Source organism: Nonomuraea rosea (assembly GCF_039539705.1).
Classification (GTDB): domain Bacteria; phylum Actinomycetota; class Actinomycetes; order Streptosporangiales; family Streptosporangiaceae; genus Nonomuraea; species Nonomuraea rosea.
The window spans coordinates 1-41,061 of the sequence record NZ_BAABDQ010000068.1 but is presented as its reverse complement, the minus strand read 5'-3'; the positions used below and the strand labels follow the sequence as shown (position 1 = coordinate 41,061).

The following is a 41,061-nucleotide window of genomic DNA, read 5'->3' as shown; positions in this document are numbered from 1 at the left end:
CCCGGGCACCCAGATCACGCTCCTCCCGGACAGCGTGAGGCTGCAGATGCAGGCCACCGGCGGGAGCGGGTCCTACACCTGGTCGGCGACCGGTCTGCCGTCCGGGCTGACCATCGGCACGACCGGCTTGATCACCGGCACGCCCCGCCCGATAGGAAGCTACAACGTCACGGTCACGGCCGTCGGCGGCGGCCAGGCAAGCACCACCTTCACCTGGCGCGTCCGGCGCGAGGCGGCCTGCCCCACCTGCTGATCCTCTGCCCCCAACGGAAACTCTGTCGGAAAGGCGACGGCGCGTATTGTCTGCGGTCCCGGATCGGTCCTCCTCTCCGATCCCGCTCGGTGCGGGTAGGAGAGGAGCTACCCGTGACACACGCCGTGAACACATCTGCCGTCCCGAGCGGCGCCGATGGCCTTGCCGCGGGCGCGGGCGGATTCGTGGCCTTCCAGGGTGCGGTCGCGAATGTACTCGCGTTCCATCCCGGACAGCGCCGCCAGCACAGTGGAGAGTCGTTGACCCTGGTCAGGGATCGACTTCGAGGTTAGGCCGAGAGGCCGTCAGCGGGTGCGTCGGCGTGCTGCCGGATCATGTTCGGCGGTGATGCGGGCGGAGGTTTCCTCGCCCAGGCGGATGTAGCGGCCGAGGCTGGACAGGCTCTGGTGGCGGCTCTTGGCCTGCAGCTCGGGTGCGGTCCGGCCGGCCTCGGCCAGATGCTGCAGGGCGCTGTGGCGCAGCTGGTGCAGCGTCCAGCCTTGCCCGGGCGGGTCGAGCTCGGCGGTGGCCTGCTTGAACAGGTACTGCGCTCGGGAGTAGGACAGGCGGCCGCGGCCGGTGATGGGGCAGATGTCGGCGGCCGCGGGGGCGCGGCGTCCGGAGGTGGGGGCGCGGCGGTCGGCCAGGAACACCGGCCCGGCGGTGCGGCCGGCCAGCAGGCGGGGCAGCAGGCGGGCGGTGGCCGTCGCCCAGTGCACGTACTCGATCGCGCCGCCCTTGGCGACGACGCGGGCGCGGCGGCGTTCCAGGTCGAGATCGGCGACGTCGAGGGAGAGGATCTCTTCGGCGCGGGCTGCGGTTTCGTACAGGAGCCTCCACAGCACCCGTTCGCGCAGACCGTGGCGGTCGTCGGTGAACAGCGTCTCCAGCCGGGCGTAGCCGATGGCGCGGTCGTCGCGGCGTACGGGTGTGCGCGAGGTCAGGCGGCGGGCGGGGTTGGTTTCCAGCAGGTCCTGGCGCTGGGCCCAGGCGGTGAAGGAGACCAGCGCGGATAGGTGCCGGTTCCACGTGGCGGGTGCCACGGCGTTCCAGCGGTCCATGACGGCGGCGTAGTCCTCGCATGTCAGCTCGGCGACCGGCCGGTCGCCGAGCAGGGCGGCCAGGCGGGTGAGGGTTTTGGCGTAGGTGTGGCGGGTGCTCTCGGTCCGCAGGCAGGCGAGGAAGCGGTCGACGGCGGTCGCGACGCTGATCGCCGGCCCGGCGGGATCGGCGGGCCGGCCCGGGGACGCGGCGGCGGGCACGGGGCTCTTTCTCCTTCCCCGATCGATGTGACAGGTAATGGTGTGGAGTCGGCCCGGCCACGTCGGGGAGTGGTGGCCGCTGAGCTGGCCTGGCCGAGGCGGGCCGTGCGGGTGTGACTGGGAAGGGTCATTCCCCGTGGCAAGCCAGAGGTGCCTCTCCTCCACGTTACATCACTATAAGTAATCTACTAGTCACAGTAAGTGTGCGACTGGGTAGGGATCGCAGCGAAGATCCGTCAACAGGAGAGGAACCCTCACCATGTCGCAGACCTACCTGCCGCGCCAGGCCGCCCCGGTCGAGCGCACTCTCACCGGCACCGCCACCACCGACACCGCGGGCCTCGAGCAGTCATTCAGGGGGAGGACCACCAACCCCTTCGCTGACGAGGGCGACGAGTAACCACCCCCAGCACCGCTACGCAAAAGGAGCTTCACCATGTCGCAGACCATGCCGCGCCAGGCCGCCCCGGTCGAGCGCACCATCACCGGCGCCGCCCCGGCCCACGCGGGCGTCGAGCAGTCCTGGATCGGTACGCCCGGCTACCCGTTCGCGGGCGTCGAGCAGTCCTACGTGGACTTCGACATTCCCTTCGCCGGCGACGGCGACGAGTAACCACCCCCCAGCACCGCTACGCAAAAGGAGCTTCACCATGTCGCAGACCATGCCGCGCCAGGCCGCCCCGGTCGAGCGCACCATCACCGGCGCCGCCCCGGCTCACGCGGGTGTCGAGCAGTCCTGGATCGGTACGCCCGGCTACCCGTTCGCAGGTGTCGAGCAGTCCTTCAACTGGGAGATGCGGCCGTTCGCTGACGACGGCGACGCGTAACAACCGGTGAACCGGTGGGCGCTCGACGCTCTGCCCGGTTCCGGAGCCGGGTGTCGGGCGCCCACCCCGGCGCAAGGCCGACCGACGCGACGTTCGACCCCTCGAGCGACAGGAGTGATATGGGCGAGTTGCCCGACATCCCCGGGCTGGCCGCGTTGTGGCGGCGTACGACCGGGGATGACCGGATCACGGTGGCTGTCATCGACGGCTTGGTCGATGAGGCGCATCCGGCCTTGTCCGGCGTCAAGCTGACCCAGCTGCGCGAGGTGTGGCCCGGCGGAGACGAGGCGGGCCGCAAGGCGGCGCACGGCACGGCGGTGGCCAGTGTGTTGTTCGGGCGGCACGACGGCCCGCTGCCCGGGATGGCTCCGGGTTGCCGGGCGGTCAGCGTGCCGGTGTTCGCCGAAGGGCGGCGTACCTCGCAACTGGATCTGGCGCGGGCGATCGATCTGGCCGCCGACGCCGGCGCGCACATCGTCAACATCAGCGGGGGCCAGCTGAGCGAAGCCGGTGAGGCCGAGGACGTGCTGGCGCGGGCGGTGCGCCGCTGCACCGAGCAGGGTGTGCTGATCGTGGCCGCGGCCGGCAACGACGGCTGCCTGTGCGACCACGTACCCGCCGCCCTGCACGGGGTGCTGGCCGTGGGCGCCTGCGACGAGCATGGCAAACCCCTGTCGATCAGCAACTTCGGGCCCGGCAGCCGCCGCCAGGGCCTGCTGGCCCCCGGCCAGGACATCCGGGTCGCCGTCCCCGGGGGCGGCACGGCGACGATGAGCGGCACCAGCCTGGCCACGCCGATCGTGTCCGGGGTGGCGGCGCTACTGGCCTGCCTGCAGCTACGCCAGGGAAGCAAGCCCGACCTGATCGCGATCGGCGAAGCGCTGCGCGCCAGCGCCGATCCCTGCGACCCCGGCACCGCCGGCAGCACCAGCACCGGCCAGAACGGCCAGGGTGCGCCGGGTGCGGCGTGCGCGCAGTACCTGAACGGAACACTCAACATCACGAAAGCGGTGACTGCTGTGACGACCTCGCCCGCGACCTCTTCCGCGACCACGTCGGCGGATGCAACGGTGAATGCATCGGTGACGACCTCCTGCGATGCCTCGCATCCCGGCGACAGCGGCGGATGTGACTGCACCGCGGCGCAAGGGCTCGTCCCCGCCGCCGCACCGCCGGCCCCGGTGCCTGCGGCCGTGGCGCCGGTGTCTGCGCCGGTGGCGAGCGGTGTGGTGCCCTCCGCCGAGCCGGCCAAGGGCGGGGCGCGGCGGCTGGTGTACGCGCTCGGCACGCTCGGCTACGACTTCGGCACCGAAGCCCGCCGCGACACCTTCAAACAGCTCATGCCCGGCCGACAGATCGACGACGCGAACGTGCCCGCCAACCCGTATGACCCCCGCCAGATGGTCGACTACCTGCGCGACAACCCGTCCGAAGCGCGCCCGCTGATCTGGACCATGAACCTCGACCTGACCCCGATCTACGCCATCGAACCGGTCGGCGGCTACGGGCCCGGCGTGTACGAGCGGCTGGTGGAGTTCCTGGACCGCCAGCAGCGGGCCGCCGACGCCCTCGACTTCGTGGACCGCATCTCGGTGCCCGGCACGCTGCCCGGCCGCACCGTCAAACTGTTCAACGGCCAGCACGTGCCGGTGATCGAGATCAACCTGACCCGCGGCCTGTACGGCTGGTCGGCCGCCAGCCTGGCCCACGCGGTGGTCGCCGAATGCGCCGTGCCCGCCCACAACCAGCCCGGCGCCGTCCCACAGCAGGACCGCCTCGGCGACGCGGTGGCCGACTTCCTGCAGCGCATCTACTACGACCTGCGCAACTTCGGCGCCACCAGCCGCGACCGCGCCCTGAACTACGCCGCCACCAATGCCGTCCAAGCCCGCCAGACCCTGGCCGAAGCCCTCGGCAAGGGCATGGCGCTCAAAGACATCGAAACCGAGAAAAGCCCCTACGGCCGCCCCGACAGCGACTGCTGGGACGTCAAACTGCGCTTCTTCGACCCCGACAACAGCAAGCGGGCCAAGCGCGTCTACCGCTTCACCATCGACGTCAAGGACGTCCTGCCGGTCACCCTCGGCCCGGTCCGCTCCTGGCCCGAAGCCTGACCACCACCCACCAGGAGAGGCTGGTCATGTCGTCCTTCCCGCCGCAGGTGCCGCCAGTACGTCGCGACCTGCCGACCGACCCCAGCACCACCATCGCCCTGCACCCGCACACCCCCGGACACCAGCGGCGGGTCTGCGAATGGCTGCTGTACGGCGCCAACATCAATGATCCGGCCGGCTACCGCCTGCCCAGTTATGAGCAGGCCAAGCTGTCCGCCCTGTAGAACCGGCCACGATCCAGGGAGCGCCCGCCCGATGCCCCACACCCTCGCCCCGCCACCGCCGCCGGAGGATGCCGCCCAGCGCCAGGGGGATCGGGCGGCCGCCCCCACCCCACCATCTCCCCTCCCACCAGCCCCCGACGACAAGCCGCCGGCCCGCTACCCCGCCCAAGCCGTGCCCGGCATGGCCGCGCTGCACCGGCACACCCTCGGCCACCCCGACATCCTCATCGGCGTCGTCGACGGCCTGCCCGACACCGGCCACCCCAGCCTGACCGGCGCCCGCCTGGAGGCACGCGAGCCGTGGTGGCTCCCCGCCGCCCTGCCCGACCCGAAGGGAGCCGAGCACGGCACCTTCACCGCCAGCGTGCTGGCCGGCCAGCCCGGCACCGTCCTGCCCGGCCTCGCCCCCCGCTGCCGCCTCATCGCCCTCGGCCACCCGGTAGATGAGGATGCCGTCGTCGATCCGCATTCGGCCGCCCGCGCCATCGAAGAACTCCTCAACGCCGGCTGCCACGTCATCCAGTACACGATGGCCCACCACACCGTCTCCGACGACGCCGACCCGATGCTCAAACGCACCATCGCCGCCGCGGTCGAGGCGGGTGTGCTGGTCTGCGCCCCGGCCGGCAACGACTACGGCAAGGCCAGCATCGCCCCGGCGATCCTGCCCGGCGTGCTCGCCGTCGGCGCGCACCGCGCCGATGAGGCGATGTTCTACTTCAGCAACCACGGCCCCGCCTACACCGGGCACGGCATCACCACCCTCGGCGAAGCCGTCTACGGCGCCACCCCCGGCGGCGGCGTCAAAGCGCAGAAGGGCACCTGCGTGTCCGTCGCGCTGGTCACCGGGACCGCCGCGCTGCTGGTCAGCCTGCAACACCACCTCGGCCAGCGGCCCGACCCGCTCGCCGTCCGCGACGCCCTGCTGGCCACCGCCCGGCCGTGCAGTCCCGAGCAGGCCCACGGCGAACCGGCGCGCTGCCTCAACGGCTACCTCGACCTGCCCGCCGCCGCAGCCCACCTGTTCCCCGGCCTGCCCCCGCTCACCACAGACCCCCCACCACCGGCCCCCGTCCAGCACAGCGGAACCCAGCACGGCACGCCTTCGCCGCCCCCGCCGCAGACACCGCCCGCCACCTCACAGGCGCCGCACTCCACCTCGCAGACACCCCCGCCCCCACCTCCACCCGCGCAGGAGGCGGCCACGAAAGCGTCGCGGCCCGCCGCGCGCACCATCACCCTCGTCACCCTCGCCGACCGGCCCGACCTGGCCGACACCCGGCCCGCCGAGCAGCAGCAGGGGCAGCGGGAGGGCATGCCAGCCTTCCTCGGCCACGATCCGGCCGGCCGCTGGGCCCACGCCGCCGACCTGCAGCAGCACTTCCCCCAGTTCACCTTCTACGCCCTCGACAACGACGATGTCGTGGTGGGCAGCGGCCAGGCGGTGCCGTTCGCGCTGCACGCCCCCGGCCGCGACGGGCACCTGCCCGACGGCGGCTGGGACGAAATCCTGCTATGGGCCTACACCGACCTGCAGGGCCGCACCCCGCCCGACAGCCTCGGCGGCCTCGGCATCTGGGTCACCCCCGATCGCCGCGGCACCGGCCTGCCCGACCGGCTGCTCACAGCGATGAAGACCGCCGCCCGCAGCGCCGGCCTGACCCAGGTGGTCATCCCGGTGCGGCCCACCCGCAAACACGAAGAACCGCACACCCCCATGAGCGAGTACGCCGCCCGTACCCGCCCTGATGGGCTGCCCGCCGACCCCTGGCTGCGCACCCACGTGCGCGCCGGCGGCATCGTCGCCGGCATCGCCCCCGCCTCCATGCTCGTGGCCGGTTCCCTCACGCAGTGGCGAGAATGGACCGGTCTGCCCTTCGACGTCGACGGGCCGGTCATCGTGCCCGGCGCCCTGACACCCGTGCAGGCCAGCCTCGCCCACGACCACGCCGTCTACGCCGAACCCAACATCTGGGTCCGGCACTCCGTGGACCAGGCCGCCCCCTCGGCATCGCCCGCCACCGCCCCGCCGACCTGACCGCAAGCCCCGGCAACCGGCCGCACCCGCCCAGGCCGCCCATCCGGGTGGGGCCGGTTCTACGTCGTGCCTCATCCCGTGCCGTCCACGGCGGCGGGACGACTGTCAGGTGACATCCGATCTGGCCATTGTTCATGGCGTGACCTGGGGATGGCCACGTGGCCGGCACTCGCGGTTCTGCGGATCGTGCCACCGAAAGTGGCCATTCTCCGGCCAGGGCGTCCATCATGGCGGGCACCCCCAAAGCTGCGCACCCTACTGGGTTGTTGGCTCTGGAGACGACGAAGCGGCTCCGTGGTCGCCTCTGATCACGGAGCCGCTGCGCCTGCTGATTGCCGGTCAGCCTCAGGGCACGAATATCACGCCGTTGAATTCGTCCGTACCAGCCCATTTCTCGCCTGGCTTGAGCGTCGCACGGATTCTGCCTTGGCAGGTGGAGTGCCAGTAGAGTACGACGGTCCGGTTGGTGAAGTTGTCGGCCGGCCCGTTGCCAGTCTCGAAGACGCACTTGTTGTCTGGCGGTTTGCGCCAGACCACCTTTGTGTTTCCGTTGTAGTAGTTGAGTTGGCCGGTGGCGGCGTAGGCGGAGCCAGGGGTAGTCAGGAGCAGCGTTCCGGCCGCGGCGATGGCGCTGAGCATGGTGGTGCGGCGCATGGGGGTACCTCCTTTTTGGGGAGAGGAATAGATCTCTCCTTCATTGCATCCCCCACCGCCAACCACAGAACGTTATTTTTCCATTACTCTCTGTTGCTATTCGATGACTGTAACCGTTTGGGGCTATCGGGCTTGGGCCTGCACTTTGGCCACTTTCCGCCGGCACTGGCCACGCCTCTGGCCACTTTGGATGGCACGCGGCCAGATGGGCCTCTCAGTACTAGTGGAACGATGAGCCGGGGTTGGCGTCACAATATTTGACACTCTGCGCGATCATGGCTGTTGACCTGCGTCGGGGCGTGTGTGACGCAGGAGTTCGAGCAGTTGATCTACAGGGGTAAGCGGCCTGATCTGATGGCCGTACCTGCGATGACGCCGGAACAACGGGCGAAGGCCTTGGAGAAGACGGCCGAGGCTCGGACAGCGCGTAGCGCACTGTTGGCCGGAGTGAGATCCGGTACGACCAGCGTGGCGGAGGTGTACGGCCGTAGCGGCGAGGAACTGGTGAAGAGGACTCGGTGGCGCAGGTTCTTCGAGCGGTTCCTGGTTACGGGCCGGCGAGGGTCGCGGCGTTGATGGCCGTGTCGGGGGTGGCTGAGAAGCACCGGGTTGGCGGACTGACCGAGCAACAGCGGGAGCGACTGCTGCGGGCGCTGGCCGGCTGATTGCCGAAGATCAGCCGAGCGTGGGCCCCATCTGCACGGGTGAGGCCTATCCTTCGGTACCGGTTCAGCGGATGTGGTCGGCCCGGCGCCACCACGCGATGGTCATGAGCGCTCCGGCCGTTGCGGTGGCCAGCACGAGCGCGATGCCCAGTGTCCCGGGCGGGTCTTGGTCGGGGCCGGCGAGGCCGGCGTACAGGCCGGGCACCGAGTAGGGGAAGTAGGCGCCGAAGCCGAGTGCGGCGACGACCTGGGCGCTGAACAGCATGACGAACATGGCCGCCACGGCGGCCAGATAGCCGCGGCCGATGCTGGCGGCCAGCGCGAGCGGGGTGGTGAGCAGGGCGGTCAGGGCGGCGGCGACGACGATCCGAAGGACGCCGTGTGCGGCGGTTTCTGCCGACCAGCCGGGCAGGTCGAGGAGCGCACCGACGAGCAGGCCGAGCGCGGCGACCAGGAGCGCCAGCAGCAGTGCCCAGCCGGCTGCGAGGGCGAATTTGGCGGCCACGATGGTGGTGCGGGAGGTGGGCAGGGCGAGCAGGTCTTTGGCGGTGTGGTCGCTGAATTCGCGGCCGAACAGCCAGATGGCGATCATGCCGTAGATCAGCATGCCGCCGACGGCGGCGGCTTGGGCGAGCAGGGCGAGGTAGCCGGGCCAGTCGGCGCTGGCGCCGGACAGCTGGGCTTTGTCGCCGAGCAGGCCGAGCGCCCGGGCACGGGTGGGGTCGGCGAGGATGAATATGAACAGCCCGCACACCACGGCGACGATGGTGAAGGCGAGCGCGGTGAGAGCGGGCAGGCGGCTGCGTCGTGCCTTCAGCAGTTCGGCCCAGAGCGCCTCACGCATCGCCGGCTCCGATGCGTTGTCCGATGATGCGCAGGAAGTAGGTTTCCAGGTCTTCTTCCTCGATGAGGAGCTTGGTGGGCGGCAGACCGGCCTGCACCAGGACGGTGGCCACCTCCTCGGGCCGGGCGAGGGCATGCTCGTCGGTGAGGTGCAGCCCGCCGCCGGGGGCCGGGCCGGGGTGGTAGCCGTGGGCGTGGAGCACCTCGTGGGCCTTGGCGTCGTCGCGGGTGGTGATGTTCAGGTGGCGCTCTAGCTGCTGTTCCAGGCCGTCGGCGTGGTGCTCGCCGAGCAGGCGGCCGTGGTGGATGATGCCGATGCGGGTGGCCAGGCGGGTGACCTCGGTCAGCAGGTGGCTGGACAGCAGCACGGTGGTGCCGTGCTGGCGGGCCAGGCCGGCGAGCAGGGTGCGGATCTCCACGACGCCGGCGGGGTCCAGGCCGTTGACGGGCTCGTCCAGGATGAGCAGGTCGGGGGTGTGGATGAGGGCCTTGGCCAGGGCCAGGCGTTCCAGGTTGCCCATGGACAGGGTGCGGGCGCGGCGGTCGGCGTAGGGGGTGAGGGCCAGGCGTTCGATCACGTCGTCGACCGCTTCCTTGGCCGAGCCGGGCAGTCGCCGGAGCCGGGCGATGAGGTGCAGATTCTCCCGTACGGTGAGTTCGGGGTAGGCGACGGGCGCTTCGACCAGGTAGCCGACCCTGGCCCAGGCCGAGCGGTCACCGGATGTCACGGCGGCGCCCAGCACGCTCACCGACCCGGCGGTGGGGGCGATCATGCCGAGCAGCATGCGGATCAGCGTGGTCTTGCCGGCGCCGTTGAGGCCGAGCAGGGCGTAGATCTGCCCCTGCTCGACGTGCAGGCTGACGTCGTCGACCGCGGTGACGTCGCGGTAGCGCTTGGCGACCCCGTCGACCTCGATGACCGGCATCGCTCACCGCCCGTTCTTGTGTGCCCGATTTGACGCTTCTTGATGGCTGCCGGCAGGTGTGCCGGAGCCTGGTCGGCGACTACTGCCGGCGATTGCCCGGCGAATTGCTGCCGTCGGCCGGCTGCGGTGCCGCGCTAGGCGGTCACGTGCCCGCCGGCGGTGTGGTGGTCGGTGAGGAGGAAGGCACGTATCTGGGCGGCGATGGCGGGATAGTCGGGGGCGAACCAGATCATGTGGCTGTCGGCGCGGCTTTCCACCAGTTCGGCCTGTGGGATCGCCGCGGTCAGGGATTGGGCGTGGGTGAAGGGCACGGAGCGGTCGTTGCGGGCGGCGATGATCAGGGCGGGCTGGCTGATGTGGGCGGTGCAGTCGGCCACCGGGAGCATGTCGGTGACGAAGCCGCGGCCCGAGCGCATCGAGGTGTACAGGTGGGTCAGCGTGGCGCGGTCGGCGGCGCTCAGCTGCGCCAGCACCTGGCCGGCGGGCAGCAGGGACAGGTCGCGGGTGAGCAGCCGCAGGGCCGGCGCCGGTGCGAAGCGGATCGCCGTGCGCATGAGTGCCCAGGTGACGGCTTCGACCGCGGGGTGGAACAGGATCCGTCCGCCGAGGCGGGTGTGCCGGTCGGGCCAGGGCAGGAAACCGACCGGGCTTTGCAGAATCACCCGCTGGACGAGGTCGGGATGGCGGGCCGCCATGGTCAGCGCGGTCCGTCCGCCGGCGGAGATGCCGACCACCGCAGCAACCTGATCGACTCCCAGTTCCCGGCACAGCCGCGCGATGGTGTCGGTGAAGTCCGCCACGGTGCCAGCCCCAGTCGTCGGCCCGGTCGACGGCGTAATCAAGGGGGTGCGCCCGTAGCCGGGGCGCGAGGGAATGAGCACCCGCAATCCGGCATCGGTGAAGACGTCCTCGCCCAAGGCCAGTTGCGCTCGCATGTGGCCGCCGTGGAAGATCAGGACCGTGCCGGGGCCGTCGCCGCGCATCCGGTACTCCACCGTCTGCGCCCCAACGCGGGCCAGGGCCAGATCCCGCTCTGCCGCGGGGGTGAGCCGACGTGAACGGCGGCCCGTTCGCGGCGCAGTGGCATCTGTCGTCTCGTCTGCACGGTGCTGTCGCGGGATACCGCTCATCTGCGTCTCCGGGGTCGTCGAATCGGACCTTTGCCGACCAGACTTCCCGGCGCACCAGGTTCACCGTACAACGACTGCACCCGTCGAGGGGAACACACTTCCCTCACCGCTGACCGGCACACACCCACTGCGTCTGATCTTGACGCTTGTTGATAGGTTCCCTGCAGGTGCGCCGGGAAGTCTGGTCGGCAGTCTTATCGCCGACCGTGAAAATGGGGCCCGCCGTGCGCGCTCGTGACCTGCTCACCGCCTTCCCGACCGTCACCGCCGACACCCCGGTGATCGAGGCCGCCCGGCTGCTGGCCGGCCAGGACCTGCCCGGCCTGATCGTCGTCGACGAGCGCGGGCTGCCGGCCAGCATCCTGCCCGGCACCCAGGTTCTGCGCCTGGCCGTGCCCGGCTACTGCCTGGACGACCCGGCGCTGGCCCGGGTGGTGGATGAGGCACACGCGGACGCGTTCGCCTCCTCGCTGGCCGGCCGGACGGTGCGCCAGGCGCTACCACCCGAGCGGTCACCAGGGCGACGCGAGCTGCCGGTCACCGATCCGGACGCCACCGTGCTGGAACTCGCCGCGTTGATGGCGCGCACCCACAGCCCGCTGGTCGCGGTCGTGGAGCAGGAGCGGCTGCTGGGCGCGGTTACCCTGCAGGCGCTGCTGGTCAGGGTGCTGGCCGCATGACGGTGCTGGCCTGGCTGTCGGTCGCGGTGTTCCTGGGCGCGTATGCGCTGATCGCCTCGGAGAAGATCCACCGGGTGGCGGCCGCGCTGGGCGGGGCCGGGATCATGCTGGCCATTCACGCGACCGACGCCGGAGCGGCGTTCTTCTCCGAGACCAGCGGCGTCGACTGGAACGTCGTGTTCCTGCTGCTGGGCATGATGGTGATCGTCGGAGTACTGAAGCAGACCGGCGTGTTCGAATTCCTGGCCATCTGGGCGGCCAAACGCGCCCGCGGCCGGCCGTACCGGCTGATGGTGCTGCTGGTGGTGATCACCGCAAGCGCGTCGGCGCTGCTGGACAACGTCACCACGGTGCTGCTGATCGCGCCGGTGACGTTTCTGGTGTGTGAGCGGCTGGCGCTGCCGGTGGTGCCGTTCCTGATCGCCGAGGCGATGGCGTCCAACATCGGTGGCGCGGCCACGCTGGTGGGCGACCCGCCCAACATCATCATCGCCAGCCGGGGCGGGTTGAGCTTCAACGACTTCCTGCTCCACATGGCGCCGATGGTCGTCGGGTTGATGGTCGTGTTCGTCGGGTTGTGCTGGCTGCTGTTTCGCAGGTCGTTCGTCTACGATCCGGAGCGCGCGAGCGAGATCATGGCGCTGGATGAGCGGGAGGCGATCGCGGACCGCAGGCTGCTGTGGCAGAGCTTGGCGGTGCTGGCACTGGTGATGGCGGCCTTCGTGGCTCATCCGGTGTTGCACTATGAGCCGTCGGTGGTGGCGATCCTCGGGGCGGGGGTGCTGGTGGCGGCCACCAAGGTGACCACCGAGCAGGCCATCGCCGAGGTCGAGTGGCCCACCCTGGTGTTCTTCATGGGGTTGTTCGTCATGGTCGGGGCGCTGGTGCAGACCGGCGTAATCGGCCAGGTCTCCCGGCTGGCGGTGGAGGCCACTTCGGGGCAGCTCGGGCTGACCACGATGGTGCTGTTGTGGGCCTCGGCCGGGCTGTCGGCGATCGTGGACAACATCCCCTACGTGGCCACGATGAGTCCCATCGTGGCCGACCTGGTGCAGGCCAACGGCGGCGACGGGCCCGGGCAGGTGCTGTGGTGGGCGCTGGCCTTCGGCGCCGACCTGGGCGGCAACGCCACCGCCGTCGGTGCCGCCGCCAACGTCGTCGTGATCGGCATCGCCGCCCGCAACGGGCACCCGATCAGTTTCTGGCAGTTCACCAAGTACGGCCTGATCGTCACGGTCGTGACCGTGACGCTGGTGACGCCGTACCTGTGGCTGCGCTACCTGACCTGACCTGACCCACCGGAGCGAGGGGCAGCCGATGCGTGCGGACGAGCTGGCCGTGCATGCGGAGTGTGAGGAGACGGCGCGGGTGGTGCGCCTGGAGGGCGAGCTGGTCTGGCCCGCGGCGCGCGGGCTGAGCACCCGGGTGCAGGCGTGCCTGCCTGCCGGCTGACCATCGCCGGCCTGCATGATCACCTGCCGCTCTACGGCACGCTCGAGGCCGCGCGCCGAGCTGCCAGCTCGCCCGCACCGTGAGGCCGGGAGTTGCCGGTCCCCGGCCGGTTGGCGGCTTTCCTCTGGCGATCCACGACGAAGGAGAGGCCCTGTGATGGGCTCGCTGCTGCTCGCGTTCGCGGGCATGCTGTTACTGGCCGTGCTGCTGTCCAGCCTGGCCCACCGCACGATCTTGTCGACGGCGGCGCTGTTCCTCATTGCCGGGTTCGTGCTCGGCGATGGCGCGCTCGGCGTAGTGTCGCTGGCGCCCGGCGACGAGCTGGTGGGCACGCTGGCGGAGCTGGCGCTGTTCGCGGTGCTGTTCACCGACGGGATGCGGGTGGGCTGGGCGGAGCTGCGCAGCGCGTGGCGGCTGCCGGGCCGGGCGCTCGGCTGGGGGCGGTAGCGGCCTCTTCTCCCACCACCGTGTGCGTGCGGCGACGGCGAGGCCAGGCGGCCGCGCGCGACAGGTGCGACCGCCATCATCGGTGAGCGTCGGTGTCGTGCGCCGCCGGAGAAGGTGCGCTCGTGAGGCGGCCGCCGGCGTGGCGGCGGAGCAGGTGCACGGCCAGGGCCGCGGTCCAGCAGAACCCGGCGAGCAGGGAGAGGTGTTCGAGCAGGCCCGCGGGGGCCGGTCGCCAGATGCCCAGGGTGTCCAGACGGTAGGCGATGCCGGCGGCGAAGGCGAAGACGATGACGAGCGTCCCGGACAACCGGGAGTAGAGGGCCCAGCGGCGGCTCGTCTGGCCCAGGCGGCCGGCCAGCACGTACGCGGCGGCGCTGAGCCCGGCGAACAGCAGGAATCCGGCCAGCTGGTGGACGACGCCGGAGGCGGTGACGAGGTGCGGCTGGCCGGGCGGGTAGCCGAGCGCGGGGTCGGTGGGCACCAGCCCGGCCACGACCAGGCCCGCCGCGGTGGCCGCGAGCAGGATCGGTCCCCCGGTCGAGCCGCGTCCGGATCGCAGGGCTCTCCGGACTCCGGCGGCGAAGGTGGCCAGCAGCAGCCCGCCGAGCACGAAGTTGATCGTCTGCAGCCAGGCGCGCTCGCCGGTGCCGAGCTGGCTGGCGCCGTGGTGCCACAGGCTGTAGCCGGGCCGGGTGGCGCCGTCGGCCCACAGCAGCGCCGGCATCAGGACGCCGGCGGCGATGCCGCCGGAAAGTAGCACCGACAGGGTGCGAGATGACATCGGGGAAAGTCCTCCTGTTTCTCCGCGACGGATCGTCGCGGGCCGACCAGACTTCCCGGCTCTCCCACAGCACGCCCCGGCCGGGGCGTATCCTGATACAGCGACTTTAGCTCATACTGAAACAACTGCAAGAGGAGGAGATGCGGCGTGAGCGAGCAGGAGCCGTTGCTGGAGTGGGTGGAGCGGGTGGCCATGTATCTGGCCCGCGACGGGGTGCCGCCGATCGCCGGGCGGGTGCTGGGCTGGCTGATGGTGTGCGATCCGCCGGAGCAGTCGGCCGGGCAGATCAGCGAGGCGATCGGGGCCAGTCGCGCCTCGCTGACCTCCAACCTGCGGTTGCTGACCGGGATGGGGTTTCTGACCTGGCGCACGAGGCCGGGCGAGCGGACGGTCTACTACCGGATGGCCGAGGACGCCTGGGCGGTGGTGGCCCGCCAGCAGATCGCCGGCATCACCTCTTTCCTCGACATCACCCGCGACGGCCTGGACCTGGTCGGCCCGGAGGATGGGAGGGCCGCGCGGATCCGCCAGGCGCACGCCACGTTCGAATGGATGGCAGGCGTGTTCAAGGGCGCGCCGCCCCTGCACGCCGCCGATCCTGGCTCCGCCAACGCAGGCTCCGCCGGCGCTCTTGACGGTGAGGAGGCACCGTGACCGGACGGGCGATCGTGGTCGGCGGCGGCATCGGCGGACTGGCCGCTGCTTTAGCTCTGCACCGGATCGGCTGGCAGGCCGTTGTGCTGGAGCGGGCGGCCGAACTCGGTGAGATCGGCGCCGGCATGTCCCAGGCTCCGAACGCCATGCGCGCGCTGGCTGAGCTCGGCGTGGTTGAGCAGGCGCGCGCGGCCGGGGTGCCCACCTACTCCGCCGGCAATCTGCGTCTGCCGGACGGCCGTTACCTGCAGCGTGCCCGCTCCGGTGACCCGACGCCCCTGCTCGCCTTTCACCGCGCGGATCTGCACCGGGTGCTGCTGGAGTCGGTGCCCGCCGGATGGGTGCGCACCGGGGCGGAGGTCACCGGCATCCAGTACGACGCCGGCGCGGTGACGGTCACGTGGAGCGGCGGCGAGGTCGGCGCCGACCTGCTGATCGGCGCCGACGGCATTCGCAGCACGGTGCGGCGGCTGCTGTGGCCGGACGCGCCGCCGCGGTTCCTGGGCCGCACCGCATGGCTCGGCATCGCCGACGTCGGCACCGGCGCCTTTGCGGTCGCCGACGGGCTGTCCGGCAGCGTCACCATGGGCCCCGGCGGCTACTTCCTGATTCACCCGATCAACCGAGGTCGCGCCTACTGGGCCTACGTGACCACCGCCGGCCAGGCCGGCGTCCGCTACCCGAAAGAGAAGAACGAGGCGGCCCGCCGCCTCGCCTCCTGGCACGAGCCGATCCCGGCCCTGGTCGCGGCCACCCCGGAGCAGGCGGTGATCCACATCGACATCTGCGACCTGGACCCGCTGCCTACCTACGTCCGCGGCCGGGCTGTGTTGCTCGGCGACGCTGCGCACGCGATGAGTCCCGATCGCGGTCAGGGTGCCGGGCAGTCGATCGAAGACGCCGTCGTGCTTGCCGCAGCCCTCGCCGACGAGTCCACCGCCGGTCCTGCTGGTCCGTTCATGGTTGAGGCGGCGCTGCGCCGCTATGACGCCGAGCGCCGCCCACGCACCCAGGCCACCGCCCGCAGCGCCCGCGCCGACGGCCGGCGCACCACCTCCACCGCCGCCCACCGGGCGCTGGTGACCATGATCCGGCTGATGCCCGCCCCGCTGTGGCGCAAGGGCATCGCCGCTGACGGCAACGCCACCTGGCGATGGCAGCCGCCGCACCTGCCATCGCCGTGATCGGGCTGGGCCGGTTCGGCACCTCGCTCGCGCGGGAGCTCACCCGGCATGGCATCGAGATGCCGGCCATCGACGCGCCCCGAAGCGCGGGCCGGGGCTGGTGATTCGAATGTCCGGTGAACGCCCGGCTCGTGCCCTGGCCCTGCTGTCCCCAGCGATGAAGCCTGAAGGAACGGCAGCATCCGCATCAGCGGCTCACCCGTTCTGGAGGAGACATGCGCTTGCGAACCACCACCTCGCTCCTGCTCGCGGCTGCGGTCGCGGTCGGCTTCACCACCTCGGCGACGACGTCGGCAACTGCGGCCGTCGCAGCCGCCTGTGACAACGCGGCGTGGAAGCCTTACTGGACAGTCGGCCCTGGGCCCACCGGCACGGTGAACGGCGAAGTCAGGCGGCAGGGCGCCACGTGCGGCAATGTGAGTGTCGTGGCCGTCGTCTACAAGGAATCCGGGTGGTGGGACGACGTCGTCGCCTCCCATGAGCGGACCTTCGCAGTCGGCACCCTGAGAGCTCGAGGCACCTGTCCCGGGGACAACTACTACTACACACAGATCCGGATCAACGGCGTGACCATGGCGGAGTCGGATCAGGTCCGACTCGCGTGCTGATCGAGCCGTTCCCCATCCCGCAGAGCAGCGGGTTCAGACGGCTCAGCCCTTGATGAAGCGGCGGGTCATGTACCGGCGCACCGGCGGCAGTGCGGCCAGGCGCAGCGGCAGCTGGCTCAGCCACAGGACGAAGGGGTTGGCGGGGGCGTAGACGCCTTTGACCCGGCGGCCGAGTTTCTGCTTCGCCTCCACCTCCGGCCGTAGCGCCGTCTCCCAGGCGGTCAGGGCGGCGTCGAGGTCGCCGGGGTGGCGCTCCAGTTCGGTGCCGAGCCGGTCGGCGCCGCCGACGGCCAGGGCGGAGCCGTAGCCGGCGAACAGGGTGACGCACCAGGCGGCGTCGCCGAGCAGCACGACGCGGCCGCGGCTCCAGGTGGGGGCGACGACCTGGCTGATGGTGTCGAAGTAGACCGAGTCGGTCCTCGCCATGCTTGCCAGGACCTCGGGGATGACCCAGCCGAGGTCGCCGTAGACCTGGGGCAGCACGGTGGCGGGGTCGTCGCCGCGGGCGCCGCGCTCGGTGCGGTAGCCGAAGAAGGCGACCGTGCGGCCGTCGTCGACGTTGATGACCGCGACCGTGCGGCCGCGTGAGGACAGGGTGCCGGCGGTGCCGGGCGCGATCGCGTCCGGGCGCTGGTCGAGCATGTACACGGCGACCCGGTGCTCCAGGTCGAGCAGGTAGTCCTCCTCAGGGCCGAAGACCAGGGCGCGGGTGGCCGAGTGCAGGCCGTCGGCGCCGATCAGCAGGTCCGCGTGCTCTACAGTCCCGTCGCTGAGGGTGACGTGCACGGCGTGCGCGTCCTGGTCGACGGCGGTGATGGTGGTGGCGAAGCGGATCTCGGCGCTGTCGCGCACCTTGTCGTACAGGACGGTTTCGATGTCGCCGCGCAGGATGTTCATCGTCCGGGGGCCCATGATCGCGGCGATGATCTCGCCGGTGAGGGAGAAACGCCGCTCGCCGCTGGGCTTGCGGTAGACGATTTCCCCGGTGACGAAGGCCCGCTGCTGGAGGTCGGGCAGGATGCCGAGGCGTTCGGCGGCGTCGTGGCCGATGCCGCCGAAGGTGACGGCGTAGCCGCCGCTGCGGCGGGTGGGGGCGCGTTCGATGATGAGGCTGTCCCAGCCGATCTGGGACAGCCGCAGGGCGGCGGCCAGGCCGGCGATGCCGGCTCCGATGATGATGGCGCGCATAAAGGTTCCTTGCTGAAGCCGGTCGGGGGTCAGAGCTGGTCGAGGACGCGCCGCTCGGCGGCGGGGTCGAGCCAGGTGCCGGGTGAGGGGGCGTCCGGGCGCGGGGCAGGGTCGCCTTCGGCCTGCAGCCAGGCCCAGGTGTCGGCGAGCGTGTCGCGCAGCGGCCGGGTGGTCAGGCCGGCGGCGAAGGCGGCGCTGACGTCGGCGTCGTTCATGCCGGTCGGTGCCGGGTCGTGCGGGAAGCGCAGCCCGAACTCCATGCCCAGCCACACGCCCTCCCGGCGCAGCAGTTCCTCGCTCGCCCACACCAGCTCGGCGTCGAAGCCGGTCACCTCCAGCGCCGTCTGCAGCAATTGCCCGATCGTGGCCGCGCCGGGGCGGCCGGTCACCGTGTAGGCGCCGCCGAGCCGGCGTTCGGCGCACTGCAGCATCCAGGCCGCCATGTCACGGACATCGATGTACTGCAGCGGAGTGTCCGCCGGGCCAGGGGCCAGCACCCGGCCGCCCTTCTCCAGGCGGCGCAGCCACCACGGGATGCGGCCGACGTCCTCATATGGTCCCAGGATCATCCCGGCCCTGGCCAGCAGCGCCCCCTCGCCGAAAGCCTCGATGACGGCCAGCTCACCACCGCGCTTGGCAGCGGCGTAGTCGGTACTGTCGTCGCTGTCGGGGTCGCCGTCGACGAGCGGTGCGCTCTCGTCTGCGCACGCCGGCCACGGCCAGCGGTGCACGCCGCGGCTGGAGACGTAGCCATAGTGCCCAGTTCGGCCGGCCAGCAGGCGGGCGCTGTCACGGACGACGCGTGGCGCCCAGGCCCAGGTGTCGATGACGGCGTCCCACTCCTTTCCGGCGAGCGCGGCGGCGACCGCCGCGGTGTCGGTGCGGTCGGCGACGAACGCCCGGACGCCGGGAGCCGGTGGGCGGCTGAGACCGCGGTTGAGCGTGCTCACCTCGTCCCCGCGCTCCAGCGCGGTCTCGACGATGACGCGGCCCACGTGATGGGTGCCGCCGAGAACGAGCAGTTTCATGACAGTCCTGGGGTGAGGGGCAGCCAGAAGGCTGACGGGTGTTCCGGGTCGTGGAAGATCTCGTGCTCTGATGCGTGCAGCTCGCGCCCGGTGGCCAAGGGTTGGCCGGTGCCCGGGTTGCGGCCGAAGCGGGGGTGGGCGCCGCTGGAGACCTGCAGCCGGATCCGGTGACCACGCCGGAAGCGGTGGGCTAGCGGCCGCAGCTCGATGTCAATGGCGCGTACGTCGGCGGCGTGTAGGTCGCCGGGCTCGTTGAGCCGGACGATGCCGTCGCACAGGTTGAGCGAGCGGCCGCGCGGGCTCACCTCACACAGGCGGGCGAAGTAGTCGACGTGCGGGATGGATGATCGGGCGTGCAGGCGGACCCGTACCGGGCCGATGACCTCGATGTCCTCGGTCAAGGGCGCGGTGGTGAAGGTGAGCACGTCCGCTCTGGCTTCGATGGCGCGGTTGTCTTTCGGGCCCGCGGACCTGCTCACCGCCGTCCCGCCCGCTGTGGGGGTCGGGTCACCAGGGTCGTAGCGGTAGCGGCTGGGGCTCGCCTCACGTTCGGGTTCCTCACGGCTCAGCCGCCCGCCAGCATGCAGATACCAGCAGGTGGGCTGGTGTGCGGGCGGCCAACTGGGCAGGTCCTGCCACCGGTTGGCGCCGGTGACGAACACCCGCACCCCGGTGGGTGCGGCATCGCCGTTCATGGCCGCGTCCAGGGCGGTCAGCGCGTCCTGCATGCCCTCGCGGGTGTACAGGCCGCGGCCGTGCCCCCACGGTCCGATCAGCAGCCGGACCTCGCGCCCAGCGGCCAGCAGGCGCGCGTGGTCGGCCAGCATGCTGGGCAGGAAGAAGTCGTACCAGCCGCCCGGGTATATGAAGTGCTCGGCGAAGGCCGACGGCGCGTCCTGGATCAGCGCGATCTTCCACTTCGGGATGTGCCGAGCGGCCAGCTCCCACTGCACGAGGCCGAGGTAGCTGGCTCCCCAGGTGGCCAGCTGATCGCCGAACCACGGCTGGGTGCGCAGCCAGCTCAGCGTGCCGTCGGCGTCGGCGGGGTCGATGACGAAGCCGTCGAAGCGGCCGCCGGAGCCGGCCGTGCCGCGCAGGCTCTGAAACAGCACCTGATAGCCGCGCTCGGCCAGCAGCTTCGGCAGCTGATCGAGCGCGTTACCCCGGCCGTACGGGCTGCGCAGCAGCACCAGCGGCGGCCGGTCCAGATCGGCCGGGTAGTAGTGGGTGGCCAGCAGTCGCACGCCGTCCGCGGCCGGGGTCTCGACGTTGCGCCGTATCCGTACTGGGTGCCGGATGGCGGGACGGACGCCGAACAGGTGGCTGAGCAAGGTCATCGGGGTCATCTCCTCGTCGGCACGTGAGGAACTCACGTCGCCGACCAGGCTTCCCGGCACACCATCGCATCTCCGGAACGGAGCCGATGCCAGCAATATAGCGAATCTTCAGAACTTTCTGAACACTTCTGAGGTTCGCTATCCTGATCACCTACCGGAGGTGACGGGTGAACGACAGAGACGAGCAGTGGCAGGCGGCCGAACGGCTGGCCCTGACCCTGACCGAAGGCGGCTTGCAGCGCATGGCCGCCCGGACGCTGGCGGTGTTCCTGTTCACCGATGCTGAGACGGTCACCATGGGCGAGATCGCCGACCGGCTCGGCGTCAGCGCCGGCTCGGTCTCCGGCTCGATCAAGTCCCTGCTGTCGGTCGGCCTGATCGAACGCCTGCCCGCACCCGGCAGCCGCCGCGAGCACTACCGGCTCCGCGATGACGCCTGGGCCACCCTGTTCACCAGCCAGAACACCGTCGTCCAGCTCATGCTCGCCGCCGCCGAGACCGGCATCGCCACCACCACCGCCAACGATCCCGCGCATCGACGGCTGACGCAGATGCGCGACTTCTACCAGTTCATGCTCAAAGAGATCCCCACCTTGCTGCACCGCTGGCAGCAGCATCAGGCCACCCACTCCAGATGATCTTTCCTGCGACGACCGCTGCCAGGGCTCGCTCCGTGCAAGGCAAGCCATTTCACTTCAGGAAATGGCCCTTCCGTGAAGTAATCTGGCGGCATGATCGCGCAGACGCCCAGCTCGGCCGTCTCCGCTGAGGGGCAGGATCGCCGCAAATTCACTTCACGAAAGGTCGTGGGCCTGTCCGGAGGGCTCGACCCGGCCGATGACGATCTTGGGGTGTGGATCGAGCGCTACCTCGATCTCGCGGTGCGCGGGGTGCGCTCGCCCGAGGTGAGCGCGAAGATCAGCCGGCATCTGGAGCGGCTGCGCGCCTGGATCATCGCTGGGCTCGGGCACCAGCGCGTCTCGGCGATCACCCCCGCGAACTCGCCAGCTGGCGCGATCACCTGTCCGCCGCCGGATGGCGGCGAAAAGACGGCAGCGCGGCCGCCATGGCGCCGGTGACGGTCAACAACCACCTCGCGCACGCCTCGGCGTTGTTCTCCTGGATCAGCGCGCACGCCCCGGCCGCCCTGCTGCCGCGCGGCGATCCCTCCAAGCGGGTCGAGCCGCTGCGCCTGCCCGTCCCCGAGGTCTGCGCGTTGAACGCCGCCCAGGTGCGCACGGTCAAGAACGTGCTGGACCGGCTGGAGTCCTTCCATCAGCTGACCGGCCGCCGCCACCGCGGTGACGGCGGCCGCGCCGCAACGGGCGCCACGCATCGCCACGCGCGGCCGCTGCGTGATCGCGCCATCGTGCACACCATGCTCGGCACCGGGCTGCGCCGCGCCGAGATCGCCGGCCTCGACCTGGCCCAGCTGCAGCCGCGCGACCCCGAGCAACTGCGCCGGGTGAAGAAGGCCAAGCTGAACGGGGTGCGCGGCAAGGGCCGCACCAGCCGCAGCGTCTTCCTCGGCCTGGACGCCCGCACCGCGCTGGCCGACTACCTCGAGCACGAACGCGACCGCGACGTCGCGCCCGACTCGGCCGCGCTGTTCCTGGCGGCCTCCTCCATCGCCGCCCGACGGCCCGACGGGCGGCTGTCACCGCGCTCGATCAACACCATCGTCGCCGAGATCGGCGCCATCCACGACCTGCAGGTCACCGGCGCCGACCGGCAGCTCGGCGTGCTACGACCGCACGATCTGCGCCACACCTTCGCCTATCTGCTTTCCCAAGCTTCCGGCCACAACCGGGCCGAGCTGGAACGACGCCTGGGCCACGCCAACGAGCGCTACCTGAAGCTGTACACCAACCCGCCCGAGGACATCGCCGCCGCCTACGTCGAAGACCTGTGACAACAAGCTCGCCGCACAATCGCTCAGCGTCAGCTTTCACCGCCCTGACAGCGGAGACCGTGGAGTTGTGCGACTGACACAATGCAGCACGTAATCGGCCAAGACGATCATTCGGCCTGGCCGCCGGCGATACCCGGGGCGCCGTCACCATGCCGCCATCACGCTGGGCGAGGTGGGGCGCCCTAGACGATCGATTCCTAATTGCTCAGGGACGCCATTCGCCTGCGGGCATGCGAAGAGGGTGTCCAAGATCGGTTTGTGAAGACAGACCTGGACACCCTCGTGATCGCACTGTACGTCAAGATCGACGACGACCTGGCCGGTTTGGCCCGGCTACCCGGCCGACCGCCCAAACTCAGTCACTCCGAGCTGATCTGCCTGGCGGTGATGCAAGCGATGCTCGGCTTCCACTCCGATGGCCGCTGGCTGCGTCACGCTCGCAGACACTACCGGCACCTGTTCCCCTACCTGCCGCTACAACCCGGCTACAACAAGCGGCTACGCGCGACGTTGCCACAGATCAAGCGCATCATCCGCGTTCTGGCCATCGACACCGACTTCTGGCATGACACCGTCTGGCTGACCGACTCCACGCCGGTGCCGTGCGGCATGTCCCGGCCCACCGCGTTGCGCTCGGACCTGGCGAGCTGGGCCGGCTACGGCTACTGCGCGTCACACTCCCGATTCTTCTGGGGCCTGCGCCTCTATCTGGTGTGCACACCCGCCGGGATGCCGATCCTGTGGGCGCTGGCCGACCCGAAGATCGGTGAGCGGGAAGTACTGGCCGCGATGCTGGAAGCCGACGCCGATCTGATCGCCGACCGCCCCGGCCTGCTCATGATCACCGACAAGGGATTCGCGTCCAAGGCCTTTGAGCGATCACTGTCCGAACAGGGCATCACGTTGCTGCGCCCCTCCCGCAAGAAAGAGATCCTCCGCGCCGGTGAGCCGATGCTCAAGAAGGTCCGCCAACTCATCGAGTCCATCAACGACACCCTCAAAGGGCAGCTTGACCTGGAACAACACGGTGGCAAAACGATTGGCGGCTGCCGTACTAGGCCAGGACAGCTACGCCAAGTGGTTCGCGGCGATCAGTGGCGAGGCGTATCAGACCCACGGCGGCACAGCGAGCGCTGTAACTTCTCAGCTTGTTCTTTATCCACCAGACCGTTGCGTTCGTCTGGACAACGAACAACGCCTTGGGGTGGTCGACCTGCTCAACTCCCTGTTGCGAGGTCTTGTGGTTCGACTCGTTTGAGCGACGCGCTCACCCGCACGAGCCCACCTCCGCGACTGATTCAACCCCGGGTGGTCCAGTCGACGCGTAGTCACCCGAAACAACACCCAAGCGGTACGATGCGAACACCGAACCGGGCAGCTGGCCGTACCAGCAGCACCAGCGGGCAGGACTTCTCCGTCAGGGGGCGTGGCCGTACCGCGCCCACCAGCGGTTTTCCACGTACCTCACGTTGATGGAGAACCCGTCATGACCTCTGCGGTCCCTCGCGCCTTCCACTGCGAGCACACTCGCGCCAAGAGCAGGGTGTACGCCCTCGTCGAGCGCTCCCGCCAGCCCGCGACCCTGCATGCCGTACTGACCTGCACCGATCCCGCCCTTGCCCAGCACGCCGCCTACCTTCTCTCCTCGGTGCTGGAGAACGGCCTGGGCCCCGCCGCCCGCGCTGAGTCGGAGCGGATCGCAGCGGCTCTGCCCGACGCGCCCGCCGCCTCCTTCCGACGCACGCTGGCCGATGTCGTGAACGGGACCTGGGCCGACACTCCCGAACTCGCCGCCACGTGGGAGTCCCTGCGGCGCGGCCGCCGCGACTCGGCCGGCCTCGGTGGCGACCTTGAGAGCCGCACACCGCACGACGCCTGCCTCGACGCCTTCCCAGGGCCGGTCGTACGCACGATCAGCCTGCTGGAGGTGCACGTCCACGACCCCGCTCGCCTTCTCGCGGCGGCCACCGCGACGGGCTGGAGGCCGTTCGACGCCGAGGACCTCGACGAGGACGACAGACAGGACGTCGTCGGAGCCGTCATGCACTTCGTCAACGGCCCGGAGTTCCTGCCCGGCGCCGACCAGCTGATGGAAGCCACGCAGGCGCGGCTGTTGCGCGTCGACAGGGGCGATGAGGTGAGCGACTGGAGCACCGCGCCCGTGACAGCGAGGTTCGACACGGGAACGAGGTCCGACCCCGACGACCGGGCCGACTGATCGCTACCTCACAGGCACGCCGGCGCGGCCGAGCACGAAATCGACTCGGCTGCGCCGGGATGTTCACACGCCTGATTTCTTCTTCATCGTCCGGATTGTTGGAGGGCTGCGAGGGTGCGGCCGCGTTTGACGGTCTTGCCGACGTCGTAGCGGGGTGCGGGCCGGCGGTTGGGGACGCCGGGTGGGCGCCCCGAGCCGGGTTTGGAGGGTTTGGGTGCGCGGCCGGTTGGGCGAGGAGTGGGCGGAGGTTCCGAAACCCGCGCCGGACGCGGGCGGGTGTGAGCTGTCCCGACCGGGTTGATCGTGGCCCCCTCGGTCGGGTACGCGCGCCCTAGCGCTGCGAATCTCTTGAGTTATGCATACTGCGTATGCATACTTAGTACTCATGCCGGTCAGACACGGGCTTCTCGCCCTACTCAGCATGGGGCCTCGGCATGGCTATCAATTGCGGGCGGAGTTCGAGGTGTCGACCGGGGAGACCTGGCCGCTCAACATCGGCCAGGTCTACACAACGTTGTCCCGCTTGGAGCGCGACGGCCTGGTCAAGCCTGGCGAGTCGGATGAGCAGGGCCGGGTCGTCTACACGATCACCGCGGCCGGTCGGGAGGAAGTGGAGCGATGGTTCAGCACTCCGGTCATCCACTCCGACCGGCCGCGGGACGAGCTGGTCATCAAGCTGGCCATGGCCGTCGCGGCCAAGAAGGCAGACGTCGCCGAGGTCATCCGCAAGCAGCGGACGGCGACCATGCGCGACCTTCAGCGGCTGACCAGGACCAAGCGAGCCGCCACTGAAGGCGCGGCCCAGCGGCTCGTGCTCGATTCCATGATCTTCAAGGCCGAGGCCGAGCAACGATGGCTGGACCACTGCGAGGCCGTTCTGATGGAGGAAAGATGACGTTCGTACGGCTGGCTGAGGTGGCCAGAGTTCACGGCGAAGGAGCGACAGCCGTACACGCTCTGAAGGGTGTGAACCTTAAGGTCGACGTGGGGGAACTGGTCGCGGTCATGGGCCCGTCCGGGTCCGGCAAGTCGACCCTGCTCAACCTCGCGGGCGGGCTCGACCGGCCCACCTCGGGCACGGTGCACATCGGCGAGCAGGACCTGGCCACCGTCCGCGATCTGGCGGCGCTGCGGCGCAGCAGCGTCGGCTATGTCTTCCAGGACCTCAATCTGATCCCGTCGCTGACGGCGGCGGAGAACGTGATGCTGCCACGCGAGCTCGACGGCCTGCGCTCAAGCCGGGCTCGGCAGGAGGCCATGGCCGTGCTGGCGGAGATCGACGCGGAAGAGCTGGCCGACCGCTTCCCCGAGGAGCTGTCCGGTGGCCAGCGTCAGCGGGTCGCGATCGCCCGCGCCTTGGTCGGCGAGCGGCGCCTGCTGCTGGCCGACGAACCGACCGGCGCGCTCGACACGCACACCGGCGATGAGATCCTGCGAACCTTACGGGCTCGCTGTGACGCGGGCGCCGCGGTCCTGCTCGTCAGCCATGAGCCGCGCTACGCCGCCTGGGCCGACCGTGTGGTGTTCCTCCGTGACGGGATGATCGCGGATTCCACGAACGTTTCGCTGGAGAGCGCCCGATGAGCGCCGTTCGCGCAGCGCTGCGCATCGCCCGCCGGAGCGCGTGGCGTTCCCGGGGACGAAGCGCGCTCATCATGGTGATGATCGGTTTGCCCGTCTTGGTGATCACGGCGACTCTCACTCTCATGGCGACCATGACCGTCACCGGGCGGGAGGGTCAGGTGGCCGAGCTCGGCGCGGCCGACGCCCGCCTCGTGCCGGCACCCGCAGGTACGGTGCTCCGCCAGGAGCCGAACGGGGCGAGCTGGACCACGGAGGGCGATGGAGCGGCCGCTTCCGAGCTCAGGGCCGCCGAGGTGGCGGCCCTGCTCGGACCGGGCACCCGGTTGATCCCCTTCAACACCGGCGTGCTCCAGCTGGGCACCGAACGGGTCGACGCGCTGGAGATCGACCTGCGCGATCCCCTGACCAAGGGAATGCTGACGCTGGCAGAGGGCAGGTTTCCCGCCGCCCGCGAGGTCGCGGTGACATCCGCGTCCGGCCTGCGGCTAGGCGATCTCGTGCAGTCACCCGGCGCGGCGCCGCTGACGGTGGTGGGCGTGGTCGAGCACCCGCACCGGCCGTCGCTCCGGCAGGTCGTCGGTCCTGATCTCTCGCTGGCGCCGTCGGATCAATTCTGGTCTCCGGGCGAGTACGGCGCCGGATGGCTCGCTGACACCCCCAAGCCGGTGGTCTGGGCCGACGTGCCCGCACTGAACAAGGCCGGTCTGTACGTCACCTCTCGCGCCATGATCCCGGACTCGCCACGCGCCCCTGCCCGGTTCTTCCCTGCGGAGGTCCAGCACACGGTCGGGCTCGGCGCCATGGTGGTCATGGTGGTGCTGGAGACGGTGCTGCTGGCCGGGCCGGCTTTCGCGGTCGGGCTCCGGCGACGGCGGCGGGAGCTGGCCGAGATCGCGGCGCAGGGCGGCTCGGCCAGGCACCTGCGGACGATCGTGCTGGCCGACGGACTGGTCCTCGGCGGTGCGGCCACCTTCATGGCCACGGTGCTGGGCATCGGGGCCGGAGCGCTGGGCGCCCCGATCGTCGCGCGCTGGGGAGGGCAGGCCGGCCCGGTGGAGGTGCCGTGGGCACCGGTGCTGGGTGTTGCCGCGCTGGGCCTGATCGCCGGGACCGTGGCGGCGCTGGTGCCTGCCGTACAGGCGGCTCGGCAGGACACCGTGAGCGTGCTGGCCGGCCGCGCGCCCGCCGTGGCCGATCGGCCCGGATGGCCCCTGGCAGGGGGCGTGCTGGTGCTGGCCGGGCTGGCGGCGACCGTGGTGGCGCGCCGCCAGCCGGACTCACTATGGGTGTGGTCCGCCGCGGTGCTGGTCATGATCGGCCTGGTGGTGCTGACACCATGGCTGGTCCGCCTCACCGGAAGGGTCGCCACGCGGTTGCGGCTGCCACTGCGGGTGTCCGTCCGCGACGCGGTCCGCCACCGATCCCGGACGGCGAGCGCCGTGGCGGCCGTCATGGCCGTCACGGCCACGGTCGTCGCTGTGGGCATCGGCACGCAGAGCGAATACATGGACCGGCGCAACGCCTACACTTCGGCGCGCCCGACCGGCATGCTGGCGATCTGGGGCGGCACCATGGCCGACGGGACCTGGAACAAGCTTCGCGCAGAGACGGCCCGGCGGTTGCCGAACGTGCCGCTGGCCGCCGGCTACCAGGCGAAGGACGTCGAGGGCCGCCGCTACGCGTTGCGGTACACGGTGCGATGGAACGGGATACGCACGCGTCGCACGGCGGCCATCGGCGACCAGGCTCTGCTCAGGCTCCTGCAAGGGCGCCACGATCCGCAGGCGGCCGCGGCGCTGGCGAGCGGCAAGGCCGTGGTGTTCGACGCGGCCGCGGTACACGATGGCAAACTGGCGCTGCGGGCCGGCTCCACGTCCGGCCCCGCCCGCAAACTCGAAGTGCCGGCGGTGCTGGCCACCCCCGCCGACGAGCACCAGGGCGGGGCCCTGCTGCCGCGCACCGTGGTCGAGCAGGCCGGTTTCGCGACGGCGGAGCGTGCGCTCTACGCCATGTACCGGCCGCCGGCCGGCTCCACGCTGGGGCGCGATCTCGCCAAGGTGACCCGCCGCGTCACGGTCGCCTCCGAGGAGGGCTATCGCAATGTGCCCGATCCCGGCTTGTGGAGCTGGCTGGTGGGTGCTCTTGTCCTCGTCGTCGGTGGCACGCTGGCCGCCACTGGCCTGGCGGCTGCCGACATGCGGCCTGAGCGTTCGACGATGATGGCCATCGGCGCCCCGCCGGGAACGTTGCGGATGGTCGTGGCCGGCCAGGCTCTCTACATCTCCGGGCTCGGCGCGTTGGTGGGGCTGGTCGCGGGAACGGTGACGGGCGTGGCGCTGAGCCGGCCGATGACGACGCACGGCGCCGGGGATCCCGCCACGCTCGCCATACCGTGGCCGTTCGTGATCGCCGTGGTGGTGGGGCTGCCCGTACTGGCGACTGTGGCGGCGCTGATCACCCGGACCAGACTGCCCCTTGCCCGCCGGCTCCTGTGACATCGGACCATGGTCTGATCGTGACTACGGCGGGGTTCGGGGCAATGGTTCAGCGCATCACTCAGAGGACGCCGCCGATCGGATAGAAGCGGTATGCCATCGCCGGTGCCGAAGCGATGGACAGGGACGGTCCTGATGTGAGTCACCACGTCCTGGAGCTGATCGGGTTCGGGAAGCCCGGCCATGGCCTGGTCGTAGGCGTTCCGGTAGCGCGCGAAGGCGGACGCGTCGCGGAAATGACCGAGCCGCCGCCGGCGGAACGCGGCTCCGATGTCGGCCTGTCGTTGGTGGTCCGCATCCCGCCGTTGTCCCGCACGTCGCGCGAGGGAGAGCGGACCATGCCAGCCATGATCGGGCACGTCACCCAGGAACGTTACGATCAGCTCGTCGAACAGCAGACCAGGCGCAATTTTTCCTGGGCGACCTCACCGTGGAAGTCGAGCCTTCGCGCTCTCCCGGCGGTGCCCAGGCCGCACCCGAGCAGTCAGCTCACCGGCGACGAGCGCACCGCTGTAAAGCGCAACGTGGCACGCGTCCGGGCGACAGCCGATTGGTTGGAGGCCGCGATCGCGTCGGACGACGTCAGTCTGGATGAAGGCTTGGCCCGCCTGCTGCGCGGCGAGCAGACCATGCCCCCGGAGATGCCGCTGCTTCTCGTCGACCTTGGGGTGGAGAGGGGGCGCCAGATGCGGGTCATCGCGACCGAGCTGTATTCGATCGAGGCCAACCTCTCGATCGGCAACATGGACTTCGCCGAATTCGCCAACGCCATGGACGGCGACGGCATCTTCCGAGGGTTCTGACCTCAGCGTTGGCCACCTTGTCGTCCAGCAGCGCGTACAGCTGCGTCGTCTCGGTGGAGGCGTGGCCGAGGCGGCGCCGGACGGCCTCGATGGACACCCCGGCGTTGATGAGCTCGGTGGCGTGGGCGTGGCGCAGCTGGCGGACGTCGATCTGGACGCGTGCGGCGGTGCAGTAGCTCTGCCAGCGGTGGTGGGCGGCGTCGTAGGACAGCGGCCCGCCGCGGCCGTTGATGGAGGCGCGGAACAGCGGCCCCGCGGTGTAGGCGGCGCGGGCCAGGTAGAGCTTGAGCAGGGCGGCGTAGCCGCGGTCGCCGAGCAGGACGGTGTGTACGCTGCCACCCTTGCCGTGGAGGCGGATGTGTTCGTCATCCAGCCGCAAATCGAGGTCTTCGACGTAAAGGCCGCAGACTTCGGGGGCGCGGGCGCCCGCAAACGTAGGCGGTCTCGAACAGCTGATCAGCCGGTCCTTCTGCGCTCCAGCAGGTCGCGAGCCTCCAGGAAGGGCGCTCGCAGGAACGCCAGATGGTCTTCCCGCCCATGCCGATGGCAGACCCTCCCCGGCCACAGCCGCCGGCTCCGCTCGTCGATGTAGGCGAGCGACCCTTCGACGAGATTCAGCATGTGCTCGACCGTGCCCGCGTCGAAGCGTTCGTACGTTGGGCCGGTGCACACGTAGACGGGCGAGGTGTGCGCCATGATCGGCCGCGCCCACACGTCGTGGTGCCTGGCGACGTCGGCGCCGGGTCCGTAGCATCGTGCGGCGATCCATGAGTCTTCGCCGATCGGCACGGTGGCGGCCAGTTCGAGTGTTCTCGACGGCTGTGGGGTGCGGTGCTCAGCGACGACGCGGCCGTTGACGACGATCTCGATGCGATCGATGGCAAAGATCGACTCGGCGCGCGCGGAAACGTCGAGGGACGCGCCGGTCGCCGCCTGGACGTCCTGGCCCGGCCGGTGGCCGTTGACGTCCAGGCTGAGCAGCGGCCCGCTGGTCACGAAGGTGGCTCCCTCCCGCACGGCCCGGCACCACGTCCAGTAGTCCAGTTCCTCCTCCGGTGGCACGTGGGCGTAGGTGCGGATGAGACCGATCGGCACCTCGCTGCTCATCTTGTCCGTGCCGCCGACCAGCGTCACCCGGTACCCGGCGTTGAGGTAGCGGTAGTACTCCTGGATGTTGTACGGGTCGTAGGCGATCATCTCGACGGCGTCCAGCCGCCCGGTGGCGAGCAGGGCGGCGGCCTCCCCGTTCGGCACCGGGAAGTGCGCGAGGACGACCGTGCCGCCCTGCGCGTGGCATTCGTCGGCCCAGTGGGACAGAGTGGTCTCCAGTCCGCCGCCGAGCTCGGACTCCTCGGCGCCGCCCGTGCACCAGGGCATGACGGGCCGGCGCAGGCCGAGCAGGTTGATGTGGCCCAGCATCCCGCTGCGGTTCTCCTGGCCGGCGAAGACATGGGTGTGGCCGTCGGCGGAGGTGTGCGGGTGTCCGGTGAACTCCTCAGTGCCGGTGAACAGGTGTCCCCACTGGCTGAGCAGCAGGTTGGTGACACGGACGTCCTCGCCGCGCGCTTCCAGCTCGGCGCCGAGGGTCGAGACGAAGTGCACGTGGGTGTCGCCGCTGTACCAGCCGGTGGAGCTCAGATCGGTCATCCGGGTCAGCGTCAGCTCCAGTTCGGCCTGGCCGGGCCGGATGATGACGGTGGTGCGCACGGGCTCGTACTCGAAGCCGCGCGCCGCCTCCACCGTGACCTCGCCCAGCGGCAGCCAGCCCTCGCAGGTGCCGTCGATGTAGGAGTAGGTCGTGGCGCCGATCCGCACGTCGCCGCCGATGTCGAGGTTCCAGGTGTTTCCGTCGGAGTTGATGTGCCCGTGATGCCCGTGCGGCGGGTAGGGGACGCCGTCCGGCGATCTGAAGTGGATGCGGCACGGCACCGGCTCGCCGGTGGCCGCGTCGCGGACCACCGTCCGCACCCAGGCCCTGCCGGCGTCGGGCAGCCGCCAGGTGACCGGGCCGTCCTGGTGGCATCCGGCGGCGAGCAGGGCTCCCCAGTCGCAGGCGCCGATCTCGGACGGGCCGCGCCTGAGAGTCAGCCGGGCCGAGGGGGTCGCGGCGACGCGTACGTAGGCGCGCCCGTCCTCCTGCGGCGGCGCCCCCCAGCCGGCGCCGGCTTCGCCCACCCGGCGATAGAGGTACGTCGCCGAGCCGCGGTCGACGCTCACGGCCAGGTCCTCGGCGACCGGGCCGGCCGCCGGGTCGAGGTCGACGAGCACGTCACGCCACACGGTGCGCCCGAAGGGATCCTCCTCCAGCTCGCTTGTGGTCACGGCGCCGATGATGACGCCGGGCCCGAGCGAGCGGATCTCCAGGGCGCGCACGGGTACGCCGGGTCGCGGGTTGCGGCAGGGCCACAGGTAGAAGCGGTAGGGCAGCACGTACGGCGAACGGGCCTGCGGGTCGTCGATGTCGACGAACCGCGCTCCGGCCGCGTCGTAGCGGCCGTGGGTGCGTGGCATGAGCTGGTGCTGGGCGTCGGGGACCGCCAGGAACGGCGTCTGCCCCCAGTCCAGCGGGATCGCCCGGTCGCTCCACAGCCGCGGGGTGGGCCCGATCTCGAACCGCTGCCGGATCGGCAGCCGCTCGGTGTGCCCGTCCTCGTAGACCAGCGTGTAGTGGGCGCAGACGTCGCCTACGGTCTGGCCGTCGAACAGGTCGGGGGACTCCAGGGCGTGGGCGACCACCATCCACTCGAAGGCGCGTCTCACGGGGACGGTGACCGTCGTTGACCGCACGCGCAGCAGCGCCTGGTCGCCGCACTCGTCGCCGAACAGGAACGGGATGCCGTACAGGGTGCGTGACCCCAGGGGATAGGACGCGCCGTCGTCGAGCAGCGAGCGCGGCGCGTTGAACACCCCGGACAGGTCGACCGGCTGGTAGCCGCGGCCCTCACGCATGCTCGCCCACCAGCGTCCTCGGCTCGTCCACGGAGGTCTGCCCCAGCTCGGCGTACAGGTGGGGCGAGCGTGATCGCAGGTACAGCGCGCGTGCCACCCCGGCGATCACCGCCACCAGGGCGACCGCGATGATCACGATGTTGGTGAGGGTTCCCGCGCCGGTCAGCAGCGGCAGGTTGACGAGGACGAGGACGAGCACCACGGTCAGTGCCACGAAGCTGAGCCCGGGTGCGATCGTGGTGCGGAAGATTCCGGCCTCGGTCCCGTGGCGGCGCAGGAACCGGATGACGGCCAGGCTGCACAGCGCCCATAGGGCGATGATGCCGAGGAACCCGAGGGCGCTGCCCCACAGCAGCAGGCCCAGGTACGGGTCGGTTCTGGTGGCGGCGAAGGCGACGACGGCGACCGCCGCGACGGCGGTCTGCAACAGCCCGGCCGGCCACGGCGCTTGGGTCCGCGGGTGCGTACGTCCGAGCGCCCGCGGCAGCAGCCCTTCCCTGCCGAGGGCGAACAGGTAGCGGTTGGCGGCGTTGTGCAGCGCCAGCAGGGCGGCGAACGCGCTGGTCAGCAGCAGCACGTTCATCACTTCGACGACCGGCGCGGGGACGTATCTGGTGAAGACGGCGACGACGAGGTTGACCGGGTCCGCCTCGGCCGCGGCGGCGATCTTGTCCGAGCCGTAGGCGATGACGACGACCCAGGTGATGAAGGCGTAGAAGACGGCGATGAAGCCGACGGCGATGTAGGTCGCCCGCCGGACGGTCCTGATGCCGCCCCGGGCCTCCTCGCTGAAGATCGCGGTGGCCTCGAAGCCCATGAAGGCTCCGGCGACCAGGGCGAACATGGGGGCGTTGTCCGGGGCGAGCACGGTGGCGGGCGAGAAGGACGTGGCGGCCCAGTCGCCGCTGCCCCCCTTGGCCAGGACGTACACCGCCAGCACCACCAGCACGGCCGTCTCCAGGACGAGCAGGACGCCGAGAATCCGGGCGCTGGTGTGGATCCCCCGGAAGCCGAGCCAGGCGACGAAGACCAGACCGGCCAGGGCGAAGACGTACCAGGGCACGTCCAGCCCGAAGTAGTGCGCGAAGGTGGTGTTGGCGTAGACGCCCAGGGCACCGTACGTGCTGATCTGCAGAGCGTTGTACGCGGCCACCGCCAGCATCGCCGCTCCCGAGCCCGCCGGCTTGCCGAGTCCCCGCGAGATGGCCGCGTAGAAGGCCCCGGCATTGCGGACATAACGGCTCATGGTCATGAAACCGACGGCGAAGAGCGCCATGACCGCCCCGGCGACGAGGTAGCCGCCGGGGACGGCCGCGCCGCCCTTGAGGAAGTGCAGCGGGGCTACGGCGACGATGAGCGTCAGGGGCGCGAGAGCCGCCAGGACGGTGAAGACGAGGTCTTTGGTCCCCATGGCGTTGCCCGCGAGGGTACCGGCGCGCTGGCCGGCGTCCTGACCTGGCATGATGGTCGCTCCTTGGTCGGAGGGGAACCGGTGCGAAGAGTGGGCCCGGCGATTAAGGGGGGAGCTTATGGCGGCCCCGGCGGCCGGACGAGGGACGATCCGTCCAGCCCCGGCGGAAGCGGCTGTGCGTTCCGTACAATCGGCGCGATCAGAGCTCCTCGATCGCGCGCAGCGCGAGGTGAAGCTCCATCCGCGTGTCCGCGTCGGCCAACCGGCAGCCGAGGGCGCTCTCGATCTGGCCGATACGGTGGCGCACCGTGTTGCGGTGCACGCCGAGCTCCTCGGCGGCCCGGTCCCAGTGGCCGTTGTGCCGAAGCCAGATCCGCAAGGTCACGAGCAGGTCGCCGGCGTCCTGCTGCCGGCGTTCGTGCAGGGGGCGGAAGCGGCGGTCGGCGTAGTCACGCAGGCGGCTCATGTCCAGCGCGGCGGCGAGCCCGTCGACCTCGGCGCCGCTCACCACCGACGACCCCTGGAACAGGGCCGTGCGCAGGGACCGCGCCGCCTCGTCGCGGGCCTCGCCAAGCCTCCCGGCCGGGTGCGGGGAGCTGATCCCGGCCAGCCAGCCTGCCCGCGAAAGATCAACGGTGAGCTTCTGCAGAGGCTCGCACTCCGGCACCAGGGCGACACACACCTCACCGTCCCGATCGACGAACGGAGAGCCCAGCAGAGACGCCAGCTCGCCGAGCGGTGCCCGGCCGCCGGCGGTGGCGCGGGCACAGACGATTCGCCAGCGAGTGGCTTCGACCCCGAACACGCCGGCTGCGTGCCGATCCCAGCGAGAAGAGTGGGGGGCGAGCGCCTGAGCCAGTGCCACCCGGCCGACCTGGTGGGCGGGCCAGTGGTCGACCGGATCGGGGAGGAGCAGGCCCAGCAGCGAGGCCGCCGTGGTGATGACAACCTGGTCGGTGACACCGGCCATGACCGGAGCGCCGACCGCCAGCGCGTAGCCGGACGGCAGCGGGCCCGCCACAGACTGGATCATGACCCGCTGGTCGGCCGAGCTCATGGTGGCGCTCGCGGGGCTGGTGCTGGCGCAGACGCGGCCGATGGCCGCCCGTACGTCATCGTCGAACCGCGGCCGGCCCCCGGTCCACTCCCTCCCCCTGACCTGGTCGGCCAGCAGTGCCCACCCTCCGACGTGCGCGGCCAGCAGTTCCAGCGTCCTGGTGAGGGGTGACGGGCCTGCGGCGGTCTTGATCAGGGCGCGCTGCGCTTCGGTGAGCCGCCTGATCTCCGACAGCTCGGAGGAGAGCAACTCGCCGTAGAGCACCTCGGCGCAGGACTCGAACGTCACCGCTGGAGGAACCGCCAGCAGCGGAAGGCCGTTCGCCTGGCAGGCGGCGACGAGTTCGGGCGGCACCTGGTCGAAGACCGGTGTCACGCCGAACCCAGGGCCGCGACACCGGCCTCCTTCACCCGGGCCGCATAGTCCGCACAGTCGTCGGGCCGCAGGCTGGTCCCGGCCAGCAGCAGCAGTTCGTCCCCTTGCAGGAACCGGGAGGGATCGGGCAGTTCGCTGACGTGCACCCAGCGGATCGGGACGTCGAGGCGGTCAGCGCCCGCGAGCACCTGGAGCCCCAGCCGGGCGACGAACATGTTCAGCGGCACCATGACGCCACGCTAGCCGTCCGCCCGAATTGCTCTGACCAGGACGGACTCACCTGCAGACGGCGAGGAAGATCTTCTCGCTCGGCTCCACGGTGATCCAATCCCCCTGGAAGCCCTGAGGGACATAGAACGCCTCACCCGCGCTGAAGTCCTTACGGCGTCCCGCCGCGTCCCGCACCGCGACCCGTCCCTTGAGGATCACGCAGATCTCGTCGTAGGGCCAGGAGTCGAAGCGCACGGCGCCCGGCTCTCCGGTCCAGTAGCCGCCGGTGAACGAGGTCGCCTCTCCGCCGAACACACGGAACTCCTCCTCGGCCCAACCGGCGGACAGCAGACGGTAGTCGCTGAGCGGAGGCACGAACCGCTCCCCGGCTCCGGCATGGATCGCGCGTACCTGGTCGATGCTCACCGCGTGGCTCCGAAGCGCCGCAGAACATTGTGCGTGATGCGTTCCACGAACGGATCACCCAGGCTGAGCACATGCGCCCACTCCGTGCTGCCCCCGTTGAACACCTCTCCCCCACCGCGGGTGAAGGCGGCGATCATGCCGGCGCCGCGCATCTCGCCTTCGTGCACGTACGCAGGCAAGTCGTCACCGAGGTCGGCGTTGTAGGCGTACACCTCCTCCTCCGGCCCACCGATCGGCACGCAGCCGCCGAAACGGTCCTCCTCCCCCCGTACCGCAGGCGCGAGCGCGAGGATCTCCAGGGTCTCTGGGGCGCCGTCCTCCGACGTCGGATACGGCAACCCACGACGGAACGTGTACTCCACCGAGTCCAACTCGAAGGCGGCCAGGAACGACGGCGGCCCGCCAAGCAGGTCACCGTAGTAGAGGTCGGTTCCCTCCATCGCCCAGTGGTGCGGCCGGTAGACGGTGAACCCTCCCGACGACCGGGGGGCGGCGACGCCGTAGCGGTTGTAGATCCCGCCCAGGCCGTTCAGCCCCATGGTGGTCGCGCCGGGCCTGCCGACCGACTTGGCCTCCCACACGGTCGTGGCCAGATGGGGCGTCCGCGCGGCCTCCGGGTCGGCGGAGGGCAACCGGTAGCAGTATTGGGTGGCGCCGTCGTCGCTGAGCCGGACCTGCCACTGATAGTTGCCGCCGAACCTGGCCAGCCTGCCACCCGCGTCCACGAAGGCGTCGACGGTGTCACGCATCCGCCACGACCAGTACTCGTCATGGCCGACCACAATCGCGCAAGCGTACCCATCCAGCGACTGGGGATCGAAGTGCAGATCATGCTGGGTCAGGTAGTCCAGCTCGTAACCGTGGCGCTCGGCCCACACCACGAAGTGCCGCTCATAGGTGGCCCAGAACGCGTCGGCGTGGTGCCGGCTGTAGCCGAACAACCGCGCCCACTCGTAGGAGGGATAGCGCGGGGCGCCGTACATCGGCAACGAGCCCGTGTTGGCTTCCCTCGGTGCGCCGGCCGGCTTGCGGATCATGCCGCGGGCGATCGGACGCCGCGTCGAGGCCAGCGGCGAGCCGGCGTCGGCGCGGGGATCGTCTCCCAGCCCTCGGTAGTGATTGGCCCCGCCCCAGTCGTTGTAGGCCAGCATCGTGCTGGTGGTCAGCACCAGCACGGCGGGTGCCCGCCGGTCGGCCGGCGCCTTGACGACGAAAAAATGCTCGCGTTCCCACAACTCGCCGGCGGGAGTGGTCGCACGCACGGTGACGATGTAGAAGCCGCTGCGCCAGTCGGCCGGAATCTCCAGCTCCAGCCCCACAGGCCAGCCGCAGCCGGTGGCATGTGCGTCGTGCGGCGCCTCGAAACGTCCCGCGGACAGCCCGCTGCGCGACCACACGACCTGCGGCTCCAGCCCGTCGCGCAGCACCTCCAGGTCGAAGAACGGGACGCCGGCGCTGAGGTGAAACCGTACGGTCTCCCCAGGGCGATAGGAAAACTTGTCGGTGTAGCACCAGACTTCGGCGGCGTCCGGTGCCGCGAACGCGCGTTCGGACGGCCACCCCTTGGGAGACCAGGCGAAAGCGGCCGGGAGCCCGGCCCGCTCGATCGTGTCGCTCACGACCCTCCTTCACGTGTTTGTCGCCTCTGAGCTTATGAACTGGGCTTTTCGGCGATATGGACGACATGCACAACCCCGGTGGACGCTTTGGCCAAAGAAGGCCGGAGCCACGGCTCGTAGTCTTCGGCGTGCCTACGGAAGGACTGACTGAAGATGACCGAGCCTCGGGGGCCCGTCGACTCCTCCCGCGTCCCGCGCTTTGCCGGACCGGCGACCTTCGCCCGGCTGCCCCGCCTGGCCGAGGTGGGGCACGCCGACGTCGCGGTCGTGGGCGTGCCGTTCGACAGCGGTGTGTCATACCGTCCCGGAGCGCGCTTCGGGCCGACGGCCGTGCGTGAGGCCAGCCGGTTGCTGCGGCCGTACCATCCCGGGCTGGACATCTCGCCGTTCGCTGTCCAGCAGGTCGCCGACGGCGGCGACGTAGCCTGCAACCCGTTCGCCATCGACGAGGCCGTCGAGACCATCGAGGAGGCCGTCACCGGCCTGAGCGCCGACGGGACCCGGCTCGTCACGATCGGCGGCGACCACACGATCGCGCTGCCGCTGCTGCGCTCTGTGGCCAAGAAACATGGCCCGGTCGCACTGCTGCACTTCGACGCGCACCTCGACACCTGGGACACCTACTTCGGCGCCGAATACACCCACGGGACGCCTTTCCGGCGAGCCGCCGAGGAGGGCCTGCTGGACACCGAGGCCATCAGCCACGTCGGCACCCGCGGCCCGCTGTACGGCAAGCGCGACCTCGACGAGGACAGACGCCTGGGCTTCGGCATCGTCACCAGCGCAGACGTCATGCGCCGAGGCGCGGATGAGGTGGTGGACGCTCTGCGGCAGCGCATCGGCGACCGGCCGCTCTACGTGTCCATCGACATCGACGTGCTCGACCCGGCACACGCGCCCGGCACCGGCACCCCCGAGGCCGGCGGCCTGACCAGCCGCGAACTGCTCGAGATCCTGCGCGGCCTGGCCGGGGCCCGCCTGGTCGGCGCGGACGTCGTCGAGGTGGCTCCGGCCTACGATCACGCCGAGATCACCGCGGTCGCCGCCTCCCATGTCGCCTACGACCTGGTCACCCTCATGGCGGCCCGCTCCTGCGAAGGAGCCTGACATGCCGGACATCACCTACGCCGTCATCGATCCGGCCACCGGCGAGGTAGCCGCCACCTATCCGACCGCCACCGATGCCGGCATCGAGGACGCGCTGACCGCCGCCCACGGGGCGCTCGCTCGTACCGGCACCGTCGCCGGCCGCGCGGTCCTGCTGCGCAAGGTCGCGGACCTGCACCGCGAGCGTCGCGCCGACCTCGCCGCGACCATCGTGCGGGAGATGGGCAAACCCCTCGCCGAAGCCGAAGGCGAGATCGACTTCTGCGTCGACATCTACGCCTACTACGCCGACCATGCCGCTGCCTTCCTCGCAGACGAGCCGATCGACATCGGCGCCGGGCAGGGCAGCGCGGTCCTGCGCCGTAGCCCGTTCGGCACGCTGCTGGGGATCATGCCGTGGAACTTCCCCGCCTACCAGGTGGCCCGCTTCGCCGCCCCGAACCTCGCGGCCGGGAACACCCTGCTGCTCAAGCACGCGCCGCAGTGCCCCGCCTCCGCCGCGGCGCTGGAGCAGATCTTCCTCGACGCGGGCTTCACCAAAGGCGCCTACGTCAACATCTACGCCACCCACGAACAGGTCGCCCGCATGATCGCGGACCCGCGGCTGCGGGGCGTCTCCCTCACCGGCTCCGAGCGAGCCGGAGCCGCCGTCGCCGAGCTCGCCGGACGCCACCTCAAGAAGATCGTTCTCGAACTCGGCGGCTCCGACCCGTTCATCGTCCTGTCCACCGACGACCTCGACGCCACCGTGGACCACGCCGTCGCCGCCCGGCTGGACAACACCGGCCAGGCGTGCAACGCCGCCAAGAGGTTCATCATCGTCGAGACCCTCTACGAGGACTTCGTAGCGAAGTTCACCGAACGACTTCTCGCCCGTTCACCCGCCACACCCCTGTCCTCGCAGGACGCGGCCGACCTCCTCGCCCGCCAGGTCGACGCCGCCGTGGCACAGGGCGCCACCCTGATCAGCACCGGACGGCGGCACGGGGCGTACTTCCCGGCCGGTGTCCTGACCGGCGTCACCAGCCAGCACGACGTCGCCCACCAGGAACTCTTCGGGCCGGTCGCGATGCTCTTCCGGGCCGCCGACGAGCACCACGCCGTCCAGATCGCCAACGACACCCCATACGGCCTCGGCTCCTATGTCTTCACCACCGATCCGCAACAGGCGGGACGCGTCGCCGACCGCATCGAGGCGGGCATGGTGTTCGTCAACGGCGTCCTGGCCGAGAGCGCGGAACTGCCTTTCGGCGGGATCAAACGCTCCGGCTTCGGCCGCGAACTCGGCCGCCCCGGCATCGAGGAGTTCGTCAACAAGAAGCTGATCCGCATCTTGGCACACTGAACCTTCGTCAGTCTCCTTGGTGAGAGACCATCGGCCATGCCACCCGGTGGACGGCGCAACGAGGGCTCTGCCGCCCCCGGCCAAGTCCGGCACGCCCAGCCGGGGCAGCGGCTTGCAGTTATGTCTTCGGAGCGAACGCCGTCGCCGTGCTCAGCACGACGACTTCGTGACCGAAGCCGACGACGATCTGCTCGTCCGAAGCGATGGCCACGCCGATTGCGCTGGACCAGGTCCGGGGCGGCCGGCCGCTTGCCCTGCCGGGTCAGCGACCGCGGCTTACGCCGCACGCGAGCGATGAGCCCGAGCTCGGCCATCCGCGCCGCGACCGTGTTCTCCGAGACCCGCCAGCCCGCCTTATGCAGGTCACGGGTGATCCGCGGCGAACCGTAAGTGCCGCCGGAAGACTCGAACGAGCAGGCGATCTGCGCATCCAGGTCGGCCCGCCGGCGCTGGCGGGCGGTGGCCGCGTCCTGGCCGATGCGGTTCCTCCACTTGTAGTACCAGGACTGCGACACCCCCAAGGCCCGGCAGGAGATGATGTGGTCGATGCCGTGCTCGGTCTTCTGGGAGCTGATGAAGGCCGCCACACTTATCGGCCCATCGCCTCTTTGACCCACAAGACCACCGAACGCTTGAGGACATCACGCTCGTCTTCCAGCTCGGCGCGTTCCTTCTCCCACGTCGCCTTCTCCTCGGCGTGCTGCTTGGCCAGCGCGGCCTTCTCCCGCCGCAGCCGGGCCAGTTCCTCCTGCTCGGACTCCTCCAGCGTCTTGCCCCTATCGCTGCCGTCGCCGTTGTAGTGCTCGGCGAGCCGATCCATCTGCACCCAATTGTGCAAGGTGTACGGGCTGATCCCCAGATCCCGCGCCACCTGCGCCACGGGCTTGCCGGTCTCCTTGACGATACGCACCGCGCCCACCCGGAACTCCGGATCAAAGCGCCGCCGCGTGACTGCTGCCACGACCAAACCTCTCCCGGTTCGGTCTCCACGTTATGAGGGGGAAGGCCATGACCGCCTGATTGCGGTCTGACGTAAGGCTACGGATATGGATAGCAGGTCTCCGACGACGCGAGATCACGAGATCGTCTCAGCGATCAATCGGCGTACCGGCGCGGGTTTGAGGATCCTCGGCCGCGCTCTGCATGGGAGGCTCGGCGGCGCCATCTACGCCGAGTGGCCGGACGGCCGCCAAGCCGTGGTGACTCGATTTGCGGGCTCACTCGCCGAAGCCAAGCGTACGGCCGACGTGCTTGC

43 protein-coding genes and 2 pseudogenes are annotated in these 41,061 nt (G+C 70.5%); 27 read left to right on the top strand and 18 right to left on the bottom strand.

Translation table 11 applies throughout. From position 1 onward, the window contains the following. Positions 1-253 (top strand): Ig domain-containing protein (locus ABEA43_RS64690; protein ID WP_345577242.1); only part of this gene is annotated, 253 nt, incomplete at its 5' end. A gap of 305 nt (positions 254-558) precedes the next feature. Here ABEA43_RS64690 and ABEA43_RS64685 read toward each other — a convergent pair. Next, on the bottom strand, positions 559-1,515 hold the full coding sequence (locus ABEA43_RS64685) for a tyrosine-type recombinase/integrase (RefSeq protein ID WP_345579822.1): 957 nt from the start codon (positions 1,513-1,515) through the stop codon (positions 559-561). 259 nt (positions 1,516-1,774) lie between these two features. On the opposite strand from ABEA43_RS64685, the gene ABEA43_RS64680 reads away from it, so the two are divergent. The 6 genes from ABEA43_RS64680 to ABEA43_RS64655 all read left to right on the top strand — a co-directional run bounded on the left by ABEA43_RS64680 (position 1,775) and on the right by ABEA43_RS64655 (position 6,718). Continuing rightward, positions 1,775-1,915, top strand: a complete 141-nt coding sequence (locus ABEA43_RS64680; protein ID WP_345579819.1) for a hypothetical protein — start codon at positions 1,775-1,777, stop codon at positions 1,913-1,915. Between the two features lie 36 nt (positions 1,916-1,951). Further along, positions 1,952-2,128, top strand: a complete 177-nt coding sequence (locus tag ABEA43_RS64675; RefSeq protein ID WP_345579816.1) for a hypothetical protein — start codon at positions 1,952-1,954, stop codon at positions 2,126-2,128. Positions 2,129-2,165: 37 nt separating this feature from the next. Then, a complete protein-coding gene (locus tag ABEA43_RS64670; protein WP_345579813.1) occupies positions 2,166-2,342 on the top strand; it encodes a hypothetical protein in 177 nt (58 codons plus the stop codon). Between the two features lie 119 nt (positions 2,343-2,461). Beyond that, complete coding sequence (locus ABEA43_RS64665) at positions 2,462-4,456, top strand: PatA/PatG family cyanobactin maturation protease (RefSeq protein ID WP_345579810.1); 1,995 nt, start codon at positions 2,462-2,464, stop codon at positions 4,454-4,456. A gap of 26 nt (positions 4,457-4,482) precedes the next feature. Further along, entirely contained in the window at positions 4,483-4,680 is a 198-nt protein-coding gene (locus tag ABEA43_RS64660) for a hypothetical protein (RefSeq protein WP_345579807.1), read from the top strand. A gap of 31 nt (positions 4,681-4,711) precedes the next feature. After that, a complete protein-coding gene (locus tag ABEA43_RS64655) occupies positions 4,712-6,718 on the top strand; it encodes a S8 family serine peptidase (RefSeq protein ID WP_345579804.1) in 2,007 nt (668 codons plus the stop codon). 345 nt (positions 6,719-7,063) lie between these two features. Here ABEA43_RS64655 and ABEA43_RS64650 read toward each other — a convergent pair whose 3' ends face one another. Next, complete coding sequence (locus ABEA43_RS64650) at positions 7,064-7,372, bottom strand: hypothetical protein (protein ID WP_345579801.1); 309 nt, start codon at positions 7,370-7,372, stop codon at positions 7,064-7,066. 518 nt (positions 7,373-7,890) lie between these two features. Between ABEA43_RS64650 and ABEA43_RS68545 the strand changes: the two genes are divergently transcribed. Beyond that, entirely contained in the window at positions 7,891-8,037 is a 147-nt protein-coding gene (locus ABEA43_RS68545) for a hypothetical protein (RefSeq protein ID WP_425570735.1), read from the top strand. A gap of 64 nt (positions 8,038-8,101) precedes the next feature. Here the strand turns inward: ABEA43_RS68545 and ABEA43_RS64645 are convergent, their stop codons facing one another. From ABEA43_RS64645 to ABEA43_RS64635, 3 genes are all read right to left on the bottom strand, one after another. After that, positions 8,102-8,881: an ABC transporter permease gene (locus ABEA43_RS64645; protein WP_345579798.1), complete on the bottom strand. Its 780-nt coding sequence runs from the start codon at positions 8,879-8,881 to the stop codon at positions 8,102-8,104. Further along, entirely contained in the window at positions 8,874-9,806 is a 933-nt protein-coding gene (locus ABEA43_RS64640; RefSeq protein WP_345579795.1) for an ABC transporter ATP-binding protein, read from the bottom strand. Before ABEA43_RS64640 ends, ABEA43_RS64645 begins: the two co-directional genes overlap by 8 nt. A 134-nt stretch (positions 9,807-9,940) precedes the next feature. After that, positions 9,941-10,789: an alpha/beta fold hydrolase gene (locus ABEA43_RS64635; protein WP_345579792.1), complete on the bottom strand. Its 849-nt coding sequence runs from the start codon at positions 10,787-10,789 to the stop codon at positions 9,941-9,943. A 371-nt stretch (positions 10,790-11,160) separates the two neighbouring features. Here ABEA43_RS64635 and ABEA43_RS64630 point away from each other — a divergent pair, with 371 nt between their 5' ends. The 4 genes from ABEA43_RS64630 to ABEA43_RS64615 all read left to right on the top strand — a co-directional run bounded on the left by ABEA43_RS64630 (position 11,161) and on the right by ABEA43_RS64615 (position 13,515). Beyond that, a complete protein-coding gene (locus tag ABEA43_RS64630) occupies positions 11,161-11,616 on the top strand; it encodes a CBS domain-containing protein (RefSeq protein WP_345579789.1) in 456 nt (151 codons plus the stop codon). Continuing rightward, positions 11,613-12,905: an ArsB/NhaD family transporter gene (locus tag ABEA43_RS64625; RefSeq protein ID WP_345579786.1), complete on the top strand. Its 1,293-nt coding sequence runs from the start codon at positions 11,613-11,615 to the stop codon at positions 12,903-12,905. The genes ABEA43_RS64630 and ABEA43_RS64625 overlap by 4 nt, the downstream gene beginning before the upstream one ends. 28 nt (positions 12,906-12,933) lie before the next feature. After that, positions 12,934-13,068, top strand: coding sequence for a hypothetical protein (locus tag ABEA43_RS64620; RefSeq protein ID WP_345579783.1), 135 nt, complete (start codon positions 12,934-12,936; stop codon positions 13,066-13,068). A 153-nt stretch (positions 13,069-13,221) separates the two neighbouring features. Further along, a complete protein-coding gene (locus tag ABEA43_RS64615; protein WP_425570733.1) occupies positions 13,222-13,515 on the top strand; it encodes a cation:proton antiporter domain-containing protein in 294 nt (97 codons plus the stop codon). Between the two features lie 76 nt (positions 13,516-13,591). On the opposite strand, the gene ABEA43_RS64610 is transcribed toward ABEA43_RS64615, so the two are convergent. Next, entirely contained in the window at positions 13,592-14,296 is a 705-nt protein-coding gene (locus ABEA43_RS64610; protein WP_345579780.1) for a DUF998 domain-containing protein, read from the bottom strand. Between the two features lie 147 nt (positions 14,297-14,443). On the opposite strand from ABEA43_RS64610, the gene ABEA43_RS64605 reads away from it, so the two are divergent. From ABEA43_RS64605 to ABEA43_RS64590, 4 genes are all read left to right on the top strand, one after another. Further along, the gene (locus tag ABEA43_RS64605; RefSeq protein ID WP_345579777.1) at positions 14,444-14,950 is read left to right on the top strand and encodes a GbsR/MarR family transcriptional regulator; all 507 of its coding nucleotides are present in this window, start codon (positions 14,444-14,446) and stop codon (positions 14,948-14,950) included. Continuing rightward, positions 14,947-16,134 (top strand): FAD-dependent monooxygenase, encoded by a 1,188-nt coding sequence (locus ABEA43_RS64600; protein WP_345579774.1) that lies wholly within the window; start codon positions 14,947-14,949, stop codon positions 16,132-16,134. Before ABEA43_RS64605 ends, ABEA43_RS64600 begins: the two co-directional genes overlap by 4 nt. After that, entirely contained in the window at positions 16,104-16,238 is a 135-nt protein-coding gene (locus ABEA43_RS64595) for a hypothetical protein (RefSeq protein ID WP_345579771.1), read from the top strand. The genes ABEA43_RS64600 and ABEA43_RS64595 overlap by 31 nt, the downstream gene beginning before the upstream one ends. A 117-nt stretch (positions 16,239-16,355) precedes the next feature. Further along, on the top strand, positions 16,356-16,742 hold the full coding sequence (locus tag ABEA43_RS64590; protein ID WP_345579768.1) for a hypothetical protein: 387 nt from the start codon (positions 16,356-16,358) through the stop codon (positions 16,740-16,742). A 42-nt stretch (positions 16,743-16,784) separates the two neighbouring features. Here ABEA43_RS64590 and ABEA43_RS64585 read toward each other — a convergent pair whose 3' ends face one another. The 3 genes from ABEA43_RS64585 to ABEA43_RS64575 are packed head-to-tail and all read right to left on the bottom strand — an operon-like array spanning position 16,785 to position 20,331. Then, positions 16,785-17,930, bottom strand: coding sequence for an FAD-dependent monooxygenase (locus tag ABEA43_RS64585; RefSeq protein WP_345579765.1), 1,146 nt, complete (start codon positions 17,928-17,930; stop codon positions 16,785-16,787). Between the two features lie 29 nt (positions 17,931-17,959). Further along, entirely contained in the window at positions 17,960-18,958 is a 999-nt protein-coding gene (locus tag ABEA43_RS64580) for an NAD-dependent epimerase/dehydratase family protein (protein WP_345579762.1), read from the bottom strand. Beyond that, positions 18,955-20,331: a CocE/NonD family hydrolase gene (locus tag ABEA43_RS64575; RefSeq protein WP_345579759.1), complete on the bottom strand. Its 1,377-nt coding sequence runs from the start codon at positions 20,329-20,331 to the stop codon at positions 18,955-18,957. Before ABEA43_RS64575 ends, ABEA43_RS64580 begins: the two co-directional genes overlap by 4 nt. Positions 20,332-20,462: 131 nt before the next feature. Between ABEA43_RS64575 and ABEA43_RS64570 the strand changes: the two genes are divergently transcribed. The 9 genes and pseudogenes from ABEA43_RS64570 to ABEA43_RS64530 all read left to right on the top strand — a co-directional run bounded on the left by ABEA43_RS64570 (position 20,463) and on the right by ABEA43_RS64530 (position 29,307). Then, positions 20,463-20,933: a GbsR/MarR family transcriptional regulator gene (locus ABEA43_RS64570; RefSeq protein WP_345579757.1), complete on the top strand. Its 471-nt coding sequence runs from the start codon at positions 20,463-20,465 to the stop codon at positions 20,931-20,933. Positions 20,934-21,026: 93 nt separating this feature from the next. After that, positions 21,027-21,374 (top strand): hypothetical protein, encoded by a 348-nt coding sequence (locus tag ABEA43_RS64565; RefSeq protein ID WP_345579754.1) that lies wholly within the window; start codon positions 21,027-21,029, stop codon positions 21,372-21,374. Then, positions 21,362-22,207 carry a tyrosine-type recombinase/integrase gene (locus ABEA43_RS64560; protein ID WP_345579752.1) on the top strand — a complete coding sequence of 282 codons (846 nt, stop codon included), beginning with the start codon at positions 21,362-21,364 and terminating at the stop codon, positions 22,205-22,207. The genes ABEA43_RS64565 and ABEA43_RS64560 overlap by 13 nt, the downstream gene beginning before the upstream one ends. A 258-nt stretch (positions 22,208-22,465) precedes the next feature. Next, a pseudogene (locus ABEA43_RS64555) lies at positions 22,466-23,275 on the top strand (IS982 family transposase); the annotation flags it as partial. Between the two features lie 418 nt (positions 23,276-23,693). Continuing rightward, on the top strand, positions 23,694-24,425 hold the full coding sequence (locus ABEA43_RS64550; protein ID WP_345579748.1) for a hypothetical protein: 732 nt from the start codon (positions 23,694-23,696) through the stop codon (positions 24,423-24,425). 355 nt (positions 24,426-24,780) lie between these two features. Further along, the gene (locus ABEA43_RS64545; protein WP_345579745.1) at positions 24,781-25,320 is read left to right on the top strand and encodes a PadR family transcriptional regulator; all 540 of its coding nucleotides are present in this window, start codon (positions 24,781-24,783) and stop codon (positions 25,318-25,320) included. Further along, positions 25,317-26,009 (top strand): ABC transporter ATP-binding protein, encoded by a 693-nt coding sequence (locus ABEA43_RS64540; protein ID WP_345579742.1) that lies wholly within the window; start codon positions 25,317-25,319, stop codon positions 26,007-26,009. The genes ABEA43_RS64545 and ABEA43_RS64540 overlap by 4 nt, the downstream gene beginning before the upstream one ends. A gap of 122 nt (positions 26,010-26,131) precedes the next feature. Continuing rightward, entirely contained in the window at positions 26,132-28,504 is a 2,373-nt protein-coding gene (locus tag ABEA43_RS64535) for an FtsX-like permease family protein (RefSeq protein ID WP_345579739.1), read from the top strand. Between the two features lie 137 nt (positions 28,505-28,641). Next, on the top strand, positions 28,642-29,307 hold the full coding sequence (locus ABEA43_RS64530; protein ID WP_345579736.1) for a DUF6192 family protein: 666 nt from the start codon (positions 28,642-28,644) through the stop codon (positions 29,305-29,307). On the opposite strand, the gene ABEA43_RS64525 is transcribed toward ABEA43_RS64530, so the two are convergent. From ABEA43_RS64525 to ABEA43_RS64495, 7 genes are all read right to left on the bottom strand, one after another. Beyond that, entirely contained in the window at positions 29,198-29,872 is a 675-nt protein-coding gene (locus tag ABEA43_RS64525; RefSeq protein ID WP_345579733.1) for a tyrosine-type recombinase/integrase, read from the bottom strand. The two genes, ABEA43_RS64530 and ABEA43_RS64525, sit on opposite strands and share 110 nt — an antisense overlap. Beyond that, on the bottom strand, positions 29,764-32,256 hold the full coding sequence (locus ABEA43_RS64520; protein WP_345579730.1) for a CehA/McbA family metallohydrolase: 2,493 nt from the start codon (positions 32,254-32,256) through the stop codon (positions 29,764-29,766). Before ABEA43_RS64520 ends, ABEA43_RS64525 begins: the two co-directional genes overlap by 109 nt. Beyond that, positions 32,249-33,718 (bottom strand): APC family permease, encoded by a 1,470-nt coding sequence (locus ABEA43_RS64515; protein WP_345579727.1) that lies wholly within the window; start codon positions 33,716-33,718, stop codon positions 32,249-32,251. Before ABEA43_RS64515 ends, ABEA43_RS64520 begins: the two co-directional genes overlap by 8 nt. A gap of 148 nt (positions 33,719-33,866) precedes the next feature. Then, a complete protein-coding gene (locus ABEA43_RS64510; RefSeq protein WP_345579724.1) occupies positions 33,867-35,099 on the bottom strand; it encodes a PucR family transcriptional regulator in 1,233 nt (410 codons plus the stop codon). After that, positions 35,096-35,329 (bottom strand): PucR family transcriptional regulator ligand-binding domain-containing protein, encoded by a 234-nt coding sequence (locus ABEA43_RS64505; RefSeq protein WP_345579720.1) that lies wholly within the window; start codon positions 35,327-35,329, stop codon positions 35,096-35,098. The genes ABEA43_RS64510 and ABEA43_RS64505 overlap by 4 nt, the downstream gene beginning before the upstream one ends. A gap of 46 nt (positions 35,330-35,375) precedes the next feature. Then, positions 35,376-35,735, bottom strand: coding sequence for a cupin domain-containing protein (locus ABEA43_RS64500; protein ID WP_345579717.1), 360 nt, complete (start codon positions 35,733-35,735; stop codon positions 35,376-35,378). After that, entirely contained in the window at positions 35,732-37,354 is a 1,623-nt protein-coding gene (locus ABEA43_RS64495; RefSeq protein WP_345579714.1) for a N,N-dimethylformamidase beta subunit family domain-containing protein, read from the bottom strand. The genes ABEA43_RS64500 and ABEA43_RS64495 overlap by 4 nt, the downstream gene beginning before the upstream one ends. A 153-nt stretch (positions 37,355-37,507) precedes the next feature. On the opposite strand from ABEA43_RS64495, the gene speB reads away from it, so the two are divergent. Continuing rightward, positions 37,508-38,461 (top strand): agmatinase, encoded by a 954-nt coding sequence (gene speB / locus ABEA43_RS64490; protein ID WP_345579711.1) that lies wholly within the window; start codon positions 37,508-37,510, stop codon positions 38,459-38,461. A gap of 1 nt (position 38,462) precedes the next feature. After that, the gene (locus ABEA43_RS64485; RefSeq protein WP_345579709.1) at positions 38,463-39,806 is read left to right on the top strand and encodes an NAD-dependent succinate-semialdehyde dehydrogenase; all 1,344 of its coding nucleotides are present in this window, start codon (positions 38,463-38,465) and stop codon (positions 39,804-39,806) included. 287 nt (positions 39,807-40,093) lie between these two features. Here the strand turns inward: ABEA43_RS64485 and ABEA43_RS68540 are convergent. Together ABEA43_RS68540 and ABEA43_RS64480 are read right to left on the bottom strand one after the other, a co-directional pair. After that, a pseudogene (locus ABEA43_RS68540) lies at positions 40,094-40,321 on the bottom strand (IS3 family transposase); the annotation flags it as partial. A gap of 74 nt (positions 40,322-40,395) precedes the next feature. Beyond that, positions 40,396-40,767 (bottom strand): transposase, encoded by a 372-nt coding sequence (locus ABEA43_RS64480; protein ID WP_345579707.1) that lies wholly within the window; start codon positions 40,765-40,767, stop codon positions 40,396-40,398. Positions 40,768-41,061 lie beyond the last annotated feature (294 nt).

Excerpts from the sequence above, each read along its gene's own strand:
- ABEA43_RS64680 (WP_345579819.1), top strand. The coding sequence starts at position 1,775 with ATGTCGCAGACCTACCTGCCGCGCCAGGCCGCCCCGGTCGAGCGCACT.
- ABEA43_RS64675 (WP_345579816.1), top strand. The coding sequence starts at position 1,952 with ATGTCGCAGACCATGCCGCGCCAGGCCGCCCCGGTCGAGCGCACCATC.
- ABEA43_RS64670 (WP_345579813.1), top strand. The coding sequence starts at position 2,166 with ATGTCGCAGACCATGCCGCGCCAGGCCGCCCCGGTCGAGCGCACCATC.
- ABEA43_RS64665 (WP_345579810.1), top strand. The coding sequence starts at position 2,462 with ATGGGCGAGTTGCCCGACATCCCCGGGCTGGCCGCGTTGTGGCGGCGT.
- ABEA43_RS64660 (WP_345579807.1), top strand. The coding sequence starts at position 4,483 with ATGTCGTCCTTCCCGCCGCAGGTGCCGCCAGTACGTCGCGACCTGCCG.
- ABEA43_RS64655 (WP_345579804.1), top strand. The coding sequence starts at position 4,712 with ATGCCCCACACCCTCGCCCCGCCACCGCCGCCGGAGGATGCCGCCCAG.
- ABEA43_RS64650 (WP_345579801.1), bottom strand. The coding sequence starts at position 7,372 with ATGCGCCGCACCACCATGCTCAGCGCCATCGCCGCGGCCGGAACGCTG.
- ABEA43_RS64645 (WP_345579798.1), bottom strand. The coding sequence starts at position 8,881 with ATGCGTGAGGCGCTCTGGGCCGAACTGCTGAAGGCACGACGCAGCCGC.
- ABEA43_RS64640 (WP_345579795.1), bottom strand. The coding sequence starts at position 9,806 with ATGCCGGTCATCGAGGTCGACGGGGTCGCCAAGCGCTACCGCGACGTC.
- ABEA43_RS64635 (WP_345579792.1), bottom strand. The coding sequence starts at position 10,789 with ATGCGCGGCGACGGCCCCGGCACGGTCCTGATCTTCCACGGCGGCCAC.
- ABEA43_RS64625 (WP_345579786.1), top strand. The coding sequence starts at position 11,613 with ATGACGGTGCTGGCCTGGCTGTCGGTCGCGGTGTTCCTGGGCGCGTAT.
- ABEA43_RS64620 (WP_345579783.1), top strand. The coding sequence starts at position 12,934 with ATGCGTGCGGACGAGCTGGCCGTGCATGCGGAGTGTGAGGAGACGGCG.
- ABEA43_RS64610 (WP_345579780.1), bottom strand. The coding sequence starts at position 14,296 with ATGTCATCTCGCACCCTGTCGGTGCTACTTTCCGGCGGCATCGCCGCC.
- ABEA43_RS64595 (WP_345579771.1), top strand. The coding sequence starts at position 16,104 with ATGGCAGCCGCCGCACCTGCCATCGCCGTGATCGGGCTGGGCCGGTTC.
- ABEA43_RS64585 (WP_345579765.1), bottom strand. The coding sequence starts at position 17,930 with ATGCGCGCCATCATCATCGGAGCCGGCATCGCCGGCCTGGCCGCCGCC.
- ABEA43_RS64580 (WP_345579762.1), bottom strand. The coding sequence starts at position 18,958 with ATGAAACTGCTCGTTCTCGGCGGCACCCATCACGTGGGCCGCGTCATC.
- ABEA43_RS64565 (WP_345579754.1), top strand. The coding sequence starts at position 21,027 with ATGATCGCGCAGACGCCCAGCTCGGCCGTCTCCGCTGAGGGGCAGGAT.
- ABEA43_RS64560 (WP_345579752.1), top strand. The coding sequence starts at position 21,362 with ATGGCGCCGGTGACGGTCAACAACCACCTCGCGCACGCCTCGGCGTTG.
- ABEA43_RS64550 (WP_345579748.1), top strand. The coding sequence starts at position 23,694 with ATGACCTCTGCGGTCCCTCGCGCCTTCCACTGCGAGCACACTCGCGCC.
- ABEA43_RS64545 (WP_345579745.1), top strand. The coding sequence starts at position 24,781 with ATGCATACTGCGTATGCATACTTAGTACTCATGCCGGTCAGACACGGG.
- ABEA43_RS64540 (WP_345579742.1), top strand. The coding sequence starts at position 25,317 with ATGACGTTCGTACGGCTGGCTGAGGTGGCCAGAGTTCACGGCGAAGGA.
- ABEA43_RS64535 (WP_345579739.1), top strand. The coding sequence starts at position 26,132 with ATGGCGACCATGACCGTCACCGGGCGGGAGGGTCAGGTGGCCGAGCTC.
- ABEA43_RS64520 (WP_345579730.1), bottom strand. The coding sequence starts at position 32,256 with ATGCGTGAGGGCCGCGGCTACCAGCCGGTCGACCTGTCCGGGGTGTTC.
- ABEA43_RS64515 (WP_345579727.1), bottom strand. The coding sequence starts at position 33,718 with ATGCCAGGTCAGGACGCCGGCCAGCGCGCCGGTACCCTCGCGGGCAAC.
- ABEA43_RS64505 (WP_345579720.1), bottom strand. The coding sequence starts at position 35,329 with ATGGTGCCGCTGAACATGTTCGTCGCCCGGCTGGGGCTCCAGGTGCTC.
- speB (WP_345579711.1), top strand. The coding sequence starts at position 37,508 with ATGACCGAGCCTCGGGGGCCCGTCGACTCCTCCCGCGTCCCGCGCTTT.
- ABEA43_RS64485 (WP_345579709.1), top strand. The coding sequence starts at position 38,463 with ATGCCGGACATCACCTACGCCGTCATCGATCCGGCCACCGGCGAGGTA.